Below are 57,329 nucleotides of genomic sequence, written 5' to 3' on the forward strand. Positions count from 1 at the left end.
GGGGGGGGGGGGGGGGGGGGGCCGGGGGGCCGCCCCCGCGGGGGGGGGCCCCGCCCCCGGGCCGGTGATCAGGTGACCGTCAGGCGCAGGCGGCGACGGTCGGGGGGTTGAGCTCCTCGTTCGGGACGTAGCCCGACGCGCCGACGTTCTCGTCGAGCGCGTCCTGCCACGAGCCGTCCTCGATCATCTCGGTGATCGCGGCGCTCACGTCCTCGCAGACGTCGCTGTCCTTGGGCAGCCCGACGCCGTAGTTCTCCTCGGAGAACGGGTTGCCGACGACCTTGACCTTGCCCTCGTTGGCCGGGACCGCCGCGAGACCGGCCAGGATGATGTCGTCCGTCGTGACCGCGTCGACGGTGCCCGCGACCAGGGCGGTGACGCACTCGGCGTAGCCGGGCTGCTCGAGCAGCTGGGTGCCGGCCGCGTACTCGTCCTTGATGCGCTGCGCCGACGTCGACCCCGTGACCGAGCACAGGTTCTTGCCCTCGAGGTCCTCGGGGCCGGAGATCGAGTCGTCGTCCGCGGCGACCAGCAGGTCCTGCCCGGCGACGAAGTACGGTCCGGCGAACCCGACGACCTCCTTGCGCTTGTCGGTGATCGAGTAGGTCGCGAAGATCATGTCGACCTGGCCGTTCTGGAGCATGGTCTCGCGCTGCGCGGAGGGTGCCTGGACCCACTCGATCTGGTCGGCGCCGTAGCCCAGCTTCTCGGCGACGTACTGCGCGACCGCGACGTCGAAGCCGGTGTAGTCGCTGCCGTCCTGGTAGCCCAGGCCGGGCTGGTCGAACTTGATGCCGATGCGCAGGGTGCCCTCGGCACCGCCGGCGTCGCTGGTCTCGGTCCCGCCCGCGTCGGCGGTGTCCTCGGGCTCGTCGGCGTTGCCGGCGCAGGCTCCGAGCGTGAGTGCTGCCACCGCGGTGAGGGCGACCGCCAGTCGTCGTGCACGCATGAGCGCTTCCCTTCGTTCGTCCATCATCGGTCCGTCGAGGTGCTGGTCAGTGGGTGAGGATCTTGGACAGGAAGTCCTTGGCGCGGCCGCTGCGCGGTGCCGTGAAGAACGTCTCCGGCTCGGCCTCCTCGACGACCTGGCCGGCGTCCATGAACACGACGCGGTGGGCCGCGCGCCGCGCGAAGCCCATCTCGTGCGTCACGACGACCATCGTCATGCCGTCCTGCGCGAGCCCGACCATGACGTCGAGGACCTCGTTGATCATCTCGGGGTCGAGCGCCGACGTCGGCTCGTCGAACAGCATCGCCTTCGGCTTCATGGCCAGGGCGCGGGCGATCGCGACGCGCTGCTGCTGGCCTCCCGAGAGCTGCGCGGGCCGCTTGGCGGCCTGGTCGGCCACGCCGACGCGCTCGAGCAGGTCCATCGCCGTGGCCTTGGCGACGGCGGGCTTGACGCCCTTGGCCTTCACCTGGCCGAGCGTGACGTTCTCCAGGACGGTGCGGTGCGCGAACAGGTTGAACGACTGGAACACCATGCCCACGTCCGCGCGCAGCCGCGCCAGCTCGCGGCCCTCGGCGGGCAGCGGCTTGCCGTCGATCGAGATCGTGCCCGAGTCGATCGTCTCCAGCCGGTTGATCGTGCGGCACAGCGTCGACTTGCCGGAGCCCGACGGGCCGATGACGACGACGACCTCGCCGCGGTGGATCGTGAGGTTGACGTCCCGCAGGACGTGCAGCTCACCGAAGTGCTTCTCGACGTGGTCGAGGACGATGAGCGGTTCGCCGGTCGGGCGTGTCGTGACGTCCGCGGGCCGGGGCTCCGCCGTCATGCTGTCGGCCATTGGTCGAACCTACGGGTGAGATGTTGCATTCGCCATGAATGGACGTCACGGTCCAGTAACGGCGGTTCGGGCGATTGCGGCCCGCAGGTGCTCCGTGCGGGCGGTACGAGGGGTGCCGGACGTGGGTCGTACCCTGGTGGGCGATGTCCACCACACTGCCTGCCCCCGCGCCCGCGGACGCGACGGCGCCCGTTCCCGAGGGTCACGCGGGCGGCGCCGTGCGCGCCGACGGCCGTCCGCTGACGTACCTGGTCAAGACGCTCGGCTGCCAGATGAACGTCCACGACTCCGAGCACATGGCGGGCATGCTGGAGCACGCGGGCTACGTGCCCGCGCAGCCGGCCGACGCCGCTGCCGAGGACGTCGACGTCCTGGTCATCAACACCTGCGCCGTCCGCGAGAACGCGGCCGACAAGCTCTACGGGAACCTGGGCCGGCTCGCGGGCGCCAAGCGGTCGCGCCCCGGCGGCATGCAGATCGCGGTCGGCGGGTGCCTGGCGCAGAAGGACCGCGCCGGCATCGTCGAGCGCGCCCCGTGGGTGGACGTGGTGTTCGGCACGCACAACCTCGACGTGCTGCCGGCGCTCCTGGAGCGGTCCCGGCACAACGCGGCGGCGCAGGTCGAGATCGCCGAGTCGCTGCAGGTCTTCCCCAGCACGCTCCCGACGCGCCGCGAGTCCGTGTACGCGGGGTGGGTGTCGATCAGCGTCGGCTGCAACAACACCTGCACGTTCTGCATCGTGCCGCACCTGCGCGGCAAGGAGCGCGACCGCCGGCCCGGCGAGGTCCTGGCCGAGGTCGAGGCCCTCGTCGCCACCGGTGCGATCGAGGTCACGCTGCTGGGCCAGAACGTCAACTCCTACGGCGTGGGGTTCGGTGACCGGCACGCGTTCGGCAAGCTGCTGCGGGCCGTCGGCGCGGTCCCCGGGCTCGAGCGCGTGCGCTTCACGTCCCCGCACCCGGCGGCGTTCACCGACGACGTGATCGAGGCGATGGCGGCCACGCCGACGGTCATGCCGCAGCTGCACATGCCGCTGCAGTCCGGCTCCGACCGCGTGCTGCGCGCCATGCGTCGCTCCTACCGCGCAGACCGCTTCCTGGGCATCCTCGACCGCGTGCGCGCGGCGATCCCGCACGCCGCCATCACGACGGACGTCATCGTCGGATTCCCCGGGGAGACCGAGGCGGACTTCCTCGAGACGCTGCGCGTCGTCGAGGCCGCGCGCTTCTCCTCGGCGTTCACGTTCCAGTACTCGCCGCGTCCCGGGACCCCCGCCGCCGATCTGCCGGACCAGCTCCCGAAGAACGTCGTGCAGGAGCGGTACGAGCGGCTCGTCGCGCTCCAGGAGCGGATCTCGGGAGAGGAGAACGCGGCGCAGGTGGGCCGGACGGTCGACGTCCTCGTCGCACAGGGCGAGGGACGCAAGGACAGTGCGACCGCCCGGATCTCCGGCCGGGCGCAGGACAACCGGCTGGTGCACCTGGCGCTGCCGGTCGGCCTCGACCCGGCCGCCGCACCGCGGCCCGGGGACCTCGTGACGGTCGAGGTCACGGGCTCGGCCCCGCACCACCTGGTCGCGGACTCGGCGCTCACGCCCGGCGGGGTCTTCGTCGTCCGGCGCACGCGGGCCGGCGACGCCTGGCAGGCGCGTGCCGAGGGCAGCCAGGAGCACGCCCACGACGGCGCCGGCGGCGGCTGCGGCACGGGCGGTGGGGCTGCGGGGCCCGTCGTGCTGGGTCTGCCGGGGATCGGACGCCCCAGCGCCTGAGGGGTGAGGCGGGCGCTCGTCGCCCGTCGCCGTCGTGCGCACCCGGGCCCTTGGGACCACGTCCGCGGCGTCGCCGCGGGCTTGAATGGGGACGGCAACGCCGCCGTCCCGCGGCGCCCGCAGCACACGTGGAGTCGTGATGTCCGGCATCTTCGTCTTCCTCGCCCAGCAGCCCGTCCTGCTGCTCTTCGTCGTCATCGGCGTGGGCTCGGCCGTGGGCCACGTCAAGGTCCGCGGGGTGGGGCTGAGCGCGGCCGCCGTGCTGTTCCTCGCGATCGGCCTGTCCGCGTGGGCGGCCTCCTACGGCGTCGACCTCGAGATCACCGAGGCGCTCGGCACGCTGGGACTGACCCTGTTCACGTTCTGCGTCGGCCTGGTCTCGGGTGCGACCTTCTTCTCGTCGCTGCGACGCAGCCTCGGCCCCGTCCTCGCCGTGGCCGGCGTGCTCGCCGCGAGCGCCGCCGTCGCCGTGGGGGTGGGTCGGCTCCTGGGGCTCGACCACGCCGTGGTCGCCGGCGCCTGGGCGGGCGCGGTCACCAACACGCCCGCGCTCGCGGCCGCGCGCGACGCGGCGGGCGATGCGACCGGCCCGACCATCGGGTACGCGGTCACGTACCTGTTCGGCGTCGTCGGGATGCTCGTCGCGGTGTCCGCGGCGCTGCGGCACCGGGAGCGTGACACGGACGCACCCCCGACGCTCGTCAGCCGCACCGTGCGCGTCGAGGCCACGGGTCGTCCACGGATCGAGGACCTGGAGGAGGAGCACGGCGACCGCATCAAGTTCTCGCGCGTGCGGCGGGGCGAGCAGTCGCCCATCCGGACCGCGGAGGCCGCCGACCTCCTGCTGCTCGACGACCTCGTCACCGTCGTCGGGCCGACCGAGGACGTCGACGCGGTCACGCGTGAGCTCGGGCACGCGTCGTCGCACCGGCTCGAGGCCGACCGGCTCTACCTCGACATGCGCCGCGTCACGGTCTCGGCCGAGCGGGTGGCGGGGCACACCATCGGCGAGCTCGACCTGCTCCACCGGTTCGGTGCCACCATCTCCCGCGTGCGCCGCGGCGACGTCGACGTGATCGCGACCGACGACTTCCAGCTGCAGCTCGGGGACCGGGTGCGCGTCATCGCCCCCCGCGAGCGCATGGCGGAGGTCTCGACGTGGTTCGGCGACTCCTCGCGCGGGATGTCGGACATCATGCCCGTGGTCCTGGGCATCGGCATGGTCGCCGGCATCCTCCTGGGGGCGATGGCGATCCCGCTCGGCGGGAGCGTCTTCACGATCGGCTCGGCGGCGGGCACGCTGGTCGTCGGGCTGGTCCTCGGGCGGCTGGGGCGCATCGGGCCCGTGGTCACCGCGATGCCGTACACGGCGGCACAGGCGATCGCCGAGCTCGGTCTGCTGATCTTCCTGGCGCAGGCGGGGACGCGGGCGGGGGCGCAGATCGGCGCCGCCTTCACGTCGGGGGACTGGCTGCGCATCCTGGCGCTCGGCGTGGTGGTCACGGCCGTGGTCGCGTCCGGCCTGTACGTCGTCATGCGACGCGTCTTCGCGGTCGGCGGGACGCGGCTGTCGGGCATCATGGGCGGCGTCCAGACCCAGCCCGCGGTCCTCGCGTTCGCGAACGCGCGCACGGGGTACGACGCCCGCGTGGCGCTCGGCTACGCGCTGGTCTACCCGGCGGCGATGATCACCAAGATCGTCCTCGGCCGGATCCTCGGCGGTCTGTGACGCTCAGTTGTCCGGCACGTCCGGCGGCGGGGCGCCGTCCGCCGGCACGATCGGGTCGAGCGCCGCGAACAGCTGCACGCCGGTCCCGAGCCCGCACGCCAGCAGCTGTGCGAGCTGCACGTCGGTGACCCCGGGCTCGAGGTCGGCGGAGACCTCGGCGTACACCGCGAGCATCCCCTCCTCCTCGCGCGCGTACGCCTTGGGCCAGATGCGCTCGCGGTTCCAGTCGTTGAGCGCGAGCGCGAGCGCCCGGCGCTGCTCGAGCGGCAGCGAGCGGTGCCAGCGTCCCCGCACCTGCAGGATCTCCTGCTGCTCGCCCAGGAGCAGGAACCAGAAGCGGCTCCCGTCCCAGGTGCCCGTGAGGTCGCCGTCGTCGTCGACGACGAACCGGTACCCCCGCGCGAGCAGGTAGTCGGCGACGCGGTCGCGCGTCAGGGGACGCGGCGGCTCGTCGTCCAGGGAGCGGCCCTTGGTCGGCTTGGGCAACCCACCGAGGACGCGCAGCAGCCAGCCGGGGGCGCTCACGGCGCCGCCCCGGCAGGGTCGGGGTACCGCTCGTCGAGGGCGTCGAACAGCATGCTGCCGGTCGACAGGCCGCAGAACAGGATCTGGCTCAGCTGGGCGTCGGTCGCGCCGTGCTCGAGGTCGGTCGCGACCTCCGCGACGACGTGGACGCGGCCGTTGTCACGCACGCGCACGTACGCCTTGGGCCAGATGCGCTCGGCGTTCCACTCGTTGCACAGGTCGAGCACCTCCTCGAGCCGTTCGATCGCCAGCTCGCGGTGCCACTGCCCGCGCACCTGCAGGATCTCCGCCTGCTGGCCGAACAGGAAGAAGTAGAACAGGCGCCCCCGCCACAGGCCACCGAGGTCGCCGTCGTTGTCGATGAAGTACGAGAACTGGTTGTCGGACATCCAGGACGCGATCCGTGCGGGCGACACGGGGGTGGGCGACGACGCCGCGTGCTCGGCCGTCCCGAGCTCCCGCACGAGCAGCTCGGCGACCCGGTCGTGCAGGTCGACGTCGTCGAGCGGCACCGCTGACGTGTCCGCCACGGGGTGTGCGCCGGACCACCGGCGGGCGAGCTGACGGAACCACCGCATGCGCCGACCCTACCCGCCGCCCCCGACGGTGCGCCCGAGCACCCGTCCCGCCGCGGGCGCGGGGTCGTCGTCGGCGGGGCTGCGGGACGTTACGGTCGGACGGTGCTCGCCGCCGTCGCCCTGGTCCCGGACACCGTCCTGCTGCTGCCCGGCGCCGCGGGACGCGGTCCCGACGACCCCGAGCTGGTCGCCCTGCGCGCGGCCGCCAGGACCGCCGTGGCGCGCGCCGTGGGCCGCACGGCCCGTGTGCTCGTCGTCGCGCCGGGACCCGTCGACAGGTCGGTGGCCGGCACGGTCCGTGCCGGCGCCGCCGCGGCGGGCGTGCCGGACCACCTGCTCGAGCACCCCGTGCCGCAGGTGCGCCTCGAGGTGGCGCCCGGCGGGCCGCCCGAGGTCCCCGGCCCCCCGGGCACCGGTGCCGCGGCCGGCGTGCGGCTCGCGCTGGAGGCCGGCGTGCCGGCCCGCGGCCTGCACGTCGTCGAGGTGACCCCGGGGAGGGCCGCCCCGCTGCGTGCGATCGGGGCGGCGACGACCACGACGGGTCCGACGGTGCTCGTCGTCGTGGGGTCCGGCGCCGCACGGCACGGGCACGACGCACCGCTGCCGCACGACGACCGGGCGGCCGGCCTCGACCGCGGCCTGCTCGCCGCGCTGCACGCGGGTGGCACCCCGGCGCGCGACGCGCTCGCCGCGCTCGACGCCGCCCTGGCCGCGGACCTCGGCGTGACCGGGTGGGCGCCCTGGCAGGTCCTCGTCGGGGCGCTCGACGCCGCCGTGACGGCCCCGCCGGCGCCCGACGTCCTGCACACGACGCTCTGGCACGGTGCCGCGCACGCGGTGGTCGCGTGGGAGGTCGCGCCGTGAGCCTCGTCGTGGCCGTCGTGGGTCCGACCGCGACGGGGAAGTCGGACCTCGCGCTGGACCTGGCCCAGGCGCTCGGGGCGGAGGTGGTCAACACCGACGCGATGCAGCTGTACCGCGGCATGGACGTCGGGACCGCGAAGCTCCGGCCGGACGAGCGCCGGGGTGTGCCGCACCACCTGCTGGACGTGCTCGACCCGCTGCAGGAGGCGTCGGTCGCCGACTACCAGGAGCTCGGCCGTGGCGTGCTCGCCGACCTGGCCGGCCGTGGCGTCCGCGCCGTCGCCGTGGGCGGCTCCGGGCTGTACGTGCGGGCGCTGCTCGACCGGATGGAGTTCCCCGGGACGGACCCGCAGCTGCGGGCGGCGCTCGAGCAGCGGGTCGAGGCGCAGGGTGCGCGTGCCCTGCACGACGAGCTGGCCGCGGCCGACCCCGTCGCGGCCGAGGGCATCGGCCCGCGCAACGCGCGGCGCATCGTGCGTGCCCTCGAGGTCATCGCCCTGACGGGACGGCCGTACTCCGCGAACCTGCCCAGCCACGAGTACGAGGTCCCGGCCGTGCAGATCGGCCTGGACTGCGACCGTGCGGCGCTCGACGCCCGCATCGAGCGGCGTGTCGAGCGCATGTGGGACGGCGGGCTGCTCGACGAGGTCCGCCGGCTCGCGGCGCACGGGCTGGGACGCACGGCGTCGCGTGCCGTCGGCTACGCGCAGGCGCTCGCGCAGCTGGCGGGCGAGCTCGACGAGCGGTCGGCCAGGGCCGCGACGGCCGCGGGCACGCGGCGCCTCGCCCGCAAGCAGATGGGCTGGTTCGGACGCGATCCGCGGGTGCACTGGCTCGACGCCCGCGACCCGGAGCTCCTGGCGCGCGCGCTCGAGGTCGTCGCGGCCGCGGACGCCGGCCGGCTGCCGGCGCCCGACCTGAGCGGGCCCGTGCGCCGTACCCTGGGGTCGTGACCGCCCCGAGCGCCCCGACCACCGTCGAGACCCCTGCCGCACCGTCCGCGAGCGGGCCCGTCGCGGGTGCGCTCGCGGTCACCAAGGGCCACGGCACCCAGAACGACTTCGTGCTCGTCGACGACCGCGAGGGCGAGCTCGACCTGACGCCCACGCTGGTGCGTCGCCTGTGCGACCGGCGCGCCGGCATCGGCGCCGACGGCGTGATCCGCGTGGTCGCGACGCGGCACGTCCCCGGGGTGCCCGACGACGTGCGCGGCACGACCTGGTTCATGGACTACCGCAACGCCGACGGGTCCGTGGCGCAGATGTGCGGCAACGGCGTCCGCGTCTTCGCGCGGTACGCGCACCGGCTCGGCCTGTGGGACCCGCAGGCGGGTCCGCTGGACGTGGGCACGCGGGCGGGGGTGCGCACGGTGGTGACCACCGCGTCGGAGAGCGGCGAGGACACGTGGTTCACGGTCGGCATGGGTGCGGTGACGCTGCCGGGCGGGCCCGACGCGCTCTCGACGGGCGGGGACGCCCAGGTCCACGTCGCGGGTCTGGCCGTGACCCGGCCCGGGCTGTCCGTCGACGTCGGCAACCCGCACACGGTCGTCGTGCTCGCGCAGGAGAGCGACCTCGAGCGCGTCGACCTCACCGTGGCCCCCGCCGTCGAGCCGGTCCCGGACGACGGCACCAACGTCGAGCTCGTGGTGCCGCTGGGCGAGCGGACCGCGCCCGACGGCACGGTCGTCGGGCGCGTCCGCATGCGCGTGCACGAGCGCGGCGTGGGCGAGACCCGCTCGTGCGGCACCGGCGCCGTCGCGGCGGCAGCGGCGGTGCGCGCCTGGGGCGGCGCGCAGGCGCCCGCCGTGTGGCTCGTCGACGTCCCGGGCGGCACCGTGCGCGTCACGCTGCACCCCGACGGCCGCGCGGACCTCGCCGGACCCGCCGTGCTCGTGGCCGACGCGCACGTGGACCTGGCGGCGCTGCCGGCGTGACCCCGACGCTCACCGCCCACCAGGTCGGCGCGCCCCTGGGGGAGCGGGCGACGCTGCTGCAGGTCTCGAGCGCGTTCTGCGCGCCGTGCCGGGCCGCCCACCGCGTGCTCGCACGCGTCGCGGACGCGGTGCCGGGCGTGCGTCACGTCGACGTCGACGTCGCCGACGGGCCCGAGCTCGCCGCCGCGCTCGCGGTGACGGTCACGCCGACGGTCGTGGTGCTCGACGCTACGGGTTCGGTCGTCCTGCGGGCCGAGGGCGTCCCGACGCCGCGTCAGGTGCTCGGGGCGCTCGCGCTCGCGGTCCCGGAGGGCAGCGCCTCGTCCTGACGCTCGGTGGGCGGCACGCCGACGCGTGGCGCGACGAGCGCGGCACCCAGCGCCAGGAGCGCCGTCAGGAGGAAGGCACCCACGAACGGGCCGGGGCCCTCGTAGGCCGCGTCACCGCCCGCGGCGACGAACACGACGCCCGTCAGGGCGAGCGCGAGCGCGGCACCGACCGCGTCGGCGATGGAGTTCGCGGCGCTGTTGCGGCCCTGGTCCTGCGGTGAGGACCACCCGAGCAGCAGCACGTTGAGCCGCGACGAGCCCAGGCCCATGCCGGCGCCGCAGGCCGTCCAGACGAGGACGACGGCCCACGCGGGCAGTCCGAGCGCCGTCGCGCCGGCGGCCCCCGCCACACCGACGAGCACCAGCACGGTCCCCAGGCGCACGGCCGTGCGGCTGGCCAGGCGGGAGCCGAGCCGGCCCTGGACGACCGAGGCGGCCGACCAGGCGAGCGCGGCGGCCGACAGCCCCAGGCCGCTCGCCGTGGTGCCCCACCCGTCGCGGTCGACGAACAGGTACGGCACGTAGACCTGGGCGCCGAAGAAGGCGCCCGACAGCAGCATGCGCGTGACGATGACGCTCGGCAGGCCCGTGCGTGCCCGCAGGGCTCCGCGCGGGAGCAGGGGACGCACCGCCGCGACCGCGACGACCGCGGCCGCACCCGCGGCGAGCTGCGCCCACGGCGGGTCCAGCGGCGCTGCCAGGTTGAGCGCGAGGACCGCGACCGCGACGAGCACCGACCACCCGACGCGACGCCGCGCGTCGTCGGGTGCGGTGCGCGGGCGCGTGGCGGGGCTCTCGTCGGGCGACGCGGCGAGGCCGCGCACCGTCGCGAGCAGGGGCACCGCGGCCGGCACCACCAGCGCGGCGACGCCGAGGAACACCCACCGCCAGCCGGCGAGGTCGGCCACGACGCCCGCGAGCGACGGGCCGACCACGGACGGCAGCACCCACGCGGTCGAGAACCACGCGAACACGCGGGGGTGCAGCACCGGGGGGTAGGCGCGCGCGACGGCCACGAGCAGCGTGACGTTGACCACGCCGCCGCCCAGGCCCTGCGCCAGGCGTCCGGCCACGAGGACCGCCATGTGGGTGGCGGCCCCGGCGACGACCAGGCCGACGACGAACAGCAGGACGCCGGCGGCGAACGGTGCGGCCGGCCCGCGCCGGTCGGACCAGGCCCCGGCCACGACCATGCCGACGACGCCCGTCGCGAGCGGGCCGGCGAAGGCGAACGCGTACAGGGCCCGGCCGTCGAGGACGTCGGCCACCTGCGGCATCACGGTCGTGACGGCGAACGACTCGAACGCCACGAGGACGACGAGGGCGAACATGGCGTACGCGGTCGTGCGCCGGGCGCGCCACAGGGCGTCGGGCGTGGCCCCGACGTGCTCGGACGTCACGGCGCGTACCGCAGCACGCGGAAGCCCTTGGCGCTCGCCTCGCGGGTCGTGGGCAGGCCGGCCTCGTCGGTCAGCCAGCGCTGCAGGGGGTCGGCCCCGAGGTTGCGGCCCACGACGAGCCACGCCTCGCCACCGGTGGCCACGCGCGGCAGCCAGTGCGTCAGCAGCGCGCGCAGCGCCGGCTTGCCGATGCGCACGGGCGGGTTCGACCACAGGGCGTCGAAGCGCACGTCGTCCGGCACGGCGTCGGGCGTCGTCGCGACCACGTTGCCCAGACCGAGGCGCGTCGCGTTGCGACGCACCAGGTCGAGCGCGCGCTCGTTGACGTCGACCGCCCACACACGCGCGTCGGGGGAGAGCAGCGCCTGCGTCAGAGCGACCGGCCCCCACCCGCACCCGAGGTCGAGCAGGTCGCCGCGGGACGGCGGCGCGGGCACCGTGCGCAGCAGCACCTGCGTGCCGAGGTCGACGTGGTCCGGCGAGAACACGCCGCCGGCGGTCTCGACCTCCACGTCGCGACCCGCCAGCCGCACGCGCAGCGTCCGGCGCTGCTCGGCGGAGGCCGGGCGGGCCGTGAAGTAGTGGTCGACCTGCGGGTCGTCGGTGCCGCTCACCGGACCGAGGTTAACGGTGGACCGGCCCTGTGCCTGCAGCGAAATCCCGTCGCGGGGGTCGTACGTGCGTGCGATCCTGGACACAGCCGACCGCCGACGAGAGGACCCGCGTGGACGACCGAGAGCACACCACCGACGAGGCGCAGGACGCGCCGGTGCGCAGCGCGCAGGAGGTGGCCGACGACGTCGTCGCTCGTGTGCTCGCCCGGGCCGGGACCGCCGTGCAGGCCGGCGGGACGTCGCACACGGCGTTCGACGGTGACCAGCTCGACCTGGAGGAGCGCACCTCGCTGCGACGCGTGGCCGGTCTGTCGACCGAGCTGCAGGACGTCACCGAGGTCGAGTACCGCCAGCTGCGGCTCGAGCGCGTCGTCCTCGTGGGCCTGTGGGGCGCCGGTACGGCCGAGGACGCCGAGAACTCGCTGCGCGAGCTCGCGGCGCTCGCCGAGACCGCGGGCTCGGAGGTGCTCGACGGCCTCCTGCAGCGTCGCCGGACCCCCGACCCCGGGACGTTCCTGGGCTCGGGCAAGGCCGCCGAGCTCGCGACCCTGGTGGCGGCCGTCGGTGCCGACACGGTCGTGGTCGACGGCGAGCTCGCCCCGTCGCAGCGCCGTGCGCTGGAGGACATCGTCAAGGTCAAGGTCGTCGACCGCACGGCCCTGATCCTCGACATCTTCGCGCAGCACGCCAAGTCGCGGGAGGGCAAGGCGCAGGTCGAGCTCGCCCAGCTCGAGTACCTGCTGCCGCGCCTGCGCGGCTGGGGCGAGTCGATGAGCCGGCAGGCCGGTGGCCAGGTCGGCGGCGCCGGTGCCGGCATGGGCTCGCGCGGTCCCGGTGAGACGAAGATCGAGCTGGACCGGCGGCGCATCCGCACCCGCATGGCCAAGCTGCGCCGCGAGATCGCGGCGATGGCACCGGCGCGCGCCACCAAGCGCGCGTCGCGCGAGCGCAACGCGGTCCCGTCGGTCGCGATCGCCGGGTACACCAACGCGGGCAAGTCCTCGCTGCTCAACCGGCTGACGCACGCCGGCGTGCTGGTGGAGAACGCGCTGTTCGCCACGCTGGACCCCACGGTCCGGCGGGCCGAGGCCGCCGACGGGCGGGTCTACACGCTCGCCGACACGGTCGGGTTCGTGCGGCACCTGCCGCACCAGCTCGTCGAGGCGTTCCGCTCGACGCTCGAGGAGGTCGCGGCGGCCGATCTCATCCTGCACGTCGTCGACGCGTCGCACCCCGACCCCGAGGGGCAGATCGCGGCGGTGCGGCACGTCTTCGCCGACATCCCGGGCGCGATGGACGTGCCCGAGATCATCGTCCTCAACAAGGCCGACCTCGCCTCGCCGGAGGCCGTGGCGCGGCTGCGCTCGCGCGAGGTGCACTCGATCGTCGTCTCGGCGCGCACGGGGGAGGGGATCGCGGAGCTCAACGAGCTCATCGCGGACCAGCTGCCCCGGCCCGGTGTCCAGGTCGAGGTCGTCGTGCCCTACACGCGGGGCGACCTCGTCAACCGGGTGCACGAGCACGGCGACATCGACGTCGAGGAGCACACGCCGACGGGCACGCGGCTGCGCGCACGCGTCGACGCCGGTCTGGCGGCCGAGCTCGCGGCCGCAGCCGTGGCCGTCTGACGGCGCGCGGCGCCGCGGCGCCGGCGGTCGGTGGGCGCGACTACGCTGACGCGGTGCTCGAGCCAGATCCGTCGTCCCCTCCCGACGTCGACGACGGTGCACGCGCCACGCAGGCGGCGGCCGAGGTCGACGAGCTGCTCGACCTCGCGGTCGGCGAGCTCGGCGGCGGCCGGCGCGACGGGCAGCACGCGATGGCGCAGGCGGTCGCGGACGCGCTCCGCACGGGGGAGCACCTGCTGGTGCAGGCCGGCACCGGGACCGGGAAGTCGCTGGGCTACCTCGTGCCGGCGGTGCGCCACGCCGTGCAGACCGACGAGCGCGTCATCGTCTCCACCGCCACCCTCGCGCTGCAGCGGCAGGTCCTCACCCGGGACCTGCCGCTGGTCACGACCGCGCTCGCATCGCGGCTCCCGCGGTCGGCGCGGATCGCGCTGCTCAAGGGCTGGCACAACTACCTGTGCGTGCACAAGGTCGCCGGTGGCTACCCGGCCGACGAGCAGGGCACCCTGTTCGACGTCCCGGAGCGGCCGGGCGCTGCCGAGCACCCGCCCGTGGCCGAGGACGGTGACGGCGACACCGCGCGCGAGACGCTCGGCGAGCAGGTCGTGCGGGCGCGCGAGTGGGCCGAGGACACGTCGACGGGTGACCGCGACGATCTCGTCCCCGGCGTCTCGGACCGCGCGTGGCGACAGGTGTCCGTGACGGCGATGGAGTGCCTCGGCGGTGTCTGCCCGATGCTCGCGGAGTGCTTCCCGGAGGCCGCGCGGGCGCGTGCGCGCGAGGCCGACGTCGTCGTCACCAACCACGCCATGCTCGGGATCGCGGCGTCCGGGTCGCCGGGCGTGCTGCCCGAGCACCAGGTCGTGATCGTGGACGAGGCCCACGAGCTGGCCGACCGCGTGACCGCCCAGGCGACGGCCGAGCTCTCGCTGCCCACGATCGAGCAGGCCGCGCGCCTCGCGCGACGGCACGGCGGCATCCCGACGACCGACCTCGACACCGCCGCCCAGCACCTCGCGAGCGTCATCGTGCCGCTGCCCGAGGGGCGGTTCCCGCGCGGCCTGCCGTCGGACGTCCAGCTCGCGGTCGCGGCGGTCCGCGACGCCGCACGCACGCTGCTGACCGCCCTGAAGCCCGAGTCCGGGACCCGCGACGACGGCGGCCGCAAGATGGCGGCCTCGGCGATGCTCGTGCTGTTCGAGGTCGCCGAGCGCATGGCGGCCGACCCCGAGCAGAACGCGTCGACGGTGCTGTGGTGCGCGCGGGGCGAGGACCGTCGTGGCGTCCCGACCACCCGGCTGCACGCGGCGCCGCTGGCGGTCGCCGGCCTCGTGCGCACCCACCTGCTGACCGGCCGGACGGCGGTCCTGACGTCGGCCACCCTGACCCTGGGCGGGTCGTTCGACCCGGCGGCGCGGTCGGTCGGGCTCGCGCTGCGGCCCGACGCCGCACCCGTGGGACCGGCCGAGCTCGGGACGCCCGACGCCGCCGGGGCCGCGACGCCGGGAACCGAGGTGGCGCGTGCGGATGGTGCCGCGGCCGTCGCGGCGCCGGCGCCCTGGCGGGGCCTCGACGTGGGCTCCCCGTTCGACTACCCGCGGCAGGGGATCTGCTACGTCGCGCGCCGCTTGCCGCCCCCGGGGCGCGAGCCCGCGACCGACGCCCAGCTCGACGAGATCGCGACGCTCGTCGAGGCCGCCGGGGGGCGCACGCTCGGTCTGTTCACGTCACGTCGCGCCGCGACGGTCGCGGCGGAGGCGATGCGCGAGCGCCTCGACGTCCCGGTCCTGCTGCAGGGCGACGACCAGCTGCCCACGCTGGTCGCGCGGTTCGCCGCCGACGAGCCCACGTGCCTGTTCGGGACGCTGTCCCTGTGGCAGGGGGTCGACGTGCCCGGGCCCGCCTGCCGGCTCGTGATCATCGACCGGATCCCGTTCCCGCGCCCCGACGACCCCGTGCGCTCGGCGCGTTCCGACGCGGTCGCGGCCGCCGGTGGCAACGGGTTCATGTCCGTGGCGGCGACGCACGCCGCGCTCCTGCTCGCGCAGGGGGCAGGTCGTCTCGTGCGCACGGGCGAGGACCGGGGCGTCGTCGCCGTGCTCGACCCGCGCCTGGCGACGGCGCGGTACGGGGAGTTCCTGCAACGCTCCATGCCGCCGTTCTGGCGGACCACCGACCGCGACGTGGTCCTGGCAGCGCTGCGCCGTCTGCGCGGTTCGGACTAGCCTGCCACACGGGGGTTGCGTCGCACCGGGCGGGCCGGCCCTGCGATCCGCACGCCCGTGACGAGGGGACATCACGCATGGTCGAGGAGATCGAGGGCGACGAGTTCGCTCTCAGCACGCCACCGTCCGTGCCGCGGCGCACGTCGAAGCTCGGCATCGTCGGTGCCGGCGCGGTGGGGTCGACGATGGCGTACGCGGCCCTCATGCGCGGCGCCGCCCGCACCGTGGCGCTCCTCGACGTCAACCGCGCCAAGGTCGAGGCCGAGGTGCTGGACCTGTCGCACGGCATCCAGTTCATGTCGATGGCCGAGGTGATCGGGTCCGACGACGTGTCCGTGATGGCGGACTGCGACGTCGTGATGTTCACGGCGGGCGCCAAGCAGAAGCCGGGGCAGTCGCGGCTGGACCTGGCCGAGGCCACGATCTCGCTCGTGCGCAAGGTCCTGCCGGGCATCGTCGAGGTGGCGCCCCACGCGGTCTACGTCATGGTGACCAACCCCGTGGACGTGGTGACGTACGCGGCGCTGAAGATCTCGGGCCTGCCGCCGTCGCAGCTGTTCGGGTCGGGCACGGTGCTCGACTCGTCCCGGCTGCGCTACCTCATCGCGCGGCACACCGGCGTCGCGGTGCAGAACGTCCACGCCTACGTCGCCGGCGAGCACGGTGACACCGAGCTGCCGCTGTGGAGCTCGGCCACCATCGGCTCCGTCCCGATCCTGGACTGGGCAGGTGCCGACGGCGCCGGTGCGCTGACGCGGGAGGTGCGTGACGGGATCGCCCGCGAGGTCGTCGAGTCGGCGTACCGGATCATCGAGGGCAAGGGGGCGACGAACTACGCCATCGCGCTCGCCGGCTCGCGCATCATCGAGGCGGTCCTGAAGGACGAGCGGCGGATCCTGCCCGTGTCGTCGCTGCTGGACGACTACCTCGGCATGTCGGACGTGTGCCTGAGCGTGCCGTCGATCATCGGGGCCTCCGGCGTGATGGACCGCCTCGAGGTGCCCATGTCCTCCGACGAGATCCTGGGCATGCGGCGCTCGGCGGAAGCGGTGCGCTCGGTCGCCCGGCGCTTCGGCTTCTGACCTCGCACGCTCGGACGCCGGCGGTTCGCCGCCGGCGTCCGCGGTGGTGGGGGTGGTGCCCCGGCACGTGCTCCCGGCCACCCGCCACGGACGCGCCTACAGGCTGCGCAGGACGCTCACGACGCGGCCGAGCACCGTCGCCGTCTCACCGTCGATCGGCGCGTACGCGGCGTTGTGGGGCAGCAGCCAGACGTGCCCGTCGATGCGCTTGAACGTCTTGACCGTGGCCTCGCCGTCGATCATCGCGGCGACGATCTCGCCGTTCTCGGCCACGGGCTGGCGGCGCACGACCACCCAGTCGCCGTCGCAGATCGCGGCCTCGATCATCGAGTCCCCGGCCACCTTGAGCAGGAAGAGCTCGCCCTCGCCAACGAGCTGGCGCGGCAGGGGGAACACGTCCTCGACGACCTGCTCGGCGAGGATCGGCCCGCCGGCGGCGATGCGCCCGACGACCGGCACGTAGGAGGGGGCGGGCGCGTTGTCGCGCTCGGGGGTGTCGGGGTCGAGCGTGGGGGCGTCCGTCCGGGACGCCCACGTCCCGACCGTGCGCGCGTCGTCCGGCTGGACGACCTCGATCGCACGCGGGCGGTGCGGGTCGCGGCGGAGGTACCCCTTGCGCTCGAGCGCGGTGAGCTGGTGCTTGACGCTCGACGGGCTCGTGAGTCCGACCGCGTCGCCGATCTCCCGCATGCTCGGCGGGTAGCCGCGCTGCTCGACGGAGGCCCGCACGGTGTCGAGGACGAGCCGCTGGCGCGTCGTCAGACCGTCGGCGGGCACCTCGTCCGTCTCGAGGGCGGTCACCGCTGCCGCCGCACGCGTCGCCCTGCCCTGCGTCGTCGCACCGTCCTGCACGTCCACTGCGCCTCCTGCCGTCGGTCCGCACAGGCCCGTGGCGGGCGCCGCGCGCGACGGGCGCCGGCGGCCTCGACGTCGGCGGTGGGCGTCCGGCCTGGTCAGGCCGGTGCCAGCCACGATCGGCGGTGTCGATGTCAGAGGTCGGTGGTGCACTCGTCGCAGCACTCACCCTAGGGGTGGGACGAGGTCGGATCAAACATCTGTTCGAGCGTGTCTCGACGGATGTCGGTCACCTCTGCTAGACATCGTACGTACGTTCGACGAACACACGTTCGATCGACAGGTGCTCGGCCGGCGGTTCGACCGGCAGACGTGCGCACCGGGGACTGCCGCGGCGGTCCGCAGGCGCAGGACGAGCGAGGAGAGGGGTCCGACATGAGCGCGATCGCGATCGCACCGGCACTGCGAGGGACCGCGCGGTCGCGCGCCGGGGCCCGGCCCGTGGCCACCGTGCGGACCGGGGCCGGCTCCGCGGCACATCGTCCCCGGGTCCGCGCGAGCGCGGCTGCCGACCCCGCGCCGCTGCGCCTGACCCGCCGTGGACGCGCGGTCGTCTGGTGCCTCGGCGTCGCGCTGGCGGCGGGGGTCGGGGGAGCCGCGGCCTCGGCGCAGGCCGACGGCCCCGTGGCGGCCACCGAGGTGCGCCGGGTCGTCGTCGCCCCGGGTGACACGCTCTGGGGCATCGCCGCGGACGCCACGTCGCCGGGCCAGGACGTGCGTGACGTCGTCCTGCGCCTCATCTCGCTCAACGAGCTCGCGTCGGGCGGTCTCCAGGCGGGCCAGACGATCGTCGTCCCGGTCGGATGACGTCGCGCCCGTGCCGCCGTCGCCGGTGACGGTCGGAGGTGGCGACGTGGAGGGCGAAGGGTGGCGGGCGCACGACGCGTGTTGCGGTCGCGGGCGTGACGGCTTAGCGTCGCCTGCGTCCGCACCGGCTCACGGTCGCGGGCGCCACCTGAGTCCCGCCGAGAGGTTCGCTGTGCACTGTCCGTTCTGCCGGCATCCCGACTCCCGCGTGGTCGACTCCCGTACGTCGGACGACGGGTCCTCGATCCGTCGTCGGCGGCAGTGCCCCAGCTGCCACCGCCGGTTCACCACGATCGAGACCGCCAGCCTGTCGGTGGTCAAGCGTTCCGGCGCCACCGAGCCCTTCAGTCGCGAGAAGATCGCGAACGGCGTCCGCAAGGCGTGCCAGGGCCGGCCCGTGAGCGAGGACGACCTCGCCCTCCTGGCGCAGAAGGTCGAGGAGAACCTGCGGGCTGCGGGCTCCGCCGAGATCGACGCCTACGAGATCGGGCTCGCGATCCTCGGTCCGCTGCGCGAGCTCGACGAGGTCGCCTACCTGCGCTTCGCCAGCGTCTACCAGGCGTTCGACTCGCTCGAGGACTTCGAGACCGCGATCTCCGGCCTGCGTGCCGAGCACGTCGACGGGCACGACACCGACGGCGCGGTGACGGGTTCCACGGGTCCCTCCTGAGCGTGTGCACGGCGCGCCGAGGACGTATGGGCTGGCGTCCGGGCGCCGTGTCGACCACCCTGGTACCGCCGACGACCATGTCGGCGAGCGGAGGACGATGACCATGACGCAGGACCCCCAGCCCTCGGCGGTGAGCGAGGAGGCCAAGGAGAAGTTCCGGGCCGCCCTCGAGCGCAAGAAGACCCAGGGTCACCCGACGGCGGACGGTGGCCGGAACACCGGGGCCGTCCACGGTGCGGAGACGGCGGGGCCGACGCAGCGTCGGTTCCAGCGCAAGTCCGGCTCGGCCTGACGGCACGGACCCTCGGGTCCGGACGCACGCGGGGCCGCGCAGCACGTGCTGCGCGGCCCCGCGTTCGTGCGTGCGGCGGTGTCAGTCGAGGAGCCGCAGGCGCAGGGACTCCGGGCGCCCGGCCAGGACGTCGACGACGTCGGTGGGCACCGGCGACGACACGTCGGTGACGACGTAGCCGAGCTCGCCGCGCGTCGCGAGGAGCTGGCCCTCGATGTTCACGCCGTGCTCGGCGAGGGTGGCGTTGATCGTCGCGAGCACACCGGGGACGTTGCGGTGGAGGTAGGCGACGCGGTGGGCGTCGGGACGCTGGTCCAGCGCCAGGTTGGGCAGGTTGACCGACAGGTTCGTCGAGCCCGTCATCAGGTAGTCGCGGACCTTGTTGGCGACGAACTGCCCGATCGCCTCCTGTGCCTCCTCGGTGGAGCCGCCCGTGTGGGGGGTGAGGATGACGTTCGGCAGGCCGCGCAGCTCGGACTCGAACGGGTCGCCCTTGCGCTTGGGCTCGACCGGGAAGACGTCGACCGCGGCGCCCGCGACGTGCCCGGACAGCACGGCGTCGCGCAGTGCGGCGTAGTCGACGACGAAGCCGCGCGACAGGTTGAGGAAGATCGCGCCCGGCCGCATGCGGGCGATCTGCTTGGCGCCGAACATGCCGGCGTTGCCCGCCCGGCCGTCCACGTGGAGCGTGACGATGTCGGCGGTCTCGAGCAGCTCGTCCAGTGTGTTCATCCGCCGCGCGTTGCCGAGCGCGAGCTTCTCGGACGTGTCGTAGAAGACGACCGACATGCCGAGGTTCTCGGCCAGGACCGACAGCTGGGTGCCGATGTTGCCGTAGCCGATGATGCCGAGCGTGCGCCCGCGCACCTCGTGCGCACCGGTCGCGGACTTGTTCCAGACGCCCGCGTGCATCTCCTTGTCGAACACCGTCAGGCGCCGGGTCAGGGAGATGATGTCGGCGATCGCGATCTCCACCACCGAGCGCGTGTTCGAGAACGGCGCGTTGAAGACGGCGATCCCGCTGCCCGCGGCGGCGTGGAGGTCGATCTGGTTGGTGCCGATGCAGAACGCACCCACGACCTCGAGGTCGGGCGCGGCGGCGAGGACGTCGGCCGTGACGTTGGTCTTGGACCGGATCCCCAGCACCTGGACACCGGCGAGGGCCTCGACGAGCTCGGCCTCGTCGAGCGCGCCGGTGCGCGTCACGACGTCGAAGCCGGCCGTCTCGAGGATGGTCCGGGCGTGCGGGTGCAGGTTCTCGAGCAGCAGGGCGGTGGGCACGCCCCATGGTGCTCCCGTCCCGTGCTGCGGACCAAAGTCGTCCCGAGGTACGGACGAGACCGCCCGGGACCGCGCAGGGCGGTCCCGGGCGGGCGTCGGGCGTCAGCCGGCCGCGCAGCTCAGCGTGGGGCTGCCCGCGCTGCCCGAGCCGATGAACCCGAACGAGGTCCCGGCTCCTGCGGCCAGCGCGCCGTTCCACGACACGTTGCGCGCCGTGAGGCTCGACCCGCTGCCGCTGAACGTCGCGTTCCAGGACTGGTTGACGCTCGTGCCGGCCGGCAGCGCGAGGGTGACGGCCCAGCCGGTGAGCGGAGCGGAGCCCGCCGTGACGGTGATCTCGCCCTGGTACCCACCCGGCCACGTCGAGACCGCGCGGAACGTGGCCGTGCACGCCCCGCCGGGCTGCGTCGCGGACGGGCCGGGCGTCGCGCTGGCCGTGGGCGTCGGCGTCACGCTGGGCGTGGGCGTGGGCGTGGGCGTGGGCGTGGGCGTGGGCGTGGCGCTCGGTGTGACCGTCGGCGTCGCCGTGGGGAGCGGTGTCGTCGGTCCGCCCCAGCCGGACGTCGTGTCGAGCCACGCCGCGCGCCGCAGCAGCCAGTCCTGCATGAACGACACCTGGCCGGTCCACGTCCCGGCGGTCGGCGTGACGAACGGGCCGACCATCTGCGTCGACAGGTTCGGGTAGCGCTGGAAGTTGCGCGCGGCGGCCCCTGCCAGCGGCGCCGTGAGCGTCGAGACGCGCGAGCGCAGTGCCGTGTCGGCCAGCGGGCCGCGGCGCAGCTCCTGCCAGCGCACCTTGACGCGGTTGACGAACGTCGGGTCGTTCATGAGGACCGTGAACCAGTCGGTCGGGGGGTTCTGGCGCGGCTGCTGGTACTGCCAGCCGGACACCTGGTCGTTCTGGAAGTACCCGCCCACCCCGAGCGTGAGGTCGAAGTCCCACAGCGGCCCGGCCGTGAGCAGGCCACCCCGGTCCTTGTAGAAGTACTGGCTGCGGTAGTAGGCGTCCATGTCCCGGCTGAGCTCGTTGACGATGACGAGGTCGACGAACGAGCCGACGTCGATGAGGGAGGGGTATCCCGTGGCGGGGTCGGCACGGTTCGGCGAGTGGATGGCGTCGTTCACCTGCCCGACGTACCGGGAGATGTAGTCGAGCTGGGCGGGCACGAGGTCGTCGGGGTCGTGCACCTCGAGGTCGGCCCAGCACGCCGACGTGCCCGCGCACGGCACGAGCGGCTGCTCGGACGCGAGCCACTCGAACTTGATGATGTAGCCGCCCTCGACCTTCGGGGACGTGGTGTCCTCGGGCTTGAGCTTCTTGAGGTCGAGCCGGTCCTTCTGGTTCTTGATCGTCTCCTCGAGCATGTAGACGCCGCGGTAGTCGTTCGCGGCGACGGGCTGCGCGTCGTCGTTCACGTAGACCTCGACGAGGCGGTAGCGCGGCGTGTGCAGCCCCATCTCGCGCCCGATGTCGTACATGAGCGCCTCGCGGACGAGCGACTTGTCGGCGAACGGCCCGCGCAGGACCCAGTCCGACTCGGCCGGCATGCCGAAGAAGGGCAGGTCGTTGTCGTCACCCGCGTTGTCCCACAGCTCGAGCCGGTACGGCTTCTTGTCGAACATGCGCGACGACTGCCCGCGCAGCCGGTACCCGGCCCGGGTCACGAGCGCGGGGTCGGCCGTGAGCGTCGTCGAGCCGCCCTGCGGCTGCAGCTCGATGACCGCGGAGGCGTGGTAGTCGTCGGCCACCGCACCCTTGCCGAAGGAGTCGAGCACGAGCACGGGCAGGTCGTGGCTGGTCGTGACGGTCGTCGCGACGTACTGCGCGGAGCCCGGCTCCCCGCTCGCGGTGCCCCCGACGAAGGCCTGTGCGCGCACCTCGGTGCTGCGCGTCAGGCTCAGCGGCCCGGAGGCGACGGGTGAGGACGACGTGGGCGCGGACCCGTCCGTCGTGTACCGCACCTGCGCTCCCGCGACCGGGGTGCCGAGCGTGACCTGCAGCGTCCCGGTGAACGCCTTGCTCGGCACCGAGAACGTGACGTCGCCCGTCAGTCCGGCGTCCGTGGCGGCGACGACCGCCGCTGCGGGCGCGGGCGCGCCGGTGGCGACCGTGGGGCTGAGCAGGGGGACGCCCAGCGCACAGGCCAGCACCCCCGCCGCGAGCGTGCGGGTGGTCCGTCGTGACATCGTCGTCTCCTCGGTGGTGGGTGCGGGTCAGCTGTGCGCGTAGGCCTCGACGGCGCTCGCGCTGTGCGGCAGCAGGTGGCGGCGCAGCGTGCGGTGCCAGCGGTTCGCCGGCAGCTCGGGCTGCAGGGCTGCGAGGCCGGTCGCGTACTTCGAGATGCTCAGCGGGCGGTGGCCGTGCGCCCACAGCAGCCGGTCGGCGGCCGACGCGGTCGAGCCGGTCTTGGTCTCGACGACCGCGAGGCCCCGCAGGTGCAGCGGCCGGCGACCGTCGTGCCACAGCAGGTCCACGTCGACCGTGAGGCGGCTGTCGGAGTCCGGCAGCAGGATGGTGGCCCGCCGGTAGCGCGTCAGCAGCGTCGGTGACCAGTCCATCGACTCGGCCCCCGTGATGCCGTGGGCCGCGAGCGTCGCGGTCACGAACGGCAGCGCCGGGTCGACGGTGCTGCGCTCGTCGAGCAGGTGGGGCACCCGGTCCTTGACCGTCGTCCCGCGGGCGCCGCGGGTCTTGACCTCGATCCAGCACAGCGCGGAGTCCACGTAGGTGCGCGTGCGCACCTTGAACCGTCGCCGGCGCCGGTGGGCGGCGAGGTGGTAGGCGAGCAGGTCCGGGGTGTCGAAGTACACCGACTCGTACTCGAAGAGGCGCCGGGACCCGATCTCGAGCACCTGGGCGTCGCGGGGGAGCACCCGCACCAGGGCGCCGACGTCGTCGACGGGCACCAGGTACTTGCGGTCGACGCGCGTGAGCAGCCCCGCACGCTCGACGAGCTCGTCGAGGCCCACCGGCACCAGACGCGCGACGGGGTCCTCGAGCAGGTCGGCGTCGGCCGTCACGAGGCGGCCCCGGTCGACGTGCGCGCCGCGTCGCGGGGGGCCTGCGCGTGCCCGCGTCGCCGCGCGGGCGGGACCGTCTCGTACCGGACGTCGACCCAGGTGGTGTCGTTCACGAGGTCGATCCGCTGCACGGCCACCTGGTGCACGCGCGCCCCCAGCATGCCCTCGAGGCGGGCCACGAGGGCGACCCGGTCGAGCACCGCGCCGTCCAGGACGAGCTCCTGGCGCTGGTGCCGCCGCATCACGCGCGGGTGGTCGGCCAGGAGCACCGCGACGAGCAGGAGCGCCATGAAGGCGATCGAGTGCCACAGGGCACTGCCCGGAAGCGCTCCCAGGATCCCGAGGGCGAGCGCGGCGAAGTAGTAGGCCACCTCGCGCTGGTCGATCTCGGTCGAGCGGAGCCGGATGATCGACAGCACGCCGAACAGGCCGAGGCCGAGCCCGGCGCCGATCGTCGCGGATCCCAGCGTCGAGGCGACGGCGAGCACGCCGACGTTGACGCCGAGGAACGCGACGACGAGGTCGCGTCGCCGGTGGCGGCGGAAGTACGTCCATGTCAGCAGGCCGATGCCCGCGAGGTCGGCGCCGATGAGCACGAGCTGGTCCATGCGTGGTGCTCCCCCTGGTGGTTCTCCTGCGCTGTGGGTGGCGCCCGGGTGGACAGCGGGTGAACATCCGGGGCAGGGCAGGACCATGGGTCGGCGCGCGAGCGCCGTCAACCGTGCTAAACGTTTGCCGTGACGATGTGACGTTCGATCATGACTGGGGCCTCGCGGCCTCGTCGCGACCCGGTCAGGCGGGGTCGTCGAAGCCCGCGGGCAGGTCGCTCGCGTGCACCACGTGCAGCGCGTGCGTCGGGCGCGTCATCGCGACGTAGAGGTCGCCCGCGGACGCCGCGAGCACCTGCGCGGGTTCGACGAGCACGACCACGTCGAACTCGAGCCCCTTGGCCTGGGTCGGGGTCAGGACCACCAGCGGGGCCTGCAGGTCGACGGCGTCACCGGCCGGGACCGTGTGCCCGGCGGCGGCCAGCTCCGCACGGATCGCAGCCGTCCGGTCCGCGGCGGCGACGACCGCGACCCGGCCCGCTCCGGCGGCGTCCCGCACCTCGGCGACGCGCCGGTCCGCGGCCGCCGCGGCGGCCGCGGCGAGCGCGTCCTGGGTCACGCGCTCGCAGGTCAGCGCGTCGGGCACGTCGCGGGCCGACGTCTGCGGGCTGACGGGCAGCCCTGCCGCGAGCGCCACCCGGCGTGCCGCGGCGGCCACCACGGCGGGCGTCCGGTAGTTCACGGTCAGCTCGGCGAGCCGCCAGGTCCCGCGCAGCAGCGGGTCGAGCATCGCCGCCCAGTCGTGCGTCCCGGCGGGGGAGGACGTCTGCGCGACGTCGCCCACGATCGTCAGGGACCGCGTCGGCACGCGCCGCAGCAGCGCGCGCCACGCCATCGCGGACAGCTCCTGCGCCTCGTCGACCACGACGTGCCCGTACGTCCACGACCGGTCCGCCGCGGCGCGCTCGGCCGTCGTCAGCGACGGGCCGGAGCTCGCGAACCGACCCGCGAGCGTCTCCGCCGAGACCATGTCGCCGGCGCCCGTGCTGCGCAGCACCTGGCGCGCGTACTCGACCTCGGCGGCCTGCCGCTCGGCGTCGGCGCGCGCCTGCGCCCGCTCCGCCTGGTCGTCCTCGCCGAGCAGCTCGGCGGCCTCGTCCAGGAGCGGCACGTCGGCGGGCGTCCACGGCGCGTCGGCCGGGCGCGCCAGCAGGGCGCGCTCGTGCGCCGACAGCTCGGGTGCCGCGGCGTCGAGACGGTAGGGCTTGGTCCACAGGTCCGTGAGCAGGCGCTGCGGCGTGAGCGGCATCCACGCCAGGTTCAGCGCGATCCGGATCTCCCGGGTCGAGCGCAGGTCCTCGACGATCTCCGCGCGGTCCTCGGGCGGCACCTCCCAGCCGAGCTGCTGCACGTACTGCTCCGCGAGCCGCGCGAGCATGTCGCGCACGAAGGTCACGCGCGCCTGGTTGTGCGGCCGGTTCTGGCGGCGCGCACGGCCGATCGCCGCAGCGACGTCCTGGGGGCGCACGACGACCGTGCGGCCGTCGACCCGCACGCGCGTGGCCTGCTGCGGGACCCGCTGGCGCTGCCGCACGGCGCGCCCGACGACCCGTGCCATGACGGTGCTGCCCTTGAGCCGCGCCACCTCCGCGGGCTCGGTCCCGCGCGCCTCGACGCCCGGGTACAGGTCCGCGATCGTCGCGGTGACCACGCCGGTCTCCCCGAGGGAGGGCAGCACCTGGTCGATGTAGCGCAGGAACGTGCGCGAGGGCCCGACCATCAGCACGCCGGAGCGCTCGAGCAGGCGCCGGTGGGCGTAGAGGAGATAGGCGGCCCGGTGCAGCGCCACGGCGGTCTTGCCGGTGCCGGGCCCGCCCTGGACGACGAGCGCGCCCGTCAGGGGGGAGCGGATGACGGCGTCCTGCTCGGCCTGGATCGTCGCGACGATGTCGCCCATCCGGCCGGTCCGGGCGGCGCCCAGCGCGGCGAGCAGCGCCCCCTCGCCCGACACCCCGGACAGTGACGCCGGGTCCACGCCGGCCTCCGCGAGCGCCTCGAGGTCCAGCACGTCGTCCTCGAGGCCCGTGACGCGCCGACCCGACGTGACGAGGTGGCGCCGCCGCACGACGCCGTCGGGGTGCGCCGCGGTGGCGCGGTAGAACGCCTGGGCGGCCGGAGCCCGCCAGTCCGTGAGCAGCGGCGTCTGCTCCTCGTCGGTCAGCCCGATGCGGCCGATGTAGCGGCGCTCCCCGTCGCGCAGGTCGAGGCGGCCGAACGCGAGCCGGTCCTCCACGGACTCCAGCTGGGCCAGCCGGTCCTCGTACAGCGTCGCGAACGCGTCGCGCTCGGAGCGGTTCTGCGGCGAGCCGGACGGCCCCGCGCGGCGCACGGCCGCCAGGCGGCGGCGGGACTGGGCGCGCAGCTCGTCGAGGCGCCCGTACAGCCCGTCGACGACCTGCTGCTCACCGACGAGCTCGCTGTCGATCGCTGCCACCCGTCGCACACCCTCCGAGACGCCGGGTCGCACGCCCGGTCGCGGCACCCCGCACGGTCGCGCGGTGCCCCGCCCTCACGGGCGGCCGTCCATTATCCGCTCACCGGGGCCGTCCGTGGCACGTGCGACGCGCGGTCGTCGCGCCGGTCGGCGGTACGTGTCGACGCCCGTCCTGGCTTACAGTGCGTCGACACCGACGAAGGGACACCTGTGCACGGCTCTGTGGCGCGCGACGCTGACGTGCAGTCCGGTGGTCCCGGAGACGACGGCACCCCCCTGCGCATCCTCGTGGTCGAGGACGACGAGGGGGACGCCGTCCTCGTGCGCGAGCACCTCCAGGACGGCGGCCTGCTGCACGAGACGGTCTGGGTGCGCACGGTCGACGAGGCGCTCATGCACCTCGACGCGGACTGCGTGCTGCTCGACCTGGGCCTGCCGGACGCCACGGGACTGGGGGCGCTGCAGCGTGTGCTCGCGGCCGGCGCCCCGCCCGTCGTGGTGCTCACGGGACTGACGGGGACGGACGCGGGCGTCGAGGCGGTCGCGGCAGGAGCGCAGGACTTCCTCGTCAAGAGCGACGTCGAGCCCGACCTGCTGGCGCGCGCGGTGCGGTACGCCGTGCAGCGCCGCCGGCTCGACGACACGGGTCGCGCCCTGTACCAGAGCCTCGTGCGCGCGGCGGAGACCACCCGGCTGGAGCGCGCGCTGCTGCCGACACCGGCCGTGGTGGACGCCCGCCTCGAGGTCCGCGTCGCGTACCGCGCGGGCCGTGAGGGTCTGCTCGGCGGCGACTTCTACGACGTCGTGGAGCGGCCCGACGGGACCGTGCTGGCGATGGTGGGCGACGTCTGCGGCCACGGCCCGGACGAGGCGGCGCTCGGCGCGACGCTGCGCACGGCCTGGCGCACCCTGGTGCTCGCCGACATCCCCGCCGGCGAGATCCTCGGCCTGCTGGAGCGCGTCCTGGCCGCCGAGCGTGCCCGTCCCGAGATCTTCACGACCGTGTCGATGCTCGCGGTGCAGCCCGACCGGCGCACGGCCGACCTGTACCTCGCCGGCCACCCCGTGCCGCTGCGCCTGGGCCCGCCCGCTGCGCTGCTGCCGGCGGGGCACCGCGGTCGCGCCCTGGGGATCCCCGTGGGGGGTGGCTGGCCCGCCCAGCGTCTCGCGCTCGGCGACTCCTGGCGTCTCCTGCTGTACACCGACGGCCTGCTCGAGGCCACGATCGGCGACGGGACCCGTCGTCTCGGCAAGGCGGGCCTCCTCGAGGTGGCCGACCGCACCGTGCAGGGAGTGGTGGAGACGGACGGCGACGTCCGGCCCGACGAGGACCCCGTGCTCGGGCGGATGCTCTCCGGTGTGCGTGCTCTGCACGGCGGCGACCTCGTCGACGACGCCGCCGTCGTGCTGATCGGGTGGGACGGATGACCGGCGCGGACGGCGCGTCGCCGCGCCACGGCTCGATGACCCTGCGCCGGCGCCTGACGCTGCTGCTGGTGACGGCGGGGGCGCTGCTGGGCGTCGTGCTGGTGCTCTCGGGCTTCGTGCTCGCGCGCGCGCTGGCGTCCCAGGACGCGGTCACCGGGCTCTACTTCGACGCCGTCTCGGGCGCCGACGCCGCGTACGTGGGGCTGGTCGACGCCGAGACGGCCGTGCGGGGCTTCGCGCTCACGGGCGACGAGATCGCTCTCGAGCCCTACGAGCGGTCGCTCGACGACGCCACGTTCACGGTGCTCGCGGAGGAGCTCGCGTCCGAGACGCCCGACGAGCAGCTCCTCGCCACGGCACGTGCTGCCGCGCGTGCCGCCGAGCGCTGGCACGAGGAGTTCGCGACCCCGGTGATCGAGCAGGTGCGCGCGGGCGGGAGCGCGGCGGTGAGCCCCGAGGAGATCGAGGCCGGACGCGTGCTCTTCGACGAGGCGCGCGCCGCGACGGAGGCGTACGTGCAGGAGGTGCGTGCCTCTCGCGCCATCGCGGTCCAGGAGCTGGCGGCCTGGACCGCCGCGACGGGCGGCCTCGTGCTGCTGCTGGTCCTCGCGGCCGTGGCGACGGGCATCTCGCTGTGGTTCGCGCTGCGGCGGTGGGTGCTGGTGCCGGTGACGCAGCTCGGTCTGGCCAGTCGCGCGGTGACGCAGGGTGACCTCAGCCACGTGGTGCGGGTCGACGGCCCGGGGGAGCTCGAGGAGCTCGCGTCCGACGTCGAGCAGATGCGGCTGGGTCTCGTCACGCAGCTCGCGGAGCTGCGCTCGTCCCGCGAGGAGATCGCCGAGGCGCACCAGCGGCTCACCGAGCAGGCCGAGGAGCTGCGGCGCTCCAACCGTGACCTCGAGCAGTTCGCGTACGTCGCGTCGCACGACCTCCAGGAGCCGCTGCGCAAGGTCGCGAGCTTCACGCAGCTCCTGCAGAAGCGGTACGGCGGCCAGCTCGACGAGCGCGCGGACCAGTACATCGACTTCGCCGTCGACGGCGCCAAGCGCATGCAGCGCCTCATCCAGGACCTGCTCGGGTTCTCCCGGGTGGGTCGCGTGGGCGGCGAGGTCGTCGACGTGGACCTCGCGGAGGCGCTCGAGCGTGCGCAGGACCAGCTCTCCGAGCGCATCGAGGAGGCAGGCGCGGTCGTCACGCACGGCGACCTGCCCGTGGTGCGCGGCGAGGAGCCGCTGCTCGTCCAGCTCTTCCAGAACGTCGTGGGCAACGCCGTGAAGTTCCGGCACCCCGACCGCGCACCCCACGTGCACGTCACCGCGCGCCGCGTGGAGGGTGCGTGGGAGATCGAGGCCCGTGACAACGGGATCGGGATCGACCCGCAGTACGTCGACCGCGTGTTCGTCATCTTCCAGCGCCTGCACGCCAAGGACGTCTACGAGGGCACGGGCATCGGCCTGGCGCTGTGCAAGAAGATCGTCGAGTTCCACGGCGGTCGCATCTGGATCCCGGAGACCGACGGGGACGGGACCACCATCCGCTGGACCCTGCCGGTCGCCGACGACGAGAACCCCGACCACGGGGACGAGGGGAGCTGACATGCCGGATCAGAAGGTGATCGACGTCCTGCTGGTGGAGGACGACCCGGGTGACGTCCTGATGACGCGCGAGGCGTTCGAGCACAACAAGGTGCGCAACCGCCTCTCCGTCGTCGCCGACGGCGTGAGCGCCCTGCAGTTCCTGCGCAAGGAGGGTGAGCACGCGGACGCGCCGACGCCGGACCTCGTGCTGCTCGACCTCAACCTGCCGCGCATGGACGGCCGCGAGGTGCTCGAGGCGATGAAGTCCGACGAGGCGATGCGCTCCATCCCGGTGGTCGTCCTGACGACGTCCGAGGCGGAGGAGGACGTCGTGCGCAGCTACTCGCTGCACGCCAACGCCTACGTCACCAAGCCCGTCGACTTCGACCGCTTCATCGACGTGGTGCGGCAGATCGACGAGTTCTTCGTGGAGGTCGTCCGCCTGCCCGGTCGGTGACACGTGCTCCCGGGGGAAGAGACCGTGAGCCCGCGGCGTTGTACCGCTCGACCGCACCAGGAGAGGTGAGTGGACATCGATGCTTGACCCCCGGGACATCTACGACGTGGACGCCGACGCCGCCGAGCGTCTGGACGCCGCCGCGCGCCGTGGCGAGGGGCCGGTGCTCGTGCACGCCCTGCAGGGCTTCGTCGACGCCGGCCACGCCGGACAGGTCGCCGTCGAGCACCTGGCCGCCGTGGGGGCGGGACAGCGCCTCGTCACGTTCGACACCGACCAGCTCGTGGACTACCGCTCGCGCCGACCGGTCATGACGTTCGACTCCGGGTGGACGCACTACGACACCCCCGAGCTCGTCGTCGACCTCCTCGAGGATGCGCAGGGCGTGCCCTTCCTGCTCCTGCACGGCGTCGAGCCCGACGTCCAGTGGGAGCGCTGGGTGGCGGCCGTGCGCCAGCTGGTCGAGCGCTTCGACGTCCCGCTGGTCGTCGGCCTGCACGGGATCCCGATGGGGGTGCCGCACACGCGGCCCGTCTCCGTGACGGCCCACGCGACCCGCGCCGAGCTGGTCGCCGACCACACGTCGTTCTTCGGCACCGTGCAGGTCCCGGCCAGCGCCTCCGCGCTGCTCGAGCTGCGCCTGGGGGAGTCGGGGCACGACGCGATGGGCTTCGCGGTGCACGTGCCGCACTACCTCGCCCAGACGGCGTTCCCCGCCGCCGGGCTCGCCGGCCTGCGCCACGTGGAGCGGGCCACCGGGCTCGACCTGGGTCTGGCGGCCCTGCAGCCGGCGGCGGCCGAGTCGCTGCGCGAGGTCGAGCGGCAGGTCGAGGGGTCGAGCGAGGTCGCCGCGGTCGTCCAGGCGCTCGAGGAGCAGTACGACGCGTTCACCCGCAGCGTGGGGCGCACGAGCCTGCTGGCCCAGGCGACCGACCTGCCCACCGCCGAGGAGATCGGCGCCGAGCTCGAGCGCTTCCTCGCCGAGCAGTCCGAGCCCCACGACGGCGGCGACCCGGCGGTCTGACACCTTCGTCCCCTGCGTCCCCGTGACCTGATCGTTGTCGCGCCTACGGGACGTACGTCCACGAGCCGTGGCGTACGCCACATCCTTCGTGCAAAGATGCAGCCGTTGCAGTGACGTACGGACGCTCGACCGGTCAGCCGCCCGCCGCCCTCCGGGGCCGGTGGGTACGAGGATCTCTCGGGTCCCCACAGCGGCGGGGGCCGGACCACCGGGTGCAGGACGTGAGGCATTGCGGCCCGCCGCGGGCACCGGGCCCGCGGTGGTCACCTGGTGGGACAGAAGGATGCGGGACATGGCACAGGGCGCGGTCAAGTGGTTCAACGCCGAGAAGGGCTTCGGGTTCATCGCCCAGGACGACGGCGGCGCCGACGTCTTCGTCCACTACTCGGCCATCGACACGCAGGGTTACCGCTCGCTCGACGAGGGTCAGCGCGTGGAGTTCGACATCACGCAGGGTCAGAAGGGTCCGCAGGCGGAGCACGTCCGCCCGCTGTGACCCGCTCCCGGCTCCGGCCGGGCGTCTGCTGATACGCAGGGCCGCACCCGAGGAGGGTGCGGCCCTGCGTCGCGTCCGGGGAGGGCGTCAGCCGGCGTGCTCGTCGGCGGGCTGCTCGAGGGGCTGCGGGTCACGCAGCGGCGCGGCGGCGCCCGCGAGGGCGCGCGCCTCCTCGCCCGTGAGCAGCCGCGCGGGGACGGGCAGGGAGCGCAGCGTCCTGGCGAGGCCGGCGTCGTCGAGGAGGTCCGGGTCGTCCGTGGCGATCAGCAGCAGGTTGCCGTACCGCCTGCCGCGCAGCTGTGCCGGCTCCGCCACGACGCCGACGTGGGCGAACACCGCGGCGAGGGTCGCGAGCTCGGCCCGGGCCAGCGCGAGGGGCGGCCGGTCGGCGCAGTTGGCGACGTAGGCACCGCCCGGGCGCAGCACCCGGCGGGCCTCCTGCACGAACTCCAGGGTCGTGAGGTGCGCCGGCGTGCGGTCCCCGGCGAACACGTCGCGCGCGACGACGTCGTACGTCGCGTCCGGGAGCCGCGTCAGCTCCTCGCGCGCCTCACCCGTGCGCAGACGCAGCTGGGGTGCGCGCGGCAGGTCGAACCACGCGCGTGCGAGCCGTGCCAGCTCGCCGTCCAGCTCGACCGCGAGCTGCCGCGCCGCGGGGTGGCGGTGCGCGAGCGCGCGCGCGAGCGCGCAGCCCCCCGCGCCGAGGTGCAGCACCGACAGGTCGGCGCGGCGGGCGGCGACGACCTCCACCACCGCGGCGGCCTGCTGCATGTACTCGAAGTCGAGCAGGCCCGGGTCGTCGAGGTCGACGAAGGAGCTCGGGACGCCGTTGACGAGCAGTGTCGCGGCACGAGGGCGCCCGGGCTCGCGCACGACCTCGACGGTGCCCGTGGCCACGGGCACGGGGCCGTCCGGCCAGTCCGGCGCGGTCGGCGCGGACCGGGATGTCAGTGGTCGGCGGGACGATGGGTCGCGACGTCGGGCTGCCACCCGGTCACCGTACGCGGTCCGGGCGGCGCAGGCGTCGAGGTCCGGCGGACGAGGGATTGACGCGTTCGAACATGTGTTCGAAGATGGAGACCGGCGGGTGGGCCGCCGCGACAGGAGGTGGGAGCGATGACCGGTCGGGTGAGCACGCTGCACGCGGCGACGGTCCTGCCGCAGACCGCCGAGCTGTTGGGTCGGGCGGACGCCGAGCTCCTCGCGGCCCAGTTCTCCGGCGAGCCGTGGGAGATGTTCTCGCACGCGCACCTCGCGGCACTGCGCGCGGGCGCGGCACTCGTCGCGGCCCGGGGTCGCCCGGTCGGCAGGGGAGCCCCCCGGACGGTCTGGGGGATGCTCGACGCCGTGGCGCCCGAGCTGCACACCCTCTCGGCGCTGTTCGCGCAGGCCGCGACGCTGCGTTCTGCCATCGACGCGGGGCGTTTCGAGCTGGTCACGCCGGGGCGCGCGGAGCGTGCGCTGTGCGCTGCCGAGGACCTCGTGGACGCCGTGCGGGGGGCCCTCGAGGCCGACGAGGGAGCGCCGATCGGCCTTCCGGCCGTCGCGAGCAGGTGAATACTGGCGCAGGACACGCCCGACAGTGGCGGACGCACAGGTGTGTGCCGCATGATGATCGCCCTGCCGACGGTCGCTCGACTACCACCTTGGTGCCAGCCGATCTATCCTGAGGCCACATAGTCCACCGGAGTGCGACGGGGGTCGGGATGCCACTCTCCGAGTACGAGCAGCGCGTGCTCGAGCAGATGGAGCGCCAGCTGACGTCTGACGACCCTCGACTCGCCAACACGCTCACGCGACGGGGCGGCCATCGGCCCGTCACGCGCTACGTCGTCGCAGGTGTCGGGGCCGCCGTCGGCCTGCTGCTCCTCGTGGTGGGCGCAGCGACGTCGCAGCCGTGGGTCGGCGCCATCGGCTTCGTCGTGATGTTCGCCGCGGTCGCCTTCGCGTTCGCCGCGCCGCGCGCCGAGCGTGCCGGGCCGCAGGGCACGGTCGCGCCCGACGGGTCGGTGCGCCGAGCGCCCGCTGCGTCGAAGAAGCGCGGGTTCATGGCGCGGTTCGAGGAGCGCTGGGACCGCCGGCGCGACGGGGAAGGTCGCTGAGCCGTCCGACGTCCTGGACGTCGGCCAGCCAGGCTCGCACGCCTGACGGCTGCCCGCCCTGACTGCTGTCCGCCCTGACTGCTGTCCGCTCTGACCGCCGGCCGGCTGGCCGGGCGTCACGGACCCGGCCACCCGGCCTGACAGCGGGTCGCACCGGAGCGTTCGTGCACCGGTGTCTCCGGCGCGCGCCGGACGACGACCGGAGCAGGCTCAGGCGCCCGTCGTCGCCGGTGTGCGCGCGCCGTCTCGAGCGAGCGCCGCGCGCACCCCGTCGCCGACCTCGTGGACCCAGGAGTCCAGGTCCTCGGGACGGTGCTCGGCGGGTGACGGCGCGTAGCGCGCGCGCTCGACGACACGCGCGAGATTGTCGAGGGCCTCGCGTGCCGACGCGTCGAGCTCACCACCGCTGCGCACGCCGATCGACCGCTCGACCTGGCGCACCACGCCCCGCGGGCTCGTCGCGTCCGACCACCGCACGTCGACGCGCGCGAGGTCCCGGCGCAGGGCTCTCCAGGCGTCCTCGGGCGTCATGACGCGGCGCCGCCGGCGTCGCACGAGGAGGAGGACGACCAGCGCCGCCCCGGCCACCAGCAGGACGAGGCCGGCGGTGATGGCCACGGCCGTCCAGGGGCTCTGCTCCTCCGTGACCGTCGTGGGTGCGGTCGACGGCGCCGTGGCGGCGGGGCTGGGGAGCGAACCCGGCTGGTTGGCACCGATCTCGTCGGGGATGGACCCGGGCGCCGTGATACCTGTGAACGGGTCGGCCCAGACGGGGGGCGGTCCGCTCTGCGACGCGGGCGTCGGCTCGAAGCGCACCCAGCCCAGCCCGTCGAAGTACAGCTCGGGCCACGCGTGCGCCAGGCGGCCCGTGACGACGTAGGTGTCATCCTCGGTCCGCTCGCCGGGCAGGAACCCGACGCCGATGCGGGAGGGGATGTCCAGCGTGCGCGCCATCATCGCCATCGCGGTCGCGAACTGCACGCAGTACCCGCGGCGGTCCTCGAGGAAGTCCCAGACGGCGTCGGTGCTGCGCGCGGGCGGGACACGCGTGTCGTACGTGAAGTTCGCCGCCGACCGGAGCCAGGTCTGCAGGTCCAGCGCCTGCTCGTACGGGCTGTCCGCGTCGGCGGTCAGCTCGGCGGTCAGGGCCGCGATCTCCTCGGCGTGCTCGGTGGCGGGCAGGGCCGTGTACTGCTCGGCGTCCGCCGGCGTGCCGACGCCCGTGGCCTCCAGGTCCTCGGCCGTGAGCGTGGGCACCTGGACGAGCATCGAGTAGGTCAGCCCGTCCCCGGTGGACCGCTGGCCCACGACCTCGTCGCGCAGGGCGTCGTAGCCCCACTGCCCGTCGACGGCGACCGTGCGCGCGAACGTGCTGACCGGCAGCCGACGCTCGCGCAGCGCGCCGACCTGGAGGTCCACCTGTGCGAGCGTCCCGGCGGCGGGGTCGGGCGGCGTGCCGAGCAGGCTCGGGTCGGACGAGAGCAGCGACGCACGGTCCCAGTCCTCGAGGCCCTCGTTGTCGGTCCGCTCCCACAGCCGCCCGTCGAACGTCGACATGGTGAAGGCGCGCAGCGGTCCGACGAGCCGTGCGTCGACGGCAGGCGTCGCGGGGGCGGTGGGCGTGGCGTCCGGGTCGTTCGTCGCCGCGTCCTCGGCGGCCGCGGCGTCGCCCGTGCCGTCCGTCGCCGGCTCGGCCGGCCGGTTCGGGTCGGTCACCCGGTACGTGAGCACGACCTGCGCCGAGCGGGTGCCGAGGCTCTCGCGCAGGTCGAGGTCGTCGCTGAGCTCGAGCGGTCCCACCGGGCCGTCGCCGAACGTGGGCAGCGCCACGCTGGCCCACCCGGGGACGTCCATGAGGGGCGGCCCGGCGACGACGCTGGTGCCCGCGAGCGCCACGGCCGCCATGGCGGCGGTGCCGACGCGCTGCGACCGGCCCGCGTGGGCGTGCAGCGGTGCCGCGCCGTACGCGAGCAGGGCCAGGTAGGCGGCGGCGGTCCAGAACATGGGCGCCGCGCCGGCGGGGAAGCCGAGCGTGATCGCCGGGACCCACAGCGCGAGCAGCGGCAGCCCGCCCACCGCGGGGAAGCGCAGCGCGAGCACCGCGGCGTCGAGCAGCAGGTACACCGCGAGGCCGCCGACGACCAGCAGCATCTCTCCCGGCCGGACGTCGGGCATGGGGACGAACGAGTCGTTCACCACCGTGACGCCCTGGCGGGCGGTGGCCCAGGCGCGCCCCACGGCGTCGGCGTCGGGGAGGAACTGCGGGCGCCCGGGAGGGGCGCCGTACCGCAGCACCAGCCCCACGAGCGCGACGGCGCCACCGACGGCGGTCGGCGCCCACCAGCGGCGGGTGGCGGCACGCGTGAGCGTGGTGGCCGCGGCGACGACGAGCACGGCCAGGGAGGCGACCGCGAACCAGCGGCTGCCGGCGACCAGGCCCGTGAGCGCGAGCAGGCTCGACCACGTCGCGACGACGCACAGCACCGCCCCGAGGACGGCCCGTGCGCCCTGCTCGGGCGTCGGGTTCATCGCGCGCTCCCCAGCAGCCGCAGCCAGCACTCGACGAGGCTCTCGCCGGTCGTCGCCTGCGCGACGCGCCACCCGCTGCGTCGCAGCACCGTGGCGGTGTGGTGGGCGTCGCGGGCATCGCCCGCGTGCCGACCGTCGGCGCGTACGACCGCCCAGCCCTGGGCGGCGTCACCGACGTGCGCGAGCGCACCGCAGCCCGCGGGCGACAGGGGACCGACGACCGCCACGACGATCTCCCCGGCAGCCTGCGACGTGTCGAGCATGCGGACCGCATCGAGCAACGCGACCTCCGCCTCCGTCGACGTGCGAGCCGGTACCAGGTCCAGCGTGAGGTCGAGCAGCGCGGCGCGCGACTCGGGACCCTGCCGGGCGTGCACGTACGACCCCCAGCTGCGCACCGCGTCCGCCCCGGGCCCGACGGGCGGGCCGGCCGCCGCGAGACGCACCGGGTGACCGCTGTCGAGCATGGCGAGCGCGATGGACGCCGCGAGCGAGATCGTCCACTCGGTGGTGGCCGTGCGCACGGGCAGGTCGTGCAGCACCGACACCGGCCGCATGCCGGCCCGCTCGTCCGACCGGACGAGCATCGTGCCGCGCCGGGCGCTGGACCTCCAGTGCACGCGGCGCAGGTCGTCACCCTCGCGGTAGTCGCGCAGGTTCGCGTCGTCCGTGGACGGTGTGCGCGCCCCGAGCGCCACGCGGTCCGGCTCCCCGACGAGCACGTCGGACGGCGCGGGCAGGGCCGCGACGGCCGGCCACACGGCGACCTGCGACTCGGCGCCGAGGGTCGTGCGCGAACGGACGACGCCGAACGTGTCGGTCCGGGTCACGACGAGGGGCCCGAGCGGCCAGCGTCCGCGCTGGCTCGCGTGCACGGGGTAGCGCACGGTGGCGTGGTCCGCGCGGCGCGTGACGCGCGCACGCAGCGCACGACCGCCGGAGAGCTCGACCGCGGCCTGCTCGGAGAAGCGCAGGCCGGCCAGGCGGGCTCGTCCGGAGCGGTCGGTCGCGACGATGTCGACGCGCACGTCGGCGTCCTGGCCGGCGTGCACGGGATCGGGCCGGACCTCGCGTCGCACCTCGAGGCCCCGACGGCCGCGCGCCGCGTCCAGCGCGATCTCGGCGACGAACGCCGTGACGGGCAGGGCCAGCAGCAGGATGCCGATGCGCACCAGGTCGAGGGAGCCGAGCCCGATGCCGACCTGGAGCGCGACGACCCCCGCGGCGGCCAGAGCCCAGCCGCGCGCCGTCGGACGCCTGCGCATCAGCCCAGTGCGCGCCGTGCCCGTGCGACGGGCTCGGCGGCCGGGAGCGGGGTGCGCGCGACGATGTCCGTGACGACGTCCTGCGTCGTGCGGCCCGACAGCCGCGACTCGGTGCTCGGCAGGAGCCGGTGCGCGAGCACGGGGACCGCGAGCTCCTGGACGTCGTCGGGGAGCACGTGGTCGCGGCCGGACATCGCCGCGAGGGACTTGGCCGCGCGCAGCAGCTGGATGGACGCGCGGGGCGACGCGCCGAGGCGCAGCCCGGCGTCCTCGCGCGACGCCGTCACCAGGCCGACGATGTACCGCTTGACGGAGGGGGAGGCGTAGAGCCGGCGCGCGATGTCGATGAACCCCTGGATGGCGGCGGCGTCGGTGACCGGGCGCATGCGGGAGAACGGGTCGGTGTCCTCCTGCAGGTCCAGCATGTCGAGCTCGGAGTCCACGCTCGGGTACCCGACCGTCAGACGCGCCATGAAGCGGTCGCGCTGCGCCTCGGGCAGCGGGTAGGTGCCCTCCATCTCGACGGGGTTCTGCGTCGCGATGACGAGGAACGGCCGGGGCAGGGGATAGGTGCGGCCGTCGACGGTCGCCTGCGCCTCCTGCATGCACTCCAGCAGGGCGGACTGCGTCTTGGGGGACGCCCGGTTGATCTCGTCGCCGATGACGACGTGCGCGAAGACCGGTCCGGGACGGAACTCGAACTCGTGGGTCTGCGCGCGGAAGATGTTGACGCCCGTCAGGTCGCTCGGCAGCAGGTCCGGTGTGAACTGGATGCGCCCGACCTGGGCGTCGATGCTGCGGGCGATCGCCTTCGCCAGGGTCGTCTTGCCGACCCCCGGGACGTCCTCGAGGAGCAGGTGCCCCTCGGCGAGCAGGACCGCCAACGAGGTCCGGATGAGCTCCGGTCGCCCGGTGATCACCGACTCGATGCCGGCCCGCAGGCGGTTGGTGGTGTCGACGAGCCTCTCGAGCTCGACGGGTGACGGCAGTGACTGCATGGGTGCGACTCCCTCGGCGGACTGGGACGAGAGTACGCACGCCGGGCGCCCGACGGGGCGAGGTTCACCCGCGCCGCGCGCGGTCGCCGCCCCGCGCGACGTCCGCGCGGGAGTTCTCGCGGCGTCCGCGCCGCGCACGCACCCGTTCGGCGCAGCGCCTGTCACCCCGTGCCCTGCGCGCGGGCTCCTCCACTTCCCTCCCCGGAATCGTGCCCGCGGGGTGGACAGGGGCCCTCGGGGGCGCCGGATTGGGGTGGTGCAGCCCGGTTCGTCCGGACCTGGCCCGCGGGGGACCGTCGTCCCGGGCGCTGTGACGCGCGGAGCCCTCCACTTCGCTCCACCTCCCTGACCTGCATCAACGCGCATCAGACGGGTGAACTTGGGCTCTTGACAAGACGGTGGTGGAGGGAAGTGGAGTACCGTGGAGGCACGTGGAGAGACCGGGAGCCGGCTCGATCACGGGGCGGTCCGCAGTGCCGGGACCGGCCCCGCGAGAGGCCCTCGACCAGGGGTTGCAGACGACCAGGAGGGGAGTGAGGTGTCGTATGACTCGACAGGCGCCTACGGCTCCTTCGCGCCGTTCCTGGGCACCTACACCCCGCGTCTCGACGACAAGGGCCGCCTCATCCTCCCGGCGAAGTTCCGTCCGCAGCTCGCGGGGGGCCTCGTGATGACGCGCGGTCAGGAGCGCTGCCTGTTCGTGCTGCCGATGGACGAGTTCCGCCGGATGCACGACCAGCTGCGGACCGCGCCCGTCACGAGCAAGCAGGCACGCGACTACCTCCGTGTGTTCCTGTCCGGGGCCAGCGACGAGCTCCCCGACAAGCAGGGCCGCATCTCCATCCCGCCGATGCTGCGCACGTACGCCGGCCTCGACCGGGACGTCGCCGTCATCGGCACCGGTACCCGCGTGGAGATCTGGGACCTCACCGCGTGGGAGACCTACTTGTCCGAGCAGGAGGCGGGTTACGCCGACACGACCGAGGAGGTCTTCCCGAACGGCCCGTTCTGAGTCGTTCGTCGGCCCTGGCCGCTGCGTCGCCCCCCGTTCCCGTCCGACCGCCCGCTCCGTCCGCCGTCCCACCCGCGGCCGGAGCCGCCGCCCGCACCCGACCCGCACCCTCGCTCCGCCCGACGAGACCTCCCCCCGTCCGTTCTGACGCCACTTCCCCGGCGCCAGAGGGTCGGTGGGGGATCTGGCCGGACGGTGGAGGGACCGTTCGGCCATCTCCGTGTATCACCAGCCACACCAGCAGCACCTGTCACACCGGCACCAGGCAGCGAGACGAGAGGGGGATCGATGAACGAGCAGTCCGACGCCGGTTCGCGGCACGTGCCCGTGCTGCTGCAGCGCTGCATCGACCTCCTCGCGCCCGCCCTCGACGCCCCGGGGGCCGTGCTGGTCGACTGCACGCTCGGCATGGGCGGCCACACCGAGGGCGTCCTGCGTGCGCTCGAGCACGTCCGCGTGGTCGGCATCGACCGGGACCCCCAGGCGCTCGCGCTCGCGAGCGCGCGGCTGGCCCCGTTCGGTGACCGCTTCACCGGCGTGCACGCGGTCTACGACGAGATCGGCGACGTCCTGGACGGTCTCGGCCTGCCTGCGGTGCAGGGCGTGCTCATGGACCTCGGCGTCTCGTCCCTGCAGCTCGACGAGGCCGAGCGGGGCTTCGCGTACGCCCACGACGCCCCGCTCGACATGCGGATGGACCCCACCACGGGTCCGACCGCGGCCGACGTGCTCAACACCTACGACGAGCGCGACCTCGCGCGCGTGCTGCGGGTGTACGGCGAGGAGCGGTTCGCGCCGCGGATCGCCCGCCTCATCGTGCGGCGGCGCGAGCACGCACCGTTCACGCGCACGTCCGAGCTCGTGGACGTCGTGCGCGCCGGCGTGCCCGCGGCCACGCGTCGCACCGGGGGCCACCCCGCCAAGCGCACCTTCCAGGCGCTGCGCATCGAGGTGAACGGCGAGCTCGCCGCGCTCGAGCGGGCGCTCCCGGCCGCGATCGAGGCGCTCGCGGTCGGTGGTCGCATCGTCGTCGAGTCGTACCAGTCCCTCGAGGACAGGCTCGTCAAGCGCGCCCTCGCCGTCGGTGCGACGTCGAGCGCGCCGCCGGACCTCCCGGTGGAGCCGGCGACGCACACGCCGTACCTGCGTCTGCTCACCCGCGGTGCGGAGGAGGCCGACGAGGCCGAGCTCGCCCGCAACCCCCGCTCCCAGTCCGTCCGCCTGCGCGCCGCCGAGCGGCTGCGTCCCACCCCCGACCACCTGCGCACCCCGAGGAGAGCCGCATGAGCGCCCTGCCCCAGGCCGCCGCCCGCACCGGTGCTGCGCGTGCGTACCCGCTGCCGGCGCGCCCCGCCGTCGCGCCGCCGCCGCGTCTGCGCGTCGTCGGTGCACCGCCCCAGGCGCGCTCCCGCGCGCCCTTCGTGCTGGCGTGCATGGCCGTGCTCGCCGGTGCGCTGCTCGCGGCCCTGCTGCTCAACACGCAGATGGCCTCGCTCGCGTTCGAGCGCTACGAGCTGTCCAACGAGCTCGGCCGGCTGCGGCAGGACCGCATGGACCTGGTGGCGCAGCACGACGCGCGGTCGTCCCCGACGCAGCTCGCCGCCGAGGCGCGCCGTCTCGGCATGGTGGAGGCGAACGGCACCGGTTGGCTGCGGCTCGCGGACGGCAGCGTCCAGGGGGCCCCGGCACCTGCCGGCGGATGAGCACGCCGCCGCCCGGCGGCACGCCCGCCGGCACGCCCGCCGCCCGTCGCGCCGCCGCCCGGCAGCCGTCCGCCCGGTCGACCACGCGGCAGCCGTCGACCCGTTCGGCCGCCGGCCAGCCGACGGCCCGGCAGGCGGCCGCGCGCCGCCAGCCGGTGGTCCCGCGCGCGCCCGCGGCACGACGGCGACCCGGCGACGCGGAGCCGCGCGTCGCGCCGGCCCGGGCGACCGCGCGTGGCACGGTGGGGGGCGTGGAGGAGCGCAGCGGGACGGTGCCGCGTCGCCGGACGCCCGCGGCGTCGCGCGGCGAGCGGGCGGCTGTCCCGGCGCGGCGCACCCCGTCGGCCGCGGTACCACGCACCGCGTCGCGACCGCCCGCGCCGCCGACCGCCCCGCAGGCCGTCGTCGCGTCGCGCGGGCGGATGATCGGGCTCGTCGTGGTGCTCTCGCTCGTGCTCGTGACCTTCGCCGGACGTCTCGTGTACGTCCAGGGCATCGCCGGCCCCGAGGTCGCCCAGGAGGCCCGGGAGAAGCGGATGACGACCGCGCAGGTGCTCGGCGCGCGCGGCGAGATCACCGACGCCGAGGGCGTCGTGCTGGCGACGTCCGTCGAGCGGTACCACGTCACGGTCAACCAGAAGCAGGTGGCAGGCTACCGCGCGCGCGGCTCCTCCGACGGCCTGGACGGTGCCGCGGGCGTGGCCTCGCGGCTCGCCCCTGTGCTGGGGCTGAACGCCGCCGAGCTCGGCGGCGACCTCGTGGGCGAGCGGGGCTACGTCGTGGTCGCGCGCAACGTGCTGCCCGACGTCGCGCGCGAGGTGCGAGCGCTGCGGCTCGACGGCGTCGGGGTCGAGAAGGTGGCAGACCGCGTGTACCCCAAGGGCACGGTGGCGGGCAACATCGTCGGGTTCGTGAACTCCGAGGGGGAGGGGCTCCAGGGCCTCGAGTTCGCCCTGCACGAGGACCTCAAGGGCACCCCCGGGCAGGAGCGGTTCGAGCGCGGCAAGGGCGGCCAGCCCATCCCCGGCGGCCTGAGCGAGGCGCACCCGGCGCAGGAGGGTCGGTCGGTCCGCCTCACGCTGGACTCCGACCTGCAGTGGAAGGCCGAGGAGCAGCTGCGCGCGAAGGTGGCCGAGACCGGCGCGGACGGCGGTGCGGTCGTCGTGATGCGCCCGAACGGCCAGGTGCTCGCGCTGGCCGAGTCCGTGGCCTTCGACCCGAACACGCCCGGCGCCCAGGCCACGACCGCGCTGTCCAGGAGCGTGTCGGACGTCTTCGAGCCCGGTTCGACCGGCAAGGTCGTGACCATGGCGGCCGCGCTCCAGGAAGGGCTGGTGCAGCCGACCGAGCAGTTCGAGGTCGCGGACCGCTGGACGACGCCGCACGGCGAGACGATCAAGGACTCGCACGACCACGCGGTCCAGAGGCTCACGGCGACCGGCGTCTTCGCGGAGTCCTCCAACGTGGGGACCGTGGCCATCGGGCAGCGGCTCACCAAGGACCAGCGCTACCACTACCTGTCGGCGTTCGGCTTCGGCAGCCGCACCGGGATCGAGATGCCGGGCGAGTCGCCCGGCCTGCTGCGCACGCCCGCCGACTGGCACGGCCGTGACGAGTTCGCCGTGCTCTTCGGCCAGGCGGTCTCGGTCAACGCGCTGCAGGCCGCGAGCGTCTTCGCCACCATCGCGAACGACGGCGTGCGGGTCCCCCCGCGCCTCATCGCGGGGTGGACGTCGCCGGACGGGCAGTACACCGCGCAGCCGCAGCCGGAGTCCGTGACGGTGGTCTCGCCGCAGACCGCGCAGGCGGTCCTGTCGATGATGGAGAGCACGGTCGTGGAGGGCACGGGCAAGGAGGGCGCGATCCCGGGCTACCGCGTCGGGGGCAAGACCGGCACGGCCCAGCGCTTCAACCCGAGCGGGTACACGGCGTCGTTCATCGGGGTGGCTCCGGTGGACGACCCCCAGGTCGTCACCGCGGTGATCCTGCACAACCCGCGCACGTCGATCTACGGCGGGACCGTCGCCGCGCCGGTCTTCTCGACCGTCACGGGCTACGCCCTGCAGCAGCTCGGCATCGCGCCGTCGGGGGCGCCGGCGACGCTGTTCCCTGCGACGTGGGAGTGAGCGGGCGGGGTAGATTCATCCCCATGACGTCCCCCCTGGGCCGGCTCCGTCCCGAGCGCCCACAGGTCCGCAGGGTCGACGACCTCGCCGCCGCTCTCGACCTGCGCACCGCCGGTGCCGCGACCACCGACCGCACCTTCACCGGCGTGACGATGTCCAGCAGCGACGTCGAGCCCGGCGACCTCTTCGTGGCGGTGCCCGGGCTCAAGGTGCACGGTGCGCGGTTCGCCGCGGACGCGGTGGCGCGGGGCGCCGTGGCCGTCCTCACGGACCCCGACGGCGTCGCGTCCGTGCCCCCGGACGTGCCGGTGCTGGTCGCTGACGACCCGCGCGCCCTGGCGGGACCGGTCGCGGCCTGGGCGCTCGGCGACCCGGCGTCCCGGCTCGTGACGATCGGTGTGACCGGGACCAACGGCAAGACCACGACGACGTACTTCGTCGACGCCGCGATGCGCGCGCACCACGCACGCACCGCCGTGCTCGGCACGGTCGAGCTGCGCATCGGCGACGACGCCGTCGAGAGTCCGCGCACGACCGTCGAGGCACCCGTGCTCCAGGCGCTGCTGGCCGTCGCCCACGAGCGCGGCGCGGGAGCCCTGACCACCGAGGTGTCGTCGCACGCCCTCGCGCTGGGACGCGTGCGCGGCCTGTGCTTCGACGTCGTCGGCTTCACCAACCTGCAGCGCGACCACCTCGACTTCCACGGCGACATGGAGGGCTACTTCCGCGACAAGTCCCGCCTGTTCGCCGCGGACCAGGCGCGCCGTGGCGTCGTGGTCGTCGACGACGTGTGGGGCCGCCGGCTCGCCGCCGAGGCGCCGATCCCGGTCGAGACCGTCAGCACGCACGTCGGCGCCCCCGAGGCGCAGGACGCGGACTGGGCGGTCGTCGAGGCCGACATCGGCCTCGGCGGCGTCGGCTCGAGGTTCGTCCTGCGCGGTCCCGACGGTGCCCGGCACGAGGCGCACAGCCCGCTGCCCGGCCTCGTGAACGTCTCCAACGCCGCGCTCGCGATCGTGCTCGCGCACGCCGCGGGCGTCCCGCTGCCCACCGCGATCGAGGCGGTCGCGGGAGCGCACGCCATCCCGGGGCGCATGGAGCGCGTCGTCGAGCGCGGGGACGGCTGGCCCCTGTGCCTCGTCGACTACGCGCACACGCCCGACGCGCTGGTGCTGGCGCTGGAGGCCGTGCGCCCCATCACGCCCGGCCGGCTCGTCCTGGTGTACGGCTCGGACGGCGACCGCGACCGCGGCAAGCGCCCGATCATGGGCCAGATCGGCGCGCGCCTGGCCGACGTGCTCGTCGTCACCGACGAGAACCCCCGCTCGGAGGACCCCGCGTCCATCCGGGCCGCCATCCTCGCGGGCGTGCGCGACGTGCGCCCCGACCTGGCCGACGTGCACGAGGCGTCCAGCCGTGCGCAGGCCATCCGCGACGCCCTTCGTCTGGCAGGTCCGGACGACACCGTGATCGTCACGGGCAAGGGCCACGAACCGACCCAGGAGATCGCCGGGGTGTTCCACCGCTACAACGACCGTGACGTCTTCCTCGCCGCCCACGCCGAGGGCCGGGAGCTGCACGCGTGATCGCCCTCACCGCGGCCGAGATCACGGCCGCCACGAACGGCACGCTGAGCGGGATCGGTCCCGAGCACGTCGTGACCGGACCCGTCGTCACCGACTCCCGCGAGGTGCTCCCCGGAGGGCTGTTCGTCGCCCTGCCCGGTGAGCACGTCGACGGGCACGACTTCGCCGCGGGCGCCGTGACCGCCGGTGCCGCGCTCGTGCTCGCCGCGCGCGAGCTGCCCGGCCTGCCCTGCGTGGTCGTGCCCGACGTCGAGCGGGCGCTGGGAGACCTCGCCCGCGAGGTGCTGGTGCGCCTGCGCGAGGCGGCCTCGATGCCCGGGGGCAGCGGCCTGCAGGTCATCGGCATCACGGGGTCCGTCGGCAAGACGACCACCAAGGACGTCCTCGCCCAGATCTGCGGCGCGGCCGGTCCGACGGTCGCGCCCGTGCGGTCCTTCAACAACGAGATCGGGCTGCCGCTGACGGTGCTGCGGGCCGACGAGCAGACGCGCTTCCTCGTGCTCGAGATGGGCGCCAGCGGGCCGGGCCACCTGACGTACCTGACCGACATCGCACCGCCGGACGTGGCGGTCGTCCTCGTCGTCGGCCAGGCGCACCTGGGCGGCTTCGGCGGCGGCGTGGACGGGGTCGCCCGCGCCAAGGCCGAGATCGTCGCGGGCCTGGTGCCCAGCGGCACGGCCGTGCTCAACGGCGACGACCCCCGGGTGCGCGCGATGTCCGCCGTCGCCCCCGGGCGGGTGGTGCTGTTCGGCGCCGCGCCCGACGCCGAGGTCCGCGTCGAGGACGTGCGGCTCGACGCCGTCGGCCGCGCGTCGTTCCGGCTCGTGCACGTCGTGGGGCGCGAGCGCCACGAGCGCGAGGTCGAGCTGCGGCTCGTGGGGGAGCACCACGTGCACAACGCCCTCGCGGCGGCCGCGGCCGCGCTGAGCGTGGGCCTGGACCTCGACGACGTCGCCACGGGGCTGTCCGCCGCGGACGCGCTGTCGCCGCACCGCATGCACGTCGTGGACCGCGCCGACGGCGTGACGGTCGTCGACGACTCCTACAACGCCAACCCGGACTCGATGCGCGCCGCCCTCAAGGCGCTCGCCGTCATCGCCGGCCGCGAGCGGCGCTCCGTCGCGGTCCTGGGCGAGATGCTCGAGCTGGGCGACGAGCACCGGGCGGCGCACGACGCGATCGGTCGGCTGGTCGTGCGTCTGAACATCGGTCTCACCGTCGTCGTCGGCGAGGGCGCCCGGGCCATCCGTGACGGCGCCAACCACGAGGGCTCGTGGGGCGACGAGGTCGTGCTCGTCGACGACGTGGACACGGCGGCCGCGTTCCTCGCGGACGAGCTGCGCCCGGGCGACGTCGTCCTCGTCAAGTCCTCGTACGGCGCAGGGCTGTGGCGGCTCGGCGACCGGCTCGTGGCGGGTGACGCATGAAGGCCGTCCTGATCTCCGGCGGCATCTCGATGCTGGTGGCGCTGCTCGGCACGCCGCTGTTCATCCGGTTCCTCGTCCGCCGCCAGTACGGCCAGTTCATCCGCCAGGACGGCCCGACCGCGCACTTCACCAAGCGCGGGACGCCCACGATGGGCGGCGTCGTCATCATCGGCGCGACGCTCATCGGGTGGGTGTTCGGGCTGCTGCTGACCGGGACGACACCGAGCGCGTCGGCGCTCCTGGCGCTGTTCCTCATGACGGGGCTGGGGGTCGTGGGGTTCCTCGACGACTTCATCAAGATCTCACGGCAGCGCTCCCTCGGCCTGAGCCCGTTGTGGAAGATCGTCGGCCAGGGCGTGGTCGGCGTCGTCTTCTCCGTGCTCGCGCTGCAGTTCCCGAACGAGCAGTTCCGCACGCCGGCCTCGACGCGCATCTCCTTCATCCGGGACACGAACCTCGACCTGGCGTTCGCGGGCGTGACCGTGGGGCTCGTGCTGTTCGTCCTGTGGGCGAACTTCCTCATCACGGCCTGGTCGAACGCCGTCAACCTGACGGACGGCCTCGACGGCCTGGCGACCGGCGTCTCGCTGATCGTGTTCGGCGCCTACGTCCTCGTCGGCGTGTGGCAGTTCAACCAGAGCTGCCAGACCATCATCTCGGCCGGGCCGCGCTGCTACGAGACGCGCGACCCGCTCGACCTCGCCGTCGTCGCGGCGGCGATCACCGGTGCCCTGTTCGGGTTCCTGTGGTGGAACGCGAGCCCCGCCAAGATCTTCATGGGGGACACCGGCTCGCTCGCGCTGGGCGGTGCGCTCGCGGCCCTGACGATCCTCACGCGCACCGAGATCCTCGGCGCCATCATCGGCGGCCTCTTCGTGGTCATCGTGCTGTCGGACGTCATCCAGATCGGGTTCTTCAAGATGACCGGGAAACGGGTCTTCAAGATGGCGCCGCTGCACCACCACTTCGAGCTGTCGGGGTGGGGCGAGGTGACGATCGTCATCCGGTTCTGGATCATCGCCGGCCTCTTCGTGGCGCTCGGGGTCGGCATCTTCTACGCGGAGTGGGTGGCGCAGTAGGTGGACGCACGGTTCGACGGTCGCACGGTCCTGGTCACCGGGCTCGGGGTGTCGGGACGCGCCGCCGCGCAGGTCCTGCGCGACCGCGGCGCCCACGTCGTGACGTTCGACGAGCGGTCGGCGGAGGCGGACGTCGCCGATGCCGCCGTCCTCGTGGCGGACGGTCTGGCGGGTGCCGACCTCGTGGTCACCTCGCCGGGCCTGGCGCCCTCGCACCCGGTGCTCGCGGCCGCGCGCGAGCGGGACGTGCCGGTGTGGAGCGAGGTCGAGCTGGCGTGGCAGGTCCGCGTGCCGCGCGACGGTGGTGACGGTGAGGCCGCACCCTGGCTCGCCGTGACCGGCACCAACGGCAAGACGACGACCGTCGGCATGCTCGAGTCGATCCTGCGGACCGCCGGCCGGCGCACGCTCGCGGTCGGCAACGTCGGGACCCCCGTGGTCCTCGCGGCGGTCGACCCCGCGCTCGAGGTGCTGGCCGTCGAGCTGTCGAGCTTCCAGCTGCACCACACGCACTCCATGGCCGCGCAGGCCGCCGCCGTGCTCAACGTCGCGCCCGACCACCTCGACTGGCACGGCTCGCTCGAGGCGTACGCCGCGGACAAGGGGCGCATCTTCGAGCGCGCGCAGGTCGCGTGCGTGTACGACGCCACCGACCCCCTGACCGAGCACCTCGTGCGCGAGGCGGACGTGCAGGACGGCTGCGTCGCGGTCGGCTTCACGCTCGGCTCGCCGAGCGTCGGGCAGGTCGGGCTGGTCGAGGACGTGCTCGTCGACCGCGGCTTCGCCCGCCTGCGGCACACGCACGCCGCCGAGCTCGGCACGCTCGCCGACCTCGCGCAGCTCGCCGGCCCGTCCGGCGCCGTCCCGCCGCACGTCGTGCGCAACGCGCTCGCCGCCGCGGCCCTCGCCCTCGCGCACGGCGTCGACGCCGTGCACGTGCGCGACGGGCTGCGGGCGTTCGCGCCCGGCGCCCACCGCATCGTCACCGTCGGGCACGTCGACGGCGTCGCCTACGTCGACGACTCGAAGGCGACCAACGCGCACGCGGCGTCGGCGTCCCTCGCGGCGTTCGAGCCCGACTCCGTGGTCTGGATCGCCGGCGGGCTGGCCAAGGGCGCGGAGTTCGACGACCTCGTGCGCGCCCGGGAGGACCGTCTGCGCGGCGTCGTGCTCATCGGCCTCGACCGGGCGCCGCTGCGCGAGGCCCTGGCCCGACACGCGCCGCACGTCCCGGTGATCGAGGTGGACGCCGGTGAGACTGAGCCGGTGATGACGCGCGCGGTGACCAGTGCGCGCCGGCTCGCCGCCGGCGCGCCCGCCGGTGTGCCGACCACGGTCCTGCTCGCACCCGCGTGCGCGTCGATGGACCAGTTCGCCTCCTACGCCGCGCGCGGCGACGCGTTCGCCGCGGCCGTGCGCGCCCTGGGCGGTGCCGACGACGCCGGTCGGGAGCGGCCGCAGGACGGTCGGCCGTGAGCGGCGCCGCGCCCGCGCGCGTGCGCCCGGCCCCACCCCGTGCCGCGACGCCGGCCGGCGGCACCCCCGAGGTCCGCGACCCGTCGGTCCTCGGTACCTGGAACTCGGCCGTCACGAGCTACTACGTGCTCCTCGGTGCCACGTTCCTGCTCGTCGCCATCGGCCTCGTCATGGTGCTGTCCAGCTCGAGCGTCGAGTCGCTCGCCGACGGCGACTCCCCGTACGCCGTGTTCCTCAGCCAGGCGCGGTTCGCGCTCATCGGGCTGCCGGTGCTGCTGGTCATGTCGCGCCTGCCGGTCCGGGTGGTCCGGCTGGCCGCGTGGCCCGCGCTGCTGTTCGGCATCGCGTTCCAGATGCTCGTGTTCACACCGCTCGGCGCCGGCGAGGGCGGCAACCGCAACTGGGTCAGGCTGCCCGGGTTCATGGCGCAGCCGTCCGAGGTCATCAAGGTCGCCCTGGCGGTCTGGATCGGTGCGGTGCTCGCCCGCAAGCTCCCGCTGCTGCGGGAGTGGCGGCACGCGTTCGTGCCGGTCGTGCCCGTGGCGGGCGCCGCCATCGGCGTCGTGCTGCTCGGGCACGACCTGGGGACAGCGCTGGTCATGTGCCTGCTCGTCGCCGGGGCGATGTTCGTCGCCGGTGTGCCCATGCGGGTGCTGGCTCTCGCGGGGGGGATCGCGGCCGGCGGCGTGGCGCTGCTGACGATCGGCAGCGAGAACCGCGTCAACCGGATCATGTCGCTGCTGTCGGCCGACTGCGACGTGACGAACGAGTGCTACCAGAGCCTGCACGCGGGCTACGGCCTGGCCACGGGCGGGTGGAGCGGCGTCGGCCTGGGCCAGAGCGCCGAGAAGTGGTCGTACCTCCCGGCTGCCCACAACGACTTCATCTACGCGATCCTCGGCGAGGAGCTGGGACTCGTCGGCACGCTGCTCGTGCTGGGCCTGTTCGCGCTCCTCGCGTTCGGGATGGTGCGCATCATGCGCCGGCACCCGGACCCGTTCGTCAAGATCACCACCGCCGGGGTGTTCGCCTGGATCATCGGGCAGGCGGTCGTCAACATCGCGGTCGTCATCGGCCTGGCCCCCGTGATCGGCGTGCCGCTGCCGCTGGTGTCCGCGGGCGGCTCGGCACTCATCATGACGATGGCGGCGCTCGGGCTGCTGCTGTCGTTCGCCCGCTCGGAGCCGGGCGCCGCCGAGGCGCTCGCCGCACGCGCCTCCGTGGTGCGCCGCTCCCTCGCCGTGATCGGACGGACCCGTGGCTGACGCGACATCCGTGCTCCTGGCCGGTGGTGGCACCGCGGGGCACGTCAACCCGCTGCTCGCGGTCGCCGACGAGCTGCGCCGCCGCCACCCGCGCGGCCGGTTCGCGGTCCTGGGCACCGCCGAGGGCCTCGAGGCGCGCCTCGTCCCGGAGCAGGGCTACGACCTGGCCGTGGTCCCGCGCGTCCCGCTGCCGCGTCGCCCCACCGTCGACTGGCTGCGCCTGCCGGGTCGTCTGCGTGCCGCGGTGCGTGCCGCCGGCGACGCCATCGACGAGATCGACGCCCAGGTCGTCGTCGGGTTCGGCGGGTACGTCGCGACGCCCGCGTACCTGGCGGCCCGCCGTCGCGGGATCCCCGTGGTGGTGCACGAGCAGAACGCGCGGCCCGGCCTGGCGAACCGCGTCGGTGCGCGGTGGGCCGCCGCGGTCGCCGTCACGTTCCCGGGTACGGCGCTGCCGGGGGCCCAGGTCACCGGGCTGCCGCTGCGGACCGCCGTGCAGGAGCTGCTCACCGCGCGCGCGTCCGACCCCGTCGCGACGCGCCGCGCCGGGGCCGAGGTGCTCGGCCTGGACCCCGCGCTCGCGACCCTGCTCGTCACGGGCGGCTCGCTGGGTGCCGTGAGCGTCAACCGCGCCGTCGCGGGGGCGGCCGACGCGCTGCTGGCGACCGGTGCCCAGGTCCTGCACCTCACGGGACGGGGGAAGGCCGACGAGGTGCGTGCGTCGCTCGTCGGCGTCCCCGGCGCGGAGCGGTACCACGTCGTCGAGTACCTGACGGCGATGGACCGCGCGCTCGCCGTCGCGGACGTCGTCGTGGGCCGCGCGGGCGCCGGGACGGTGTGCGAGCTGGCCGCGCTCGGCATCCCCGCCGCGTACGTCCCGCTGCCCATCGGCAACGGGGAGCAGCGCCTCAACGCGGCCGGCGTGGTCGCCGCGGGCGGCGGGATCCTCGTCGAGGACCGCGAGCTGACGCCCGCCTGGGTCCGTGAGCACGTCGCGGCGCTGCTCGGCAGCGGTGACGCCGCGTCGGAGCGCGCCCGCATGGGCGAGGCCGCGGCCGGCGTCGGCGTGCGGGACGGTGCGGCGCGCGTCGCCGACCTCGTCGAGGCGCAGCTGCCCGCGCACGTCCGTGCGTCGGCCCCGCCCCGGCCGACGACGGCGGCGCACACCCCGGCCGTCGCGGACCCCGGTGAGCGCGGCCCGGTCGCGCTGTCCGACCTGGGACGGGTCCACCTCGTCGGCGTCGGCGGTGCCGGGATGTCGGCCGTCGCGCCGCTGCTCGCGGCTCGCGGCCTGCGCGTCAGCGGGTCGGACGCGCACGACGGCCCCGCCCTGGCGGGCCTGCGCGCCGCGGGGGTCGACGTCCACGTCGGCCACGCCGCCTCCCACGTCGAGGGCGTCGACACCCTCGTCGTCTCCTCGGCCGTGCGGTCGACGAACCCAGAGGTCGTCCGCGCCCGCGAGCGTGGTCTGCCCGTGCTGCACCGCTCGGAGGCCCTGGCCGCGCTCATGGCGGACCGCGACGCGATCGCGGTCGCGGGCGCGCACGGCAAGACCACGACCTCGGGCATGGTGGCGGCCGCGCTGGTCCACGCCGGCACCGACCCCTCGTTCGCGATCGGTGGGGTCGTGCGCGCGACGTCCGGCACCCTCGGGGGTGCGCGGCACGGCGAGGGGCCGTTCGTCGCCGAGGCCGACGAGTCCGACGGGTCGTTCCTCGCCTACGAGCCGCTCGTCGCGGTGGTCCTCAACGTCGAGCCGGACCACCTGGACCACTACGGCACGCAGGAGCGGTTCGAGGCGGCGTTCGAGCGGTTCGCGGACCGTGTCCGGGACGGTGGCCTGCTCGTGGCGTGCGCCGACGATCCCGGTGCCGTGCGGCTGGTCGCGGCGGCGCGCGCGCGGCTGGCCGAGCGTGGCGTCGCGGTTCGCACGTACGGGACCACGCCCGCGGCGGACGTCCACGTGGGCGAGAGCCGGCGGACCGAGGACGGCAGGTGGCAGGTCGTCCTGACGCCCGGCGACGAGCCGCCCGTCACGCTGCACCTCCAGGTCGCGGGCGCCCACAACGCGCTCGACGCGGCGGCCGCCTGGTGCGCGCTGCGGCGCGTCGGGGTGAGCAGCGCGGCGGCCGCGGCAGGGCTGGACGACTTCGTCGGCACGGGACGGCGGTTCGAGGACCGCGGGACCGCCGGCGGCGTGCGCGTCGTCGACGACTACGCGCACCACCCCACGGAGGTCGCGGCGCTGCTGCGTGCCGCGCGGCAGGTGGCGGACGACGGTCGCGTCCTCGCGCTGTTCCAGCCGCACCTGTACTCGCGGACCCGCACGTTCGCCCGCGAGTTCGGCGTGGCGTTCGACCTGGCGGACGCGGTCGTCGTGACCGACGTCTACGCGGCGCGCGAGGACCCCGACCCGTCGGTCACGGGTGCGCTCGTCGCGGACCACGTGCCCACGCCGGGCAAGGCGGTCTTCGTGGCCGACCGCACGGCCGCCGCACGCGCCGTCGCGGCGCTCGCGCGGCCCGGCGACCTGCTGCTGACGGTCGGGGCGGGCGACGTCACCGAGCTGGCCGGCGTGGTGCTCGGCGAGCTCGCGGCGCTCGACGGCGCGCGCACGGCGCCGGACGGACCGACCGGGCAGGAGCCCGCGCCGGAGCGCGGCCCGCAGGCGCCCGAGCACGGGTCCGCCGCGCCGGGGCGTCCGGACGGTGCCCGGCCGTGAGCCCGCCGCGTCCGCCGGCCCCGCGCCCGGGACGCCCCGCCGCCGCACGCCCTGCCGCCGCCCGCCCGGCCGCGCCCCGCCGCGCCGCCGGCCGCCGGCCCGCGCCGACGGAGGGTCCGCCGCCGACGAGCGCGCCGACCGAGGCCGTCGCCGCGCAGCGCGCGCCCGCCCCCCGGCCTGCCGACCGTCGCCCCCGTACCGGGTCCGGCCCTGCCGTGCCGCCGCCCGGCGGCCCGGCGCGCCGGGACCAGGACGCGGCGCCGACGCCGGCCCGCGCGGCGACGCCCCGGGTCGCTGCGGCCGCACCCCCGACGGGCCCGACCCGCACGGTCACCACCTACACGACGAGCCGGTTCTCCGGCCCCGTGCGTCCGGCCGTCGTCTCCACGACGTCACGTGAGCGGTTCGCCGAGCGCGCGCGGGCGCGCCGCAACATCGCGCGCCGCCAGGTCCTCGGCGTCGCGGGCGCGGTCGTGGGCGTCGGTGGCCTCGGCTGGCTGCTCCTGCTCTCACCGGTGCTGGCGCTGGACCCGGACCAGGTCGAGGTCACGGGCGCGGGCACGGTCGTCGCCGTGGACCAGGTGCTGGCCGTCGTCGCCGAGCGGTCGGGCACGCCGCTGCCGCGTCTGGGCACCGTCGGGCTGCGGGACGAGGTCCTCGAGGTGCCGGGTGTGCGCGAGGCGAGGGTCGTGCGGGACTGGCCGCGCGGTCTGGCCGTGCAGCTGGTGTCGCGCGAGCCGGTGGCGGCGGTGCCCGAGGAGGCGCCCGCCACGGGCATCGCGCTGCTCGACGAGCAGGGCGTGCAGGTGGGCCGTGCCGACGCGGCGCCCGCGGGGCTGCCCGTGGTCGACGTCCCGGTGGGGGACCAGCGCGCGCTGTCGGCAGTGCTCAGCGTGCTCGAACAGCTGCCGCCGGACCTGCTCGCGCAGGTGGAGTCGGTGGCGGCGCGCACGCAGGACACCGTGACGATGCAGCTGCGCGACGGCGGTCCGCGGATCGACTGGGGGAGCGCCGACGAGACGCCGCTCAAGATCGCGGTGCTGGCGGCGCTGCGGGCGGCGCCCGAGGCGGGCGGCGCGCAGGTCTTCGACGTGTCGGCCCCGCGCATGCCCATCACGCGGTGAGCGGCGTGCGGCGGCGCGGCAGCGCGTCTCGGGACCACGCGAGCACGACCAACCCACGACACGCGCACGGCGGTCGTTGATCCGATGCGGCACGCGACCTAGCGTCACGACTCGACAGCACATCTGACATAACTCTAACCCTCAACCTGAGGGTGAAGGTTCACCAGCACGACCCGCGTCCCGCGTGTCGGGACGAGCACCAGCGGCCCGGCACGCCGCGACCCGCGAACGAGAGGCACCCACCGTGGCAGCTCCGCAGAACTACCTGGCGGTCATCAAGGTCGTCGGCATCGGCGGGGGCGGCGTCAACGCCGTGAACCGCATGATCGAGGTCGGCCTCAAGGGTGTCGAGTTCATCGCCGTCAACACGGACGCCCAGGCGCTGCTCATGTCCGACGCCGACGTCAAGCTCGACGTCGGTCGTGAGCTCACGCGCGGGCTCGGCGCCGGTGCCGACCCGGAGGTCGGCAAGAAGGCCGCCGAGGACCACGCCGAGGAGATCGAGGACGTCCTGCGCGGCGCCGACATGGTCTTCGTCACCGCGGGCGAGGGCGGCGGCACGGGGACGGGCGGCGCGCCCGTCGTCGCGCGGATCGCGCGCTCGCTGGGCGCCCTGACCATCGGTGTCGTGACGCGGCCGTTCACGTTCGAGGGCCGGCGGCGCTCGGTGCAGGCCGACGCGGGCATCGACGCGCTGCGCGCCGAGGTCGACACGCTCATCGTCATCCCGAACGACCGGCTGCTGTCGATCTCCGACCGGTCGGTCTCGGTCCTCGACGCGTTCCACTCCGCGGACCAGGTGCTGCTGTCCGGCGTGCAGGGCATCACCGACCTCATCACCACCCCCGGGCTCATCAACCTCGACTTCGCCGACGTGAAGTCCGTGATGCAGGGCGCGGGGTCGGCGCTCATGGGCATCGGCTTCGCTCGCGGCGAGGACCGTGCGGTCCAGGCGGCCGAGATGGCGATCTCGTCGCCGCTGCTCGAGGCGAGCATCGACGGGGCGCACGGCGTCCTGCTCTCCATCCAGGGCGGGTCGGACCTCGGTCTGTTCGAGATCAACGAGGCCGCACGCCTCGTGCAGGAGGCTGCGCACGCCGAGGCCAACATCATCTTCGGTGCGGTCATCGACGACGCGCTCGGCGACGAGGTCCGGGTCACGGTCATCGCCGCCGGCTTCGACAACGGCGGTCCGGTCGTCCGGCGCGACGCGCGCGCCCTCGGCCAGGTCAGCGGTGCGACCGCGCGCCAGATCCCGGCCGTCGCCCCGGTGACCAGCCTGCCGAGCGCCTCCTCGGTGCCCAGCCCCCGTCCGGTCCAGGTGCCCGACGAGGACCTGGTCCCGGTCGGCACGGGCCGTCCCGGTCGCCCGGGCGAGGTTCAGCGCGAGGTCCCCGCGTTCCTGTCGACGCAGGGTGAGCCCGCCCCCGCGACGGGCTCGCTCGAGGTGCCGCGCGTGCTCGCCGAGGACGCACGGCGCGAGCGCGACGAGCTCGACGTGCCGGACTTCCTCAAGTAGAGCCGTGCGCGAGATCCCGGGGCCGACGGCCGACGTCCTGCTGGACGTCGTGCCGCTCGGCCCCGGCGTGCTCGCGGGGTTCACGTCCCGCACCGGTGGCGCGTCGACGGGTCCGTGGCAGGGCCTGAACCTCGGCCTGCACGTCGGTGACGACCCCGAGGTCGTGGTGGCCAACCGACGGGCCCTCGAGCGGCGGGTCGGTGTCCCCGTGGTCTTCGCGACGCAGGTCCACGGCGCCGACGTCCTGGTCGTCGGTGACGCGGTCGACGGTGGGGCGCGCGGCGACGGGCTCGTGACGCCGTCCTGCGACGTGGCGCTGGGCGTGTACGTCGCCGACTGCGCGCCGGTCCTGCTCGCCGACCCCGTCGCGCGCGTCGTGGCCGCCGCGCACGCCGGGCGGCCCGGACTGGTCGCCGGCGTCCTGCAGGCCACGCTCGACGCGATGGTGCGTGCGGGCGCCGACCCGGGTCGCGTCGTCGCGGCGGTGGGCCCGTGCATCGCGGGCGCGTCGTACGAGGTGCCGTCCGGCATGCGCGACGACGTCGCCGCGGTGGTGCCCGAGGCGGCGTCCCGGACCGCGAGCGGGACGCCTGCGGTCGACCTCGCGGCGGGCGTGCGCGCGGTGCTCCTGCGGTGCGGCGTCGCGTCGGTCCACGTCGACGGCCGCGACACCTACGCCGACCCGGCGCTGTACTCCCACCGGCGGGCGGTGCACGAGCGTGCGGTGGCGACCGGACGGTCCGCCGGTGTCGTGCGCCTGCTCCCGGCGGCCGGTCCACCCGGCGGGTGACGTCCGCACGCCGGTCGCGACACGCCCGCGTGTCGCCGCGCCGCCGCTGCCACCCGTTGCTAGCGTGACCAGCGCTGGGACGTTTCGACACCACCCCCGCACCGCACCGGCACCGGCCGGACCGGCGGTGCCCGGGTGGTCAGGCGGGCCGCACGAGTCGGGGAGGCCCGGCGGATGGGAGACGACGCGATGGCCGGAGCGCTGCGCAAGACGATGCTGTACCTCGGCCTGGCCGACGACCGGTCCGACCACGAGGAGTACCTCGAGGAGTACGAGGAGGCGGAGGTCGCCGTGCCGGAGGACACCTACGAGGCGCAGGTGATGCCCCTGCACCGCACGCCGCGGGTGCAGGCCGCACCCGCACCCCGCGAGGCGGGTGACCTTCGTCGGATCACGACGATCCACCCGCGCTCGTACAACGACGCGCGCAAGATCGGTGAGGCGTTCCGTGAGGGCACGCCCGTCATCATGAACCTGACCGACATGGACGACGCGGACGCCAAGCGGCTCGTGGACTTCTCGGCCGGCCTCATCTTCGGCCTGCACGGCGCGATCGAGCGCGTGACGAGCAAGGTGTTCCTGCTCTCGCCCGCCCACGTCGAGCTCGCCGGTGACGCCACGAGCACCCCGGAACCAGCGGCACGCGCCGGCTTCTACAACCAGAGCTGACGCGTGGACCTGATCCGTAGCCTGCTCTACCTGGTCGTCCTGGTCTTCTTCCTGCTGCTGCTCGTGCGCCTCGTGCTGGACTGGGTCCAGTTCTTCGCACGGGACTGGCGGCCGACGGGGATCGCCCTGGTGGTGGCGGAGGTCACGTACTCCGTGACCGACCCGCCGCTGCGCCTGCTGCGCAGGTTCCTGCCCCCGCTCACGCTCGGGTCGGTGCGTCTGGACCTCGCGTTCCTCGTCCTCGCACTGACCTGCTCCCTGCTGCTGTCCGTCCTCGGGGGGGTGTGAGCAACTCTGCGACACGCCGCGGCGCGGGTTCCGACACGCCGGGCGCAGCGCGCTGCACGGGAGTGACGGGAGGCGTGCGCCGCCCGGATTCTCCGCTACCGTGGCCCGAGGTGGTCGGTGGACTGACTACCGCCGGCCAGAGCCAGTACGACCGACAGAGGTGACGACGATGGCACTGCTCACCGCAGACGACGTCCTGAACAAGAAGTTCCAGGCGACGAAGTTCCGGG

Annotated in this window: 51 protein-coding genes (1 of these 51 running past the window's edge); 35 read left to right on the top strand and 16 right to left on the bottom strand. The window is 74.8% G+C overall.

The genetic code is table 11. The features are described 5' to 3' along the window. Positions 1-79: 79 nt before the first annotated feature. The gene (locus H9657_RS17520) at positions 80-949 is read right to left on the bottom strand and encodes a glutamate ABC transporter substrate-binding protein (protein WP_191784722.1); all 870 of its coding nucleotides are present in this window, start codon (positions 947-949) and stop codon (positions 80-82) included. 46 nt (positions 950-995) lie between these two features. Next, a complete protein-coding gene (locus H9657_RS17525; protein WP_191784723.1) occupies positions 996-1,790 on the bottom strand; it encodes an amino acid ABC transporter ATP-binding protein in 795 nt (264 codons plus the stop codon). Positions 1,791-1,933: 143 nt separating this feature from the next. Between H9657_RS17525 and miaB the strand changes: the two genes are divergently transcribed. Both miaB and H9657_RS17535 read left to right on the top strand, forming a co-directional pair. Further along, positions 1,934-3,559, top strand: a complete 1,626-nt coding sequence (gene miaB / locus H9657_RS17530) for a tRNA (N6-isopentenyl adenosine(37)-C2)-methylthiotransferase MiaB (protein WP_191784724.1) — start codon at positions 1,934-1,936, stop codon at positions 3,557-3,559. A 139-nt stretch (positions 3,560-3,698) separates the two neighbouring features. Continuing rightward, positions 3,699-5,288, top strand: coding sequence for an aspartate:alanine exchanger family transporter (locus H9657_RS17535; RefSeq protein WP_191784725.1), 1,590 nt, complete (start codon positions 3,699-3,701; stop codon positions 5,286-5,288). A 3-nt stretch (positions 5,289-5,291) separates the two neighbouring features. On the opposite strand, the gene H9657_RS17540 is transcribed toward H9657_RS17535, so the two are convergent. Together H9657_RS17540 and H9657_RS17545 are read right to left on the bottom strand one after the other, a co-directional pair. Next, entirely contained in the window at positions 5,292-5,813 is a 522-nt protein-coding gene (locus tag H9657_RS17540; protein ID WP_191784726.1) for a type III secretion system chaperone family protein, read from the bottom strand. Further along, entirely contained in the window at positions 5,810-6,391 is a 582-nt protein-coding gene (locus H9657_RS17545) for a type III secretion system chaperone family protein (protein WP_191784727.1), read from the bottom strand. Before H9657_RS17545 ends, H9657_RS17540 begins: the two co-directional genes overlap by 4 nt. Positions 6,392-6,493: 102 nt before the next feature. Here H9657_RS17545 and H9657_RS17550 point away from each other — a divergent pair, with 102 nt between their 5' ends. The 4 genes from H9657_RS17550 to H9657_RS17565 are packed head-to-tail and all read left to right on the top strand — an operon-like array spanning position 6,494 to position 9,520. Then, entirely contained in the window at positions 6,494-7,255 is a 762-nt protein-coding gene (locus tag H9657_RS17550) for a hypothetical protein (protein ID WP_191784728.1), read from the top strand. After that, positions 7,252-8,208 (top strand): tRNA (adenosine(37)-N6)-dimethylallyltransferase MiaA, encoded by a 957-nt coding sequence (gene miaA, locus H9657_RS17555; protein ID WP_191784729.1) that lies wholly within the window; start codon positions 7,252-7,254, stop codon positions 8,206-8,208. The genes H9657_RS17550 and miaA overlap by 4 nt, the downstream gene beginning before the upstream one ends. Continuing rightward, entirely contained in the window at positions 8,205-9,191 is a 987-nt protein-coding gene (gene dapF / locus H9657_RS17560; protein WP_191784730.1) for a diaminopimelate epimerase, read from the top strand. The genes miaA and dapF overlap by 4 nt, the downstream gene beginning before the upstream one ends. After that, the gene (locus H9657_RS17565; protein ID WP_191784731.1) at positions 9,188-9,520 is read left to right on the top strand and encodes a TlpA family protein disulfide reductase; all 333 of its coding nucleotides are present in this window, start codon (positions 9,188-9,190) and stop codon (positions 9,518-9,520) included. The genes dapF and H9657_RS17565 overlap by 4 nt, the downstream gene beginning before the upstream one ends. Here H9657_RS17565 and H9657_RS17570 read toward each other — a convergent pair. Both H9657_RS17570 and H9657_RS17575 read right to left on the bottom strand, forming a co-directional pair. Then, on the bottom strand, positions 9,466-10,920 hold the full coding sequence (locus tag H9657_RS17570) for an MFS transporter (protein ID WP_318241576.1): 1,455 nt from the start codon (positions 10,918-10,920) through the stop codon (positions 9,466-9,468). The two genes, H9657_RS17565 and H9657_RS17570, sit on opposite strands and share 55 nt — an antisense overlap. Further along, entirely contained in the window at positions 10,917-11,534 is a 618-nt protein-coding gene (locus H9657_RS17575) for a class I SAM-dependent methyltransferase (protein WP_191784732.1), read from the bottom strand. Before H9657_RS17575 ends, H9657_RS17570 begins: the two co-directional genes overlap by 4 nt. Positions 11,535-11,644: 110 nt before the next feature. Here H9657_RS17575 and hflX point away from each other — a divergent pair, with 110 nt between their 5' ends. The 3 genes from hflX (at position 11,645) to H9657_RS17590 (ending at position 16,469) form a co-directional block, all read left to right on the top strand. Then, entirely contained in the window at positions 11,645-13,162 is a 1,518-nt protein-coding gene (gene hflX / locus H9657_RS17580; protein WP_191784733.1) for a GTPase HflX, read from the top strand. A 53-nt stretch (positions 13,163-13,215) separates the two neighbouring features. Further along, complete coding sequence (locus H9657_RS17585; RefSeq protein ID WP_191784734.1) at positions 13,216-15,387, top strand: ATP-dependent DNA helicase; 2,172 nt, start codon at positions 13,216-13,218, stop codon at positions 15,385-15,387. 77 nt (positions 15,388-15,464) lie between these two features. Continuing rightward, positions 15,465-16,469 carry an L-lactate dehydrogenase gene (locus tag H9657_RS17590; RefSeq protein ID WP_191784735.1) on the top strand — a complete coding sequence of 335 codons (1,005 nt, stop codon included), beginning with the start codon at positions 15,465-15,467 and terminating at the stop codon, positions 16,467-16,469. A gap of 96 nt (positions 16,470-16,565) precedes the next feature. Here the strand turns inward: H9657_RS17590 and lexA are convergent, their stop codons facing one another. Next, positions 16,566-17,327, bottom strand: coding sequence for a transcriptional repressor LexA (gene lexA, locus H9657_RS17595; RefSeq protein WP_191784736.1), 762 nt, complete (start codon positions 17,325-17,327; stop codon positions 16,566-16,568). Between the two features lie 372 nt (positions 17,328-17,699). Here lexA and H9657_RS17600 point away from each other — a divergent pair, with 372 nt between their 5' ends. From H9657_RS17600 to H9657_RS17610, 3 genes are all read left to right on the top strand, one after another. Next, positions 17,700-18,131, top strand: a complete 432-nt coding sequence (locus H9657_RS17600; RefSeq protein WP_191784737.1) for a LysM peptidoglycan-binding domain-containing protein — start codon at positions 17,700-17,702, stop codon at positions 18,129-18,131. A gap of 172 nt (positions 18,132-18,303) precedes the next feature. Then, on the top strand, positions 18,304-18,801 hold the full coding sequence (gene nrdR / locus H9657_RS17605; RefSeq protein ID WP_191784738.1) for a transcriptional regulator NrdR: 498 nt from the start codon (positions 18,304-18,306) through the stop codon (positions 18,799-18,801). Positions 18,802-18,904: 103 nt separating this feature from the next. Next, positions 18,905-19,093: a DUF5302 domain-containing protein gene (locus tag H9657_RS17610; protein ID WP_191784739.1), complete on the top strand. Its 189-nt coding sequence runs from the start codon at positions 18,905-18,907 to the stop codon at positions 19,091-19,093. An 81-nt stretch (positions 19,094-19,174) separates the two neighbouring features. Here the strand turns inward: H9657_RS17610 and serA are convergent, their stop codons facing one another. The 5 genes from serA to H9657_RS17635 all read right to left on the bottom strand — a co-directional run bounded on the left by serA (position 19,175) and on the right by H9657_RS17635 (position 26,437). Further along, positions 19,175-20,374: a phosphoglycerate dehydrogenase gene (gene serA / locus H9657_RS17615; protein WP_191784740.1), complete on the bottom strand. Its 1,200-nt coding sequence runs from the start codon at positions 20,372-20,374 to the stop codon at positions 19,175-19,177. 102 nt (positions 20,375-20,476) lie between these two features. Then, the gene (locus tag H9657_RS17620) at positions 20,477-22,561 is read right to left on the bottom strand and encodes a CotH kinase family protein (RefSeq protein WP_191784741.1); all 2,085 of its coding nucleotides are present in this window, start codon (positions 22,559-22,561) and stop codon (positions 20,477-20,479) included. Between the two features lie 27 nt (positions 22,562-22,588). Continuing rightward, positions 22,589-23,395, bottom strand: a complete 807-nt coding sequence (locus H9657_RS17625; RefSeq protein ID WP_318241577.1) for a polyphosphate polymerase domain-containing protein — start codon at positions 23,393-23,395, stop codon at positions 22,589-22,591. After that, complete coding sequence (locus H9657_RS17630; RefSeq protein WP_191784742.1) at positions 23,392-24,003, bottom strand: DUF4956 domain-containing protein; 612 nt, start codon at positions 24,001-24,003, stop codon at positions 23,392-23,394. Before H9657_RS17630 ends, H9657_RS17625 begins: the two co-directional genes overlap by 4 nt. 184 nt (positions 24,004-24,187) lie before the next feature. After that, the gene (locus tag H9657_RS17635) at positions 24,188-26,437 is read right to left on the bottom strand and encodes a HelD family protein (RefSeq protein WP_191784743.1); all 2,250 of its coding nucleotides are present in this window, start codon (positions 26,435-26,437) and stop codon (positions 24,188-24,190) included. Between the two features lie 222 nt (positions 26,438-26,659). On the opposite strand from H9657_RS17635, the gene H9657_RS17640 reads away from it, so the two are divergent. The 5 genes from H9657_RS17640 (at position 26,660) to H9657_RS17660 (ending at position 31,419) form a co-directional block, all read left to right on the top strand. Next, complete coding sequence (locus H9657_RS17640) at positions 26,660-27,865, top strand: PP2C family protein-serine/threonine phosphatase (protein WP_318241578.1); 1,206 nt, start codon at positions 26,660-26,662, stop codon at positions 27,863-27,865. Further along, entirely contained in the window at positions 27,862-29,460 is a 1,599-nt protein-coding gene (locus H9657_RS17645) for a sensor histidine kinase (protein WP_191784745.1), read from the top strand. Before H9657_RS17640 ends, H9657_RS17645 begins: the two co-directional genes overlap by 4 nt. A gap of 1 nt (position 29,461) precedes the next feature. Beyond that, positions 29,462-29,899 carry a response regulator gene (locus H9657_RS17650; RefSeq protein ID WP_191784746.1) on the top strand — a complete coding sequence of 146 codons (438 nt, stop codon included), beginning with the start codon at positions 29,462-29,464 and terminating at the stop codon, positions 29,897-29,899. A gap of 79 nt (positions 29,900-29,978) precedes the next feature. After that, positions 29,979-30,923, top strand: coding sequence for a proteasome assembly chaperone family protein (locus H9657_RS17655; RefSeq protein WP_191784747.1), 945 nt, complete (start codon positions 29,979-29,981; stop codon positions 30,921-30,923). Positions 30,924-31,215: 292 nt separating this feature from the next. Next, entirely contained in the window at positions 31,216-31,419 is a 204-nt protein-coding gene (locus tag H9657_RS17660) for a cold-shock protein (protein ID WP_191784748.1), read from the top strand. A gap of 87 nt (positions 31,420-31,506) precedes the next feature. Here H9657_RS17660 and H9657_RS17665 read toward each other — a convergent pair whose 3' ends face one another. Further along, entirely contained in the window at positions 31,507-32,409 is a 903-nt protein-coding gene (locus H9657_RS17665; protein WP_191784749.1) for a spermidine synthase, read from the bottom strand. Positions 32,410-32,535: 126 nt separating this feature from the next. On the opposite strand from H9657_RS17665, the gene H9657_RS17670 reads away from it, so the two are divergent. Continuing rightward, the gene (locus H9657_RS17670) at positions 32,536-32,976 is read left to right on the top strand and encodes an SAV_6107 family HEPN domain-containing protein (RefSeq protein ID WP_191784750.1); all 441 of its coding nucleotides are present in this window, start codon (positions 32,536-32,538) and stop codon (positions 32,974-32,976) included. Positions 32,977-33,125: 149 nt separating this feature from the next. Continuing rightward, positions 33,126-33,521 carry a DUF3040 domain-containing protein gene (locus tag H9657_RS17675; RefSeq protein WP_191784751.1) on the top strand — a complete coding sequence of 132 codons (396 nt, stop codon included), beginning with the start codon at positions 33,126-33,128 and terminating at the stop codon, positions 33,519-33,521. A 210-nt stretch (positions 33,522-33,731) separates the two neighbouring features. Here the strand turns inward: H9657_RS17675 and H9657_RS17680 are convergent, their stop codons facing one another. The 3 genes from H9657_RS17680 to H9657_RS17690 are packed head-to-tail and all read right to left on the bottom strand — an operon-like array spanning position 33,732 to position 38,313. Further along, positions 33,732-36,050 carry a transglutaminase family protein gene (locus H9657_RS17680; protein WP_191784752.1) on the bottom strand — a complete coding sequence of 773 codons (2,319 nt, stop codon included), beginning with the start codon at positions 36,048-36,050 and terminating at the stop codon, positions 33,732-33,734. Next, on the bottom strand, positions 36,047-37,315 hold the full coding sequence (locus tag H9657_RS17685) for a DUF58 domain-containing protein (protein ID WP_191784753.1): 1,269 nt from the start codon (positions 37,313-37,315) through the stop codon (positions 36,047-36,049). The genes H9657_RS17680 and H9657_RS17685 overlap by 4 nt, the downstream gene beginning before the upstream one ends. Beyond that, on the bottom strand, positions 37,315-38,313 hold the full coding sequence (locus H9657_RS17690) for an AAA family ATPase (protein ID WP_191784754.1): 999 nt from the start codon (positions 38,311-38,313) through the stop codon (positions 37,315-37,317). The genes H9657_RS17685 and H9657_RS17690 overlap by 1 nt, the downstream gene beginning before the upstream one ends. 538 nt (positions 38,314-38,851) lie before the next feature. Between H9657_RS17690 and mraZ the strand changes: the two genes are divergently transcribed. The 16 genes from mraZ to H9657_RS17770 form a co-directional block, all read left to right on the top strand. Further along, positions 38,852-39,325 (top strand): division/cell wall cluster transcriptional repressor MraZ, encoded by a 474-nt coding sequence (gene mraZ, locus H9657_RS17695; protein WP_191784755.1) that lies wholly within the window; start codon positions 38,852-38,854, stop codon positions 39,323-39,325. Positions 39,326-39,613: 288 nt separating this feature from the next. Next, entirely contained in the window at positions 39,614-40,612 is a 999-nt protein-coding gene (gene rsmH, locus H9657_RS17700) for a 16S rRNA (cytosine(1402)-N(4))-methyltransferase RsmH (RefSeq protein WP_191784756.1), read from the top strand. Then, positions 40,609-41,028 (top strand): hypothetical protein, encoded by a 420-nt coding sequence (locus H9657_RS17705; RefSeq protein ID WP_191784757.1) that lies wholly within the window; start codon positions 40,609-40,611, stop codon positions 41,026-41,028. Before rsmH ends, H9657_RS17705 begins: the two co-directional genes overlap by 4 nt. After that, positions 41,025-43,154, top strand: a complete 2,130-nt coding sequence (locus H9657_RS17710) for a peptidoglycan D,D-transpeptidase FtsI family protein (RefSeq protein WP_191784758.1) — start codon at positions 41,025-41,027, stop codon at positions 43,152-43,154. The genes H9657_RS17705 and H9657_RS17710 overlap by 4 nt, the downstream gene beginning before the upstream one ends. 23 nt (positions 43,155-43,177) lie before the next feature. Beyond that, entirely contained in the window at positions 43,178-44,740 is a 1,563-nt protein-coding gene (locus tag H9657_RS17715) for a UDP-N-acetylmuramoyl-L-alanyl-D-glutamate--2,6-diaminopimelate ligase (RefSeq protein ID WP_191784759.1), read from the top strand. Then, positions 44,737-46,167: a UDP-N-acetylmuramoyl-tripeptide--D-alanyl-D-alanine ligase gene (locus tag H9657_RS17720; protein ID WP_191784760.1), complete on the top strand. Its 1,431-nt coding sequence runs from the start codon at positions 44,737-44,739 to the stop codon at positions 46,165-46,167. The genes H9657_RS17715 and H9657_RS17720 overlap by 4 nt, the downstream gene beginning before the upstream one ends. After that, positions 46,164-47,246: a phospho-N-acetylmuramoyl-pentapeptide-transferase gene (mraY, locus tag H9657_RS17725; protein ID WP_191784761.1), complete on the top strand. Its 1,083-nt coding sequence runs from the start codon at positions 46,164-46,166 to the stop codon at positions 47,244-47,246. Before H9657_RS17720 ends, mraY begins: the two co-directional genes overlap by 4 nt. Then, positions 47,247-48,722, top strand: a complete 1,476-nt coding sequence (gene murD, locus H9657_RS17730; protein WP_191784762.1) for a UDP-N-acetylmuramoyl-L-alanine--D-glutamate ligase — start codon at positions 47,247-47,249, stop codon at positions 48,720-48,722. Beyond that, on the top strand, positions 48,719-49,987 hold the full coding sequence (ftsW, locus tag H9657_RS17735) for a putative lipid II flippase FtsW (RefSeq protein ID WP_318241580.1): 1,269 nt from the start codon (positions 48,719-48,721) through the stop codon (positions 49,985-49,987). Before murD ends, ftsW begins: the two co-directional genes overlap by 4 nt. Further along, positions 49,980-52,709 carry a UDP-N-acetylmuramate--L-alanine ligase gene (gene murC, locus H9657_RS19775; RefSeq protein WP_191784763.1) on the top strand — a complete coding sequence of 910 codons (2,730 nt, stop codon included), beginning with the start codon at positions 49,980-49,982 and terminating at the stop codon, positions 52,707-52,709. Before ftsW ends, murC begins: the two co-directional genes overlap by 8 nt. Continuing rightward, positions 52,706-53,833 carry a cell division protein FtsQ/DivIB gene (locus H9657_RS19780; protein WP_318241581.1) on the top strand — a complete coding sequence of 376 codons (1,128 nt, stop codon included), beginning with the start codon at positions 52,706-52,708 and terminating at the stop codon, positions 53,831-53,833. The genes murC and H9657_RS19780 overlap by 4 nt, the downstream gene beginning before the upstream one ends. Positions 53,834-54,077: 244 nt before the next feature. Beyond that, positions 54,078-55,352 carry a cell division protein FtsZ gene (ftsZ, locus tag H9657_RS17750; protein ID WP_191784764.1) on the top strand — a complete coding sequence of 425 codons (1,275 nt, stop codon included), beginning with the start codon at positions 54,078-54,080 and terminating at the stop codon, positions 55,350-55,352. Positions 55,353-55,356: 4 nt separating this feature from the next. Then, positions 55,357-56,142 carry a peptidoglycan editing factor PgeF gene (pgeF, locus tag H9657_RS17755; protein WP_318241582.1) on the top strand — a complete coding sequence of 262 codons (786 nt, stop codon included), beginning with the start codon at positions 55,357-55,359 and terminating at the stop codon, positions 56,140-56,142. A 189-nt stretch (positions 56,143-56,331) separates the two neighbouring features. Continuing rightward, the gene (locus tag H9657_RS17760; RefSeq protein ID WP_191784773.1) at positions 56,332-56,811 is read left to right on the top strand and encodes a cell division protein SepF; all 480 of its coding nucleotides are present in this window, start codon (positions 56,332-56,334) and stop codon (positions 56,809-56,811) included. Between the two features lie 3 nt (positions 56,812-56,814). Beyond that, entirely contained in the window at positions 56,815-57,099 is a 285-nt protein-coding gene (locus H9657_RS17765; RefSeq protein WP_191784765.1) for a YggT family protein, read from the top strand. A 169-nt stretch (positions 57,100-57,268) separates the two neighbouring features. Continuing rightward, on the top strand, positions 57,269-57,329 hold the beginning of the coding sequence (locus H9657_RS17770) for a DivIVA domain-containing protein (protein WP_191784766.1). The gene runs 626 nt beyond the window's last position; the window shows 61 of its 687 coding nt (coding positions 1-61); the start codon lies at positions 57,269-57,271; its stop codon lies beyond the right edge, outside the window.

This window comes from Cellulomonas avistercoris (genome assembly GCF_014836445.1).
Classification (GTDB): Bacteria; Actinomycetota; Actinomycetes; order Actinomycetales; family Cellulomonadaceae; genus Cellulomonas; species Cellulomonas avistercoris.

Bases quoted from the DNA above. Each gene is read 5' to 3' on its own strand.
- H9657_RS17520 (WP_191784722.1), bottom strand. From the start codon at position 949: ATGCGTGCACGACGACTGGCGGTCGCCCTCACCGCGGTGGCAGCACTC.
- H9657_RS17525 (WP_191784723.1), bottom strand. From the start codon at position 1,790: ATGGCCGACAGCATGACGGCGGAGCCCCGGCCCGCGGACGTCACGACA.
- miaB (WP_191784724.1), top strand. From the start codon at position 1,934: ATGTCCACCACACTGCCTGCCCCCGCGCCCGCGGACGCGACGGCGCCC.
- H9657_RS17535 (WP_191784725.1), top strand. From the start codon at position 3,699: ATGTCCGGCATCTTCGTCTTCCTCGCCCAGCAGCCCGTCCTGCTGCTC.
- H9657_RS17545 (WP_191784727.1), bottom strand. From the start codon at position 6,391: ATGCGGTGGTTCCGTCAGCTCGCCCGCCGGTGGTCCGGCGCACACCCC.
- H9657_RS17590 (WP_191784735.1), top strand. From the start codon at position 15,465: ATGGTCGAGGAGATCGAGGGCGACGAGTTCGCTCTCAGCACGCCACCG.
- H9657_RS17600 (WP_191784737.1), top strand. From the start codon at position 17,700: ATGAGCGCGATCGCGATCGCACCGGCACTGCGAGGGACCGCGCGGTCG.
- H9657_RS17610 (WP_191784739.1), top strand. From the start codon at position 18,905: ATGACGCAGGACCCCCAGCCCTCGGCGGTGAGCGAGGAGGCCAAGGAG.
- H9657_RS17620 (WP_191784741.1), bottom strand. From the start codon at position 22,561: ATGTCACGACGGACCACCCGCACGCTCGCGGCGGGGGTGCTGGCCTGT.
- H9657_RS17630 (WP_191784742.1), bottom strand. From the start codon at position 24,003: ATGGACCAGCTCGTGCTCATCGGCGCCGACCTCGCGGGCATCGGCCTG.
- H9657_RS17645 (WP_191784745.1), top strand. From the start codon at position 27,862: ATGACCGGCGCGGACGGCGCGTCGCCGCGCCACGGCTCGATGACCCTG.
- H9657_RS17650 (WP_191784746.1), top strand. From the start codon at position 29,462: ATGCCGGATCAGAAGGTGATCGACGTCCTGCTGGTGGAGGACGACCCG.
- H9657_RS17655 (WP_191784747.1), top strand. From the start codon at position 29,979: ATGCTTGACCCCCGGGACATCTACGACGTGGACGCCGACGCCGCCGAG.
- H9657_RS17660 (WP_191784748.1), top strand. From the start codon at position 31,216: ATGGCACAGGGCGCGGTCAAGTGGTTCAACGCCGAGAAGGGCTTCGGG.
- H9657_RS17670 (WP_191784750.1), top strand. From the start codon at position 32,536: ATGACCGGTCGGGTGAGCACGCTGCACGCGGCGACGGTCCTGCCGCAG.
- H9657_RS17675 (WP_191784751.1), top strand. From the start codon at position 33,126: ATGCCACTCTCCGAGTACGAGCAGCGCGTGCTCGAGCAGATGGAGCGC.
- H9657_RS17680 (WP_191784752.1), bottom strand. From the start codon at position 36,050: ATGAACCCGACGCCCGAGCAGGGCGCACGGGCCGTCCTCGGGGCGGTG.
- H9657_RS17685 (WP_191784753.1), bottom strand. From the start codon at position 37,315: ATGCGCAGGCGTCCGACGGCGCGCGGCTGGGCTCTGGCCGCCGCGGGG.
- H9657_RS17690 (WP_191784754.1), bottom strand. From the start codon at position 38,313: ATGCAGTCACTGCCGTCACCCGTCGAGCTCGAGAGGCTCGTCGACACC.
- rsmH (WP_191784756.1), top strand. From the start codon at position 39,614: ATGAACGAGCAGTCCGACGCCGGTTCGCGGCACGTGCCCGTGCTGCTG.
- H9657_RS17705 (WP_191784757.1), top strand. From the start codon at position 40,609: ATGAGCGCCCTGCCCCAGGCCGCCGCCCGCACCGGTGCTGCGCGTGCG.
- H9657_RS17710 (WP_191784758.1), top strand. From the start codon at position 41,025: ATGAGCACGCCGCCGCCCGGCGGCACGCCCGCCGGCACGCCCGCCGCC.
- H9657_RS17715 (WP_191784759.1), top strand. From the start codon at position 43,178: ATGACGTCCCCCCTGGGCCGGCTCCGTCCCGAGCGCCCACAGGTCCGC.
- mraY (WP_191784761.1), top strand. From the start codon at position 46,164: ATGAAGGCCGTCCTGATCTCCGGCGGCATCTCGATGCTGGTGGCGCTG.
- H9657_RS17760 (WP_191784773.1), top strand. From the start codon at position 56,332: ATGGCCGGAGCGCTGCGCAAGACGATGCTGTACCTCGGCCTGGCCGAC.